Origin of the sequence: Kitasatospora sp. NPDC093550 (genome assembly GCF_044764985.1) — a bacterium.
In the GTDB taxonomy this organism is placed as follows: domain Bacteria; phylum Actinomycetota; class Actinomycetes; order Streptomycetales; family Streptomycetaceae; genus Kitasatospora.
The window spans coordinates 1-49438 of record NZ_JBIWJF010000038.1 but is presented as its reverse complement, the minus strand read 5'-3'; the positions used below and the strand labels follow the sequence as shown (position 1 = coordinate 49438).

47 protein-coding genes and 1 riboswitch are annotated in these 49438 nt (G+C 74.3%); of the genes, 25 read left to right on the top strand and 22 right to left on the bottom strand.

Annotated features, from left to right (window positions below; all coding sequences use genetic code 11):
• Positions 1–96: 96 nt before the first annotated feature.
• Positions 97–1809, bottom strand: a complete 1713-nt coding sequence (locus ACIRD3_RS36320) for a hydrogenase maturation protein (RefSeq protein WP_402225280.1) — start codon at positions 1807–1809, stop codon at positions 97–99.
• 235 nt (positions 1810–2044) lie between these two features.
• Positions 2045–2968, bottom strand: a complete 924-nt coding sequence (locus ACIRD3_RS36315; protein ID WP_402225277.1) for a DUF4231 domain-containing protein — start codon at positions 2966–2968, stop codon at positions 2045–2047.
• Positions 2969–3099: 131 nt separating this feature from the next.
• Here ACIRD3_RS36315 and ACIRD3_RS36310 point away from each other — a divergent pair, with 131 nt between their 5' ends.
• On the top strand, positions 3100–3549 hold the full coding sequence (locus ACIRD3_RS36310; protein WP_402225274.1) for a VOC family protein: 450 nt from the start codon (positions 3100–3102) through the stop codon (positions 3547–3549).
• 90 nt (positions 3550–3639) lie between these two features.
• Here the strand turns inward: ACIRD3_RS36310 and ACIRD3_RS36305 are convergent, their stop codons facing one another.
• Positions 3640–5100 (bottom strand): NCS2 family permease, encoded by a 1461-nt coding sequence (locus ACIRD3_RS36305; RefSeq protein WP_402225273.1) that lies wholly within the window; start codon positions 5098–5100, stop codon positions 3640–3642.
• A gap of 175 nt (positions 5101–5275) precedes the next feature.
• Between ACIRD3_RS36305 and ACIRD3_RS36300 the strand changes: the two genes are divergently transcribed.
• The 3 genes from ACIRD3_RS36300 to ACIRD3_RS36290 all read left to right on the top strand — a co-directional run bounded on the left by ACIRD3_RS36300 (position 5276) and on the right by ACIRD3_RS36290 (position 8397).
• Positions 5276–5578: a DUF2530 domain-containing protein gene (locus ACIRD3_RS36300; RefSeq protein WP_402225270.1), complete on the top strand. Its 303-nt coding sequence runs from the start codon at positions 5276–5278 to the stop codon at positions 5576–5578.
• Positions 5579–5630: 52 nt separating this feature from the next.
• On the top strand, positions 5631–8084 hold the full coding sequence (locus ACIRD3_RS36295) for an HAD-IC family P-type ATPase (RefSeq protein ID WP_402225268.1): 2454 nt from the start codon (positions 5631–5633) through the stop codon (positions 8082–8084).
• 103 nt (positions 8085–8187) lie between these two features.
• Positions 8188–8397 (top strand): hypothetical protein, encoded by a 210-nt coding sequence (locus ACIRD3_RS36290; RefSeq protein WP_402225266.1) that lies wholly within the window; start codon positions 8188–8190, stop codon positions 8395–8397.
• 47 nt (positions 8398–8444) lie between these two features.
• Here ACIRD3_RS36290 and ACIRD3_RS36285 read toward each other — a convergent pair whose 3' ends face one another.
• The gene (locus ACIRD3_RS36285; protein ID WP_402225264.1) at positions 8445–11741 is read right to left on the bottom strand and encodes a sacsin N-terminal ATP-binding-like domain-containing protein; all 3297 of its coding nucleotides are present in this window, start codon (positions 11739–11741) and stop codon (positions 8445–8447) included.
• 133 nt (positions 11742–11874) lie between these two features.
• Between ACIRD3_RS36285 and ACIRD3_RS36280 the strand changes: the two genes are divergently transcribed.
• A complete protein-coding gene (locus ACIRD3_RS36280; protein WP_402225261.1) occupies positions 11875–12252 on the top strand; it encodes a hypothetical protein in 378 nt (125 codons plus the stop codon).
• 75 nt (positions 12253–12327) lie between these two features.
• On the opposite strand, the gene ACIRD3_RS36275 is transcribed toward ACIRD3_RS36280, so the two are convergent.
• Positions 12328–13209 (bottom strand): DUF3027 domain-containing protein, encoded by an 882-nt coding sequence (locus ACIRD3_RS36275; RefSeq protein WP_402225317.1) that lies wholly within the window; start codon positions 13207–13209, stop codon positions 12328–12330.
• Positions 13210–13803: 594 nt separating this feature from the next.
• On the opposite strand from ACIRD3_RS36275, the gene ACIRD3_RS36270 reads away from it, so the two are divergent.
• The 4 genes from ACIRD3_RS36270 to ACIRD3_RS36255 all read left to right on the top strand — a co-directional run bounded on the left by ACIRD3_RS36270 (position 13804) and on the right by ACIRD3_RS36255 (position 17416).
• The gene (locus ACIRD3_RS36270) at positions 13804–15156 is read left to right on the top strand and encodes an MFS transporter (protein WP_402225314.1); all 1353 of its coding nucleotides are present in this window, start codon (positions 13804–13806) and stop codon (positions 15154–15156) included.
• Between the two features lie 74 nt (positions 15157–15230).
• The gene (locus tag ACIRD3_RS36265) at positions 15231–15761 is read left to right on the top strand and encodes a hypothetical protein (RefSeq protein ID WP_402225258.1); all 531 of its coding nucleotides are present in this window, start codon (positions 15231–15233) and stop codon (positions 15759–15761) included.
• Positions 15762–15771: 10 nt separating this feature from the next.
• The gene (locus tag ACIRD3_RS36260; protein WP_402225256.1) at positions 15772–16572 is read left to right on the top strand and encodes a futalosine hydrolase; all 801 of its coding nucleotides are present in this window, start codon (positions 15772–15774) and stop codon (positions 16570–16572) included.
• Positions 16565–17416: a 1,4-dihydroxy-6-naphthoate synthase gene (locus ACIRD3_RS36255; protein ID WP_402225253.1), complete on the top strand. Its 852-nt coding sequence runs from the start codon at positions 16565–16567 to the stop codon at positions 17414–17416. The genes ACIRD3_RS36260 and ACIRD3_RS36255 overlap by 8 nt, the downstream gene beginning before the upstream one ends.
• Positions 17417–17468: 52 nt before the next feature.
• Here ACIRD3_RS36255 and ACIRD3_RS36250 read toward each other — a convergent pair whose 3' ends face one another.
• A complete protein-coding gene (locus ACIRD3_RS36250) occupies positions 17469–17852 on the bottom strand; it encodes a cold-shock protein (protein ID WP_402225251.1) in 384 nt (127 codons plus the stop codon).
• A 473-nt stretch (positions 17853–18325) separates the two neighbouring features.
• Between ACIRD3_RS36250 and ACIRD3_RS36245 the strand changes: the two genes are divergently transcribed.
• Positions 18326–18556 carry a hypothetical protein gene (locus tag ACIRD3_RS36245; protein WP_402225248.1) on the top strand — a complete coding sequence of 77 codons (231 nt, stop codon included), beginning with the start codon at positions 18326–18328 and terminating at the stop codon, positions 18554–18556.
• 32 nt (positions 18557–18588) lie between these two features.
• On the opposite strand, the gene ACIRD3_RS36240 is transcribed toward ACIRD3_RS36245, so the two are convergent.
• Positions 18589–19215 (bottom strand): HAD family hydrolase, encoded by a 627-nt coding sequence (locus tag ACIRD3_RS36240; RefSeq protein WP_402225246.1) that lies wholly within the window; start codon positions 19213–19215, stop codon positions 18589–18591.
• 99 nt (positions 19216–19314) lie between these two features.
• On the opposite strand from ACIRD3_RS36240, the gene ACIRD3_RS36235 reads away from it, so the two are divergent.
• The 5 genes from ACIRD3_RS36235 to ACIRD3_RS36215 all read left to right on the top strand — a co-directional run bounded on the left by ACIRD3_RS36235 (position 19315) and on the right by ACIRD3_RS36215 (position 24198).
• Positions 19315–20361, top strand: a complete 1047-nt coding sequence (locus tag ACIRD3_RS36235) for a FecCD family ABC transporter permease (RefSeq protein WP_402225244.1) — start codon at positions 19315–19317, stop codon at positions 20359–20361.
• Complete coding sequence (locus ACIRD3_RS36230; RefSeq protein WP_402225242.1) at positions 20358–21404, top strand: FecCD family ABC transporter permease; 1047 nt, start codon at positions 20358–20360, stop codon at positions 21402–21404. Before ACIRD3_RS36235 ends, ACIRD3_RS36230 begins: the two co-directional genes overlap by 4 nt.
• Positions 21404–22237: an ABC transporter ATP-binding protein gene (locus ACIRD3_RS36225; protein ID WP_402225240.1), complete on the top strand. Its 834-nt coding sequence runs from the start codon at positions 21404–21406 to the stop codon at positions 22235–22237. The genes ACIRD3_RS36230 and ACIRD3_RS36225 overlap by 1 nt, the downstream gene beginning before the upstream one ends.
• 83 nt (positions 22238–22320) lie before the next feature.
• Positions 22321–23304: an ABC transporter substrate-binding protein gene (locus ACIRD3_RS36220; protein WP_402225237.1), complete on the top strand. Its 984-nt coding sequence runs from the start codon at positions 22321–22323 to the stop codon at positions 23302–23304.
• A 186-nt stretch (positions 23305–23490) separates the two neighbouring features.
• The gene (locus tag ACIRD3_RS36215; RefSeq protein ID WP_402225234.1) at positions 23491–24198 is read left to right on the top strand and encodes a VC0807 family protein; all 708 of its coding nucleotides are present in this window, start codon (positions 23491–23493) and stop codon (positions 24196–24198) included.
• A gap of 1 nt (position 24199) precedes the next feature.
• Here the strand turns inward: ACIRD3_RS36215 and ACIRD3_RS36210 are convergent, their stop codons facing one another.
• Positions 24200–24991: a DUF6597 domain-containing transcriptional factor gene (locus ACIRD3_RS36210; protein WP_402225231.1), complete on the bottom strand. Its 792-nt coding sequence runs from the start codon at positions 24989–24991 to the stop codon at positions 24200–24202.
• A gap of 63 nt (positions 24992–25054) precedes the next feature.
• Here ACIRD3_RS36210 and ACIRD3_RS36205 point away from each other — a divergent pair, with 63 nt between their 5' ends.
• Positions 25055–25642, top strand: a complete 588-nt coding sequence (locus ACIRD3_RS36205) for a TIGR03086 family metal-binding protein (protein ID WP_402225229.1) — start codon at positions 25055–25057, stop codon at positions 25640–25642.
• On the opposite strand, the gene ACIRD3_RS36200 is transcribed toward ACIRD3_RS36205, so the two are convergent.
• The gene (locus ACIRD3_RS36200) at positions 25639–26514 is read right to left on the bottom strand and encodes a LysR family transcriptional regulator (RefSeq protein WP_402225227.1); all 876 of its coding nucleotides are present in this window, start codon (positions 26512–26514) and stop codon (positions 25639–25641) included. The two genes, ACIRD3_RS36205 and ACIRD3_RS36200, sit on opposite strands and share 4 nt — an antisense overlap.
• A 70-nt stretch (positions 26515–26584) precedes the next feature.
• On the opposite strand from ACIRD3_RS36200, the gene ACIRD3_RS36195 reads away from it, so the two are divergent.
• Positions 26585–26953 (top strand): nuclear transport factor 2 family protein, encoded by a 369-nt coding sequence (locus tag ACIRD3_RS36195; protein ID WP_402225225.1) that lies wholly within the window; start codon positions 26585–26587, stop codon positions 26951–26953.
• An 85-nt stretch (positions 26954–27038) separates the two neighbouring features.
• Here ACIRD3_RS36195 and ACIRD3_RS36190 read toward each other — a convergent pair whose 3' ends face one another.
• Positions 27039–28112 carry a fatty acid desaturase family protein gene (locus ACIRD3_RS36190; protein ID WP_402225223.1) on the bottom strand — a complete coding sequence of 358 codons (1074 nt, stop codon included), beginning with the start codon at positions 28110–28112 and terminating at the stop codon, positions 27039–27041.
• A 302-nt stretch (positions 28113–28414) separates the two neighbouring features.
• On the opposite strand from ACIRD3_RS36190, the gene ACIRD3_RS36185 reads away from it, so the two are divergent.
• Entirely contained in the window at positions 28415–29161 is a 747-nt protein-coding gene (locus ACIRD3_RS36185) for a hypothetical protein (protein ID WP_402225220.1), read from the top strand.
• Between the two features lie 68 nt (positions 29162–29229).
• Here the strand turns inward: ACIRD3_RS36185 and ACIRD3_RS36180 are convergent, their stop codons facing one another.
• Positions 29230–30207: a hypothetical protein gene (locus ACIRD3_RS36180; protein ID WP_402225217.1), complete on the bottom strand. Its 978-nt coding sequence runs from the start codon at positions 30205–30207 to the stop codon at positions 29230–29232.
• A gap of 195 nt (positions 30208–30402) precedes the next feature.
• Here ACIRD3_RS36180 and ACIRD3_RS36175 point away from each other — a divergent pair, with 195 nt between their 5' ends.
• Positions 30403–32904 (top strand): helicase-associated domain-containing protein, encoded by a 2502-nt coding sequence (locus tag ACIRD3_RS36175; RefSeq protein ID WP_402225214.1) that lies wholly within the window; start codon positions 30403–30405, stop codon positions 32902–32904.
• A gap of 52 nt (positions 32905–32956) precedes the next feature.
• Here the strand turns inward: ACIRD3_RS36175 and ACIRD3_RS36170 are convergent, their stop codons facing one another.
• Complete coding sequence (locus ACIRD3_RS36170; RefSeq protein WP_402225212.1) at positions 32957–33208, bottom strand: hypothetical protein; 252 nt, start codon at positions 33206–33208, stop codon at positions 32957–32959.
• A gap of 118 nt (positions 33209–33326) precedes the next feature.
• Here ACIRD3_RS36170 and ACIRD3_RS36165 point away from each other — a divergent pair, with 118 nt between their 5' ends.
• Both ACIRD3_RS36165 and ACIRD3_RS36160 read left to right on the top strand, forming a co-directional pair.
• Positions 33327–33731 carry a hypothetical protein gene (locus tag ACIRD3_RS36165; protein ID WP_402225210.1) on the top strand — a complete coding sequence of 135 codons (405 nt, stop codon included), beginning with the start codon at positions 33327–33329 and terminating at the stop codon, positions 33729–33731.
• Positions 33732–33812: 81 nt separating this feature from the next.
• Positions 33813–35450, top strand: coding sequence for a DNA repair helicase XPB (locus tag ACIRD3_RS36160; protein ID WP_402225208.1), 1638 nt, complete (start codon positions 33813–33815; stop codon positions 35448–35450).
• Between the two features lie 39 nt (positions 35451–35489).
• On the opposite strand, the gene ACIRD3_RS36155 is transcribed toward ACIRD3_RS36160, so the two are convergent.
• Positions 35490–35651 carry a hypothetical protein gene (locus tag ACIRD3_RS36155; protein WP_402225206.1) on the bottom strand — a complete coding sequence of 54 codons (162 nt, stop codon included), beginning with the start codon at positions 35649–35651 and terminating at the stop codon, positions 35490–35492.
• A 334-nt stretch (positions 35652–35985) separates the two neighbouring features.
• Between ACIRD3_RS36155 and ACIRD3_RS36150 the strand changes: the two genes are divergently transcribed.
• Positions 35986–38040 (top strand): HelD family protein, encoded by a 2055-nt coding sequence (locus ACIRD3_RS36150; protein WP_402225203.1) that lies wholly within the window; start codon positions 35986–35988, stop codon positions 38038–38040.
• Between the two features lie 47 nt (positions 38041–38087).
• Here the strand turns inward: ACIRD3_RS36150 and ACIRD3_RS36145 are convergent, their stop codons facing one another.
• The 3 genes from ACIRD3_RS36145 to ACIRD3_RS36135 are packed head-to-tail and all read right to left on the bottom strand — an operon-like array spanning position 38088 to position 40124.
• A complete protein-coding gene (locus ACIRD3_RS36145) occupies positions 38088–38774 on the bottom strand; it encodes a copper homeostasis protein CutC (protein ID WP_402225201.1) in 687 nt (228 codons plus the stop codon).
• Positions 38775–38832: 58 nt separating this feature from the next.
• Positions 38833–39774: a hypothetical protein gene (locus tag ACIRD3_RS36140; RefSeq protein WP_402225198.1), complete on the bottom strand. Its 942-nt coding sequence runs from the start codon at positions 39772–39774 to the stop codon at positions 38833–38835.
• Complete coding sequence (locus ACIRD3_RS36135; protein ID WP_402225195.1) at positions 39771–40124, bottom strand: PadR family transcriptional regulator; 354 nt, start codon at positions 40122–40124, stop codon at positions 39771–39773. Before ACIRD3_RS36135 ends, ACIRD3_RS36140 begins: the two co-directional genes overlap by 4 nt.
• 64 nt (positions 40125–40188) lie before the next feature.
• Here ACIRD3_RS36135 and ACIRD3_RS36130 point away from each other — a divergent pair, with 64 nt between their 5' ends.
• Positions 40189–40827 (top strand): hypothetical protein, encoded by a 639-nt coding sequence (locus ACIRD3_RS36130; protein WP_402225192.1) that lies wholly within the window; start codon positions 40189–40191, stop codon positions 40825–40827.
• 16 nt (positions 40828–40843) lie between these two features.
• Here the strand turns inward: ACIRD3_RS36130 and ACIRD3_RS36125 are convergent, their stop codons facing one another.
• The 5 genes from ACIRD3_RS36125 to thrC form a co-directional block, all read right to left on the bottom strand.
• Positions 40844–41200, bottom strand: coding sequence for a hypothetical protein (locus ACIRD3_RS36125; protein ID WP_402225190.1), 357 nt, complete (start codon positions 41198–41200; stop codon positions 40844–40846).
• A gap of 112 nt (positions 41201–41312) precedes the next feature.
• Positions 41313–42935: a chaperonin GroEL gene (gene groL, locus ACIRD3_RS36120; RefSeq protein WP_045692318.1), complete on the bottom strand. Its 1623-nt coding sequence runs from the start codon at positions 42933–42935 to the stop codon at positions 41313–41315.
• Between the two features lie 322 nt (positions 42936–43257).
• A complete protein-coding gene (locus ACIRD3_RS36115; RefSeq protein ID WP_030057071.1) occupies positions 43258–43461 on the bottom strand; it encodes a cold-shock protein in 204 nt (67 codons plus the stop codon).
• 538 nt (positions 43462–43999) lie between these two features.
• A complete protein-coding gene (locus tag ACIRD3_RS36110) occupies positions 44000–44278 on the bottom strand; it encodes a MoaD/ThiS family protein (RefSeq protein ID WP_402225188.1) in 279 nt (92 codons plus the stop codon).
• Between the two features lie 27 nt (positions 44279–44305).
• Positions 44306–45586 (bottom strand): threonine synthase, encoded by a 1281-nt coding sequence (gene thrC / locus ACIRD3_RS36105; RefSeq protein WP_402225185.1) that lies wholly within the window; start codon positions 45584–45586, stop codon positions 44306–44308.
• 16 nt (positions 45587–45602) lie between these two features.
• Positions 45603–45736, bottom strand: a riboswitch (SAM riboswitch).
• A gap of 147 nt (positions 45737–45883) precedes the next feature.
• Between thrC and ACIRD3_RS36100 the strand changes: the two genes are divergently transcribed.
• Positions 45884–46888: a glucosyl-3-phosphoglycerate synthase gene (locus ACIRD3_RS36100; RefSeq protein WP_402225183.1), complete on the top strand. Its 1005-nt coding sequence runs from the start codon at positions 45884–45886 to the stop codon at positions 46886–46888.
• A gap of 38 nt (positions 46889–46926) precedes the next feature.
• Positions 46927–48402 (top strand): trehalose-6-phosphate synthase, encoded by a 1476-nt coding sequence (locus ACIRD3_RS36095; protein ID WP_402225180.1) that lies wholly within the window; start codon positions 46927–46929, stop codon positions 48400–48402.
• On the opposite strand, the gene otsB is transcribed toward ACIRD3_RS36095, so the two are convergent.
• The gene (gene otsB / locus ACIRD3_RS36090) at positions 48380–49240 is read right to left on the bottom strand and encodes a trehalose-phosphatase (protein WP_402225178.1); all 861 of its coding nucleotides are present in this window, start codon (positions 49238–49240) and stop codon (positions 48380–48382) included. The two genes, ACIRD3_RS36095 and otsB, sit on opposite strands and share 23 nt — an antisense overlap.
• Positions 49241–49438: the final 198 nt, after the last annotated feature.

The following is a 49438-nucleotide window of genomic DNA, read 5'->3' as shown; positions in this document are numbered from 1 at the left end:
CGCGCCGCGCGCGCGCGGGGGGGGGCCGCGGCGGCCGGGGGGGGGGGGCCCGCCGGGGGGGGGGCCCCCCCCCCCCCCCCCCGCGCCCGTTCGGCCCTACTCGGGCCGCCCGAGCAGGCCGCTCAGGTGCTCCGGCGTCGCCACCGGGCAGACCTTGTGCACGAAGTCCCGCCGCAGCCCGTGGTACGGCTCGCCCGCCCGGTAGAAGTTGGCGTGCATCCGCCGCAGTTCCTCGGCCCGGTACTCGGCCAGCGGCTTCACCTCCTCGTCGGCGGCGCGGCGGCGCTTCTTGTCCACCAGCCGTCCGGTGAGCTCCGGCGAGGCGGCGATCCCGGCCGCCTCCCGGGCCACCCAGCGGCGGAACTCCGCCGCGTCCCCGCCGAACGCCCGGTCCACCAGGCCGATCCGGCGGGCGTGCTCGACCCCGACGGGCAGCGCCTCGGTGGTGAGCCGCTCGGCCTGCTCGGCGCCGACCCGCTTCGGCAGGGTGTACGTCCAGTACTCGGAGCCGTACAGCCCCATCAGGCGGTAGTGCGGGTTGAGCACCGCCGAGTCGCGGCACCACACCTCGTCCGCGGCGAGCGCCATCATCAGCCCGCCGGCCGCCGCGTTCCCCGCCAGGGCCGCGACCGTCACCTTGTCCGTCGTGGTCAGGACGGCCTCGACGAAGTCGTCCATCGCGTTGATGTTCTCCCAGGACTCCAGCGCCGGGAAGGCCGAGCCCTCGATGACGTTCAGCTGGATCCCGTTGGAGTAGAAGTCCCGGGGCGCGCCGAGCACCAGCACCGAGGTGGGCCGGTCCGCCGCCTCGCGGTAGGCGGCGAGCAGCCGGCGGCACTGCTCGGTGCTCATCGCCCCGCCGGGGTAGGCGAATTCGAGGTAGCCGACCTCGCCCTCCTCGCGGTAGCGCAGCTCCGACCAGGTCGCGCGACGGGCGGCCGCCGCCGGGCTCACCGGCACATCGCGGACCCGGTACAGCTCGTCGGCGAGGACCGTGGCGGCCGGCAGCTTGAAGGTGGCCGGCCCGCCGGGGGTGCGGCGCGGGCGCAGCTGCGGGATCCACACCGCGCCGTCCACGGTGGCCCGGCAGATGGCGCCGTCCCGGGTGGCCAGCACCGCGCCGGGGCGCGGACCGCGCAGCTCGTCCTCGGGGTGGCCGCCGTGCAGGAAGAACTCCCGCCCGTACAGCTCGTCCAGCACCCCGGGCTGGGAGTCGGCGGCGCGCAGCTTGCGCAGCACGGTGGCGGTGTCGTCCAGCTCCCAGTCGATCCGGCGGTTCTCCTGGCGCAGCAGGGGCCGCAGCTCGCCGCGCACGTCCGGCCGGCCGTAGTCCAGCGGTTCGGGGGTGAACAGCCCGCCCTCGTAGCGCCGGACGGCCAGCAGGACGGCCTCCACGGCGGCGTCGGCGACCTCGCCCCGGTACAGCTCGCTCTTGCCGCAGGCGGGGACGGGGAACTCGACGGACGCCCAGACGTCGCCGGCGTCCATCTCCTCGACGGCCTGCAGCACCGTGACGCCCCAGCGCTCCGCGCCCTCGGTGATCGCCCAGTCGAGCGAGGAGGGGCCCCGGTCGCCGACCGGCCCGGGGTGCACGATCAGGACGGTCCGGGTGGACCAGATGTCCTGCGGGACGGCCTTGGTGAGCATCGGGCAGATGATCAGCTCGGGATCGGTGCGGGCCACCCCCGCCCGCATCTGCTCGTCACCGAGCGCGAGCTGCACGGCGACCTGGTGGCCGCACTCGCGCAGCTCGGTGTGGACGCGCTGGGTCAGGCTGTTGAACGCACTGGCGATCAGGAGAATGCGCAAGGGGGGCCTCCGGCGGTACAGGGGTCGCGCGGAGGCGATGAAACCACGGCATGGACACGTAACGATTACGTTCCGTACCTCGACGCTCTACCCTCACGCACCCCGCACACCTGTGGTCCCGGCGTGGTCCCCCTTCGCCCGATCTCCCCAGCTGTTTCCCAGAGTTGGGCTGGCGCCGGAGGGCCAGGACACTACCGGGCCCGCCGCCCCGGCCGTCGCGCCGGCCGCCGCCGCGCTACCGGGGGAACGCCCGCCGGGCCCGCCAGGTGGTGTGCTCGCGGGAGACGGCGTCCTCCGCGTCGGCGGCCAGCCGGGCCCAGCGCGCCTCGGCGTCCGGCGCCCTGAGGTCCAGGTCGGAGAGCTGGTTGCCGACGTTCTCCAGCTCGCGCGCGGCCAGCTGGTACGCGGCGGCCAGCGGGCGGAGCTGCTTGAGCTGCGTCCAGGCGATGATCGACGCGGCCGCGGCCGAGCTGGCGCCGAAGACGTGCACCTGCAGCGCGCCGGTGGCCTGGGCGACGGCGGCCGCCGCGCCGAGGATGATCAGCACCGCGATGCCGAGCCCCCAGGAGACCGCCTGCGAGTCGCAGGCCTCGGCCCGGGAGCGGTACCAGGTGCGCTGCCCCTCGACCCGGGTGCGCAGGTAGAGGGTGCGCCGGGCGGTCAGGCTCTCGGCACGCAGCCGCCGCATCTCCGGGGTGATCTCGGCGACCGTCTCGGGCGGCACGATCTCCGGGTCCTCGAACGCCCGCAGCACGTCCTCGACCTGCAGCAGGTAGCCGCGGTCCACGTCCGCCGACTCCGCCTCGCCGTCGAACGGACGGGCCCGGACGGTGTACTTCCAGGCCAGCGTCTTGACCGACTCGGCCGCCGCCCGGGCCTCGTACCAGCGGCCCTGCGGGTTGCTGCGGCGCAGCCGGGACCAGAAGTAACCGGCCACCAGGAAGGCGGCCACCGAGAACAGCGGCCAGACGTCGAAGTCGCCGTCGTGGTCCGGACCGGGGAACGACCCGATCACCGCGGCGATCACCAGCATCGCGATCAGGCCGCGGTACCAGCGCAGCGTCTCGCGCTGGCCGTCCAGCGAGGCCTTGTCCGCCGTCCAGAACAGCTCCGGCAGCAGCTGCGCCTCGACTCCCCCGGGCGGATCCTGTTGCACCATCGGTCGAGTCCCCTCCCCCTTCTCCGTCCAGCCAGTATTCCCGCCGCCAACTGGCCTACACGGGCGCCTTTTTGACACCTTCCGACGGTGGCCGATTGCCCGACCGCCCGGTAACCGGTAGGAACGGTTACATGCCGCTGCACTGGAAGCTCGTCATCGACTGCACCGACCCGCACCGCCAGGCCGCCTTCTGGGCCGCCGCCCTGGAGTACGCGCTGGAGGACCACGGCCCGCTGGTCGCCCGTCTGCTCGCGGCCGGCGCGATCGGCCCGGAGGCCACCACCGAGGTGGCCGGCCGCCCCGTCTGGCGCGCCCTGGCCGCCGTCCGCCACCCGGAGGACCCGTTCGACCCCGCCTCGGACACCGGCCTCGGCCGCCGGATCCTCTTCCAGGCCGTCCCCGAGCCCAAGCGGGACAAGAACCGCCTGCACCTGGACCTCCACCCCGGCCCGCAGGCGCGCGCGGCCACCGTCACCCGGCTCGAAGCCCTCGGCGCCACCGTCCTGCGCGAGGTCGAGGAACCGGGTGGCCGGTGGACCACCATGGCCGACCCCGAGGGCAACGAGTTCGACGTCCAGTGACCCCGCCCCGCCCGGAACGCACCGGGAAGCACCGGGAAGCACCGCGGCCCCGCACCCGGGTGGGTGCGGGGCCGCGGTGCCGGGCGGGTGTCAGAGCAGGCCGAAGGCCGGCATCAGGTAGTAGAAGGCGAACACCGCCGCCACCGCGTACAGCGGGGCGGGCACGCCGCGGCCGCGGCCGGCGGCCAGGCGCAGGACGCAGAAGGCGATGAAGCCGAAGCCGATGCCGTTGGTGATGCTGTAGGTGAACGGCATCATCACGATGGTCAGGAAGGCCGGGATCGCGATGGTGTAGTCGGCCCAGTCGATCTCCTTGACCGAGTTGGCCAGGATCAGGAAGCCGACCGTGACCAGGGCCGGGGTGGCGGCCTGGGCGGGGACCATGGTGGCGAGCGGGGTCAGGAACAGCGCCACCACGAAGAGCAGGCCGGTGACGATCGAGGCGAAGCCGGTCCGGGCGCCCTCGCCGACACCGGCGGTGGACTCGACGAAGCAGGTGTTGGCGGAGGCGGAGGTGGCGCCGCCGGCCGCGGTGGCGATGCCGTCGACCATCAGGACCCGGTTGATGCCGGGCAGGTCGCCCTTGGCGTCCAGCAGGTGGGCCTCGTCGGCCACGCCGAGGATGGTGCCCATCGCGTCGAAGAAGCACGACATCAGCACGGTGAAGACGAACAGCACGCCGGTCAGCACGCCGACCTTCTCGAAGCCGCCGAACAGGCTGACCTTGCCGACCAGCCCGAAGTCCGGCGCGGCGACCGGGTTGCCCGGCCACGTCGGGACGGTCAGGCCCCACTTGAGCGCCGGGACGTCGGCGACCTTGTCGATCACCACGGCGAGCGCGGTCGAGACCGCGATGCTGATCAGGATCGCGCCGGGCACCTTGCGGATCACCAGGACCAGGGTGAGCAGCAGGCCGACGACGAAGACCAGCACCGGGAAGCCGAGCAGGTGCCCGTTGCCGCCGAGCTGCAGCGGGACGGTGGTGTGCGCGGCGTCCGGGATGCGGCTGACGAAGCCGGAGTCGACCAGGCCGACCAGGGTGATGAACAGGCCGATACCGATCGCGATGGCCTTGCGCAGGCCGAGCGGCACGGCGTTCATGACCCGCTCGCGCAGCCCGGTGGCCACCAGCAGCATGATCGCGAAACCGGCCAGCACGACCATGCCCATGGCGTCCGGCCAGGTCATCCGCGGCGCGAGCTGGAGCGCCACGATGGTGTTGACGCCGAGGCCGGCGGCCAGGCCGATCGGGACGTTGCCGACCACGCCCATCAGCAGGGTGGTGAGACCCGCGGTGAGGGCGGTGGCGGTGACGAGCTGTGCGCTGTCCAGGTGAGCCCCGGTCATGTCCGTGGCGCTCGCCAGGATGATCGGGTTCAGCACCAGGATGTAGGCCATGGTGAAGAACGTGGCGACACCGCCGCGGATCTCCCGCGGCAGGGTGGAGCCGCGCTCGCTGATCCGGAAGAAACGGTCGACCGCGCTGGCGGGGGGCTTGGGCGCGGCGTCGGCGGGTTCGGGCGACTCGGTGGTCGGCTGGACCACAGGCATGCGTGCGTCCTCTGTGGGGGAGCTGAGGAGGGGGGATGACACCCGGGGCGACGGTGGCCGGGCTCAGAGCTTTCAGTATGGTTTCCGCATCGCACACGCGCTATCTTCGCGCGTAGAGCCCGGCCGGGGCCCGCGCAACCGCGACCGGCCCCCGCCGCACCGTACGCTAGGCCCCATGCCCAAGACGCCGCTGCACCCCTCGCCCCCTCCGCTGGAGGCCAATGACGTCGCCATCGTCGGCGGCGGCACGGTGGTGTGGTTCGTCGCCTTCCTCGCGCTGCTCCCCTTCCAGGGCACGCTCTCCGACCACGGCCACGGCACCTGGCCGTGGATCTGCCTCTCCGGCGGCCTGCTCGGTCTGATCGGCCTCTGGTACTGCCGCGCCCGGCGGGACGCGATCGCCCGCGGCCGCGCCGCCGAGGCGGCCGAACGCGTGACGGACGGCGACGGTCAGGACCCGGCCACCCGGTCGGACTGAAGAGTCCTTTAGTAGCACGCATCGGACATAAGGCACCCGTAGAGTCGGTGCCATGACGCAGCCTGCGCAGCCAGCGGAAGAGCGGCCGTCCGACGGGGACCGTCCGGACGGGGCCCACCCCCTCGGGCTGCTGCCCGGGCGACGCGGCGGCCTGACCGGCGCCGAGGTGGCCGAGCGCGTCGCGAAGGGGCAGGTCAACGACGTCCCGGTCCGGTCCAGCCGCTCCACCCGGGAGATCGTCCGGGCCAACGTCTTCACCCGCTTCAACGCGATCATCGGCGTGATGTTCGGGATCATCCTGGTCGTCGGGCCGATCCAGGACGGCCTGTTCGGCCTGGTCATCGTGGCCAACACGGCGATCGGCATCATCCAGGAGCTGCGCGCCAAGAAGACCCTGGACAGCCTGGCCCTGATCGGCGAGGCCCGCCCGCAGGTCCGCCGGGACGGCGGCGTCCGGCAGATCGGCGTCTCCGAGATCGTCCTCGACGACACCGTGCTGCTCGGCATCGGCGACAAGGTGATCGTCGACGGCGAGGTCACCGAGGCGGACGGCCTGGAGATCGACGAGTCGCTGCTCACCGGCGAGCCCGACCCCGTCCTCAAGCAACCCGGCGACCAGGTGATGTCCGGCAGCTTCGTGGTGGCCGGCGCGGGCGCGTTCACCGCCACCAAGGTCGGCCGCGAGGCCTACGCGGCGCAGCTCGCCGAGGAGGCCAGCAAGTTCACGCTGGTGAAGTCGGAGCTGCGCAGCGGCATCGACAGCATCCTGCGGTTCATCACCTACCTGCTGATCCCCACCGCGATCGGCCTGATCATCAGCCAGCTGGCCGTCGAGGGCCGGGACTGGCGCGAGGCCGTGCGGCGGATGGTGGCCGGAATCGTCCCGATGGTCCCCGAGGGCCTGGTGCTGCTGACCTCGGTGGCCTTCGCGATCGGCGTGATCAGGCTCGGCCGCAAGCAGTGCCTGGTCCAGGAGCTCCCGGCGATCGAGGGCCTGGCCCGGGTGGACACCGTCTGCCTGGACAAGACCGGCACCCTCACCGAGGGCGGCATGGACGTGGTCGACCTGCGGGTGCTCTCCGACGGGGAGCCCGCCGCCGTCGGCCCGGACACCGTCCGGCACGCGCTCGCCGTGATGGCCGGCGCCGACGCCCGTCCCAACCCGTCCATGCAGGCCGTCATCGACGCGTACGGGCGGGGCGACGACGCACGCGAGCGGGACGGCTGGCGGGTGATCGAGGCGATGCCCTTCTCCTCCGCCCGCAAGTGGAGCGGCGTGCAGCTGCTGGAGCCGCAGGGCGGCGAGGCCAGCTGGCTGCTCGGCGCCCCCGACGTGCTGCTGCCCGCGGGGCACCCGGCGCTGGCCGAGGTGGACGAGCTGGGCGCGCGCGGCCTGCGGGTGCTGCTGCTCGGCCGTACGCCCGTCCCGCTGGACTCCCCCGACCCGGCCGCCGACCTCACCCCGCTGGCGCTGGTGGTGCTGCAGCAGCGGCTGCGCGGCGACGCCGCCGAGACGCTGCGGTACTTCGAGGGGCAACGGGTCCGGGCCAAGGTCATCTCCGGCGACGCGGCGGTCTCGGTCGGCGCGGTGGCCGGCCACCTGGGCCTGCCCGGCGCCGACCACCCGCTGGACGCCCGCACCCTGCCCACCGACCCGGAGGAGCTCGCCGAGACCGCCGACGCGACCAGCGTCTTCGGCCGGGTCACCCCGCAGCAGAAGCGCGTGCTGGTCGGGGCACTGCAGTCGCGCGGCCACACCGTGGCGATGACCGGCGACGGCGTCAACGACGTGCTGGCGCTCAAGGACGCCGACATCGGCGTGGCGATGGGCACCGGCTCGGACGCGACCAAGGCGGTCGCCCAGATCGTGCTGCTCGACGACCGCTTCGCGACCCTGCCGTCGGTGGTCGCCGAGGGCCGCCGGGTGATCGGCAACATCGAGCGGGTCGCCTCGCTGTTCCTGGTGAAGACGGTCTACTCGGTGCTGCTGGCGCTGCTGGTGATCTTCACCCACTCGCCGTACCCGTTCCTGCCCCGGCACTCCACCGTGCTGTCCTCGCTGACCATCGGCGTGCCGGCCTTCTTCCTCGCGCTCGCCCCCAACAACGAGCGGGCCCGCACCGGCTTCGTGAAGCGGGTGCTGCGGCTGGCCATCCCCGGCGGTGTCATCGCCGGGACGGGCACCTTCGTGGCCTACGCGCTCGCCCGCGCCAACCACGCGACCGACCTCGAGGCCGACACCAGCGTCGCCACCCTGACGCTCTTCCTGATCGCCATCTGGGTGCTCGCGATCGTCGCCCGCCCGTACAGCTGGTGGCGGCTGCTGCTGATCGGCACCATGGGCGGCGCGTTCGCCCTGGTCCTGCTGGTCCCCCCGCTGAAGGAGTTCTTCCAGCTCTCCCTGGTCGGCTTCCGCGACCCGCTGGTCGGCGTCGGCATCGCGGTGATCTGCGGCATCGCCCTGGAGATCACCTGGCGCTACCTCAAGCGCCACGGCATGGAGTGAGCGGTCCGGCGCGGAGGAGCGCCGAACGCCGTGACACGCGCCGCCGGATGAGTGACAGCCCCCGCGCCGACAACCGATGATGGCCCCCGGAAGGGGGTGCCGAATGGCGCGCAGGGGTGGGGACTTGGAGGCGTTCATCGCCTTCCTGGGCGGACTGCTGGCGGTCGGGCTGACGGCCCTGGCGATGGCCGGCGTCGGCCTGACGGTCAGGCCGACACCCGCGCTGCGGGCCGCCGCGCTGGTGACCCTGGGCGCGGTCTGGCTGACCGTCGCCGGCACCGTCTACGGCCGCCTCCGGGCACGCACCGGCTGAGCCCGGGCGCGCACCGACCGAAGCCGGCCGACGCGCGCCCGCCGGGCTCAGCCCTCGAAGTCCCGGGCCGCCGACAGCTCGTACGCCCGGTCCGGCTCGCTGAGCGCGGCCAGCACCTCGAAGCGCCGGTGCCACTGCCCGACCGACCAGGCGAGGCCGGCCGCGAGGCCCTCCGGGGTGGCCGCGTGCAGCAGGCCGGGCACCGGCGGCACCTCGAACTCGTCGTCCTCGTCCTCGGCCTCGGCGAGCTCCGGGTCGTACGGCGGCTCCGGGGCGTCCGCCCCGGGGTCCCAGCGCCAGTCCACCGCGGCCTCGCCGCCGTCCGGGCCGACGACCAGCAGCTCCTCGTGCTCCTCGTAGGCCACCGGGCAGCCGGGCAGCAGCTCCCGCACCACGGCCGGGACCCGGTGCAGCACGCCCTCCGACAGCACCCGGCCGCCGGCCACCTCGCTGGCCAGCGACACGTGCAGCCGCTCCGCGAGGTCGACCGCGAGCGCCGGGGCGACCGGCAGCAGCGGGTACGGGTGCAGCAGCTGGACCAGGTCGGGGGCGTCGGCGACCACCGCCTCGGTGGCGTCCACCACCACCGTGTGGGCCGGCCGGCGGCCGGTGGCCGGGTCCAGCGGCGGCAGCGCCCGCACCACGTCCAGCGGCTCGATCCGCTCGCGGTCCACCCGGGCCAACGCGCTGTGCAAGCCGTGCAGTTGACGGTGGCCGACGACGACGGCCGGGTCGGTCATCCGGTCCAGCACCTCGTCCGGCCCGTGCGGCTCGGCGAGCAGCGCGGCCAGCGTGGTGCGCACCCCGAGCGCGTGCAGGAACTGCTCGTCCAGGGTGGTGCGCGCCTCGTCGTACAGCCCGCGCAGCAGCGGGTCCGCCCCGGCGGCGCGCAGCCCGGCGGGCTCCCGGCCGTCCAGCACCGGGTGGTCGCGCAGCCACCAGGCGGTGTACGGCGGCAGGTCGGCGTACGAGCCGTCCGGCAGCAGGGTGCGCACGGGGTTGACCACGGCGTCCCGGTACGGCGGGCGGGCCAGCGCGGCGAGCGCCTCGGGCCAGGCGTCGTCGTCCACCAGGTCCAGGTCGCGCACCGCCAGCAGCTCGGCGGCCACCGGCGGGACGCCGACCGCCTCGTCCGCCTGCAGCGCCTCCAGCACGTCCTCGGCCCAGTCGGCGAGCCCGTCCGGCGCCTCGTCCAGCAGGCCGGTGGGGTGGCCGCCGGCCGCCCGGTCGGCGGGCACGGTGGGGTCGAGCCGCTCCAGGTCGTCCGGGTCGAGGACCACGTCCTCGGCCCGCACCAGCACGAAGCCGGCCAGCACGCCGACGGCCGCGAGCACCTCGGGCCCCCAGCGCTCCAGCAGCTCGTCGTCCACCCAGCCGGCGTCCTCCTCGCGGGCGAGCGCGGCGAACGGGCTCCCGGGCAGCACGAGTTCGCCCGCGCGGGCCGGCTCGCCCTCGTCGTCGAGCAGCGCCAGCCGGGCCAGCCAGGGGTGCTCGCCCGGCTCGGCGGCCGCGGCCTTCACCAACGCCAGGACGGCGTCGGAGAGTTCGAGCGCCGTGTCCAGGTCGTCCTCGGCCACCTCGTAGGAGCGGGCGACGGCGGCCCGCACCTCGGGGGTGTCCAGCACCCCGGCCGGGGTGGCGGTGCCCGCGCCGAGCTTGGCCAGCAGCGGGTGGGCGGCCTCGGGGTGGGCCAGCCGCAGGTCGAGCGCGGCCAGCGCGCCGGCCAGCGTCTCGGGGTAGCCCGGGAAGGCCGCCCAGTCGGCGTCCTCGGAGGGCAGCAGGACGCGCCGCGGCCCGGTCACCGTCCGCCCGTCCGCGAGCGGTACGGGCAGCGCGCCGAGCGCCTCCGGATCGGCCCCGCCGAGCGCCGCGTACAGGTTGCGCCACCAGCCGGGCTCGCGGTCCAGGCCGCCGAGCTGGTCGACCACCTCGGCCAGCGGCACCCGGCGCACGTTCAGCACCCTCAGCTCGGGGCGGCGCTCCAGACCGGCCGGCAGCAGTCCGGGGAAGATCGGCGCGAGCGCCTCGACCACCGAGCCGTCCGCGCCCTCCAGCAGCGTCGCGTCCCTGGGCCGCAGCGCGGGCGTGCCCTCCTCGACCGGCGCGGGGTGCGGCAGGAACGGCGTGCCGGGCAGCCGGGAGAGCACCGCCGCGCGCAGCGCGTTGTCCAGCGCGCCCTGGCCCAGCGGACCGGGCACCAGGCCGAGCGAGCCGAGGTCCGCGCCGCGGGCCCGCAGCAGGTCGGCGTAGCTCTCGGCGGCGCGCTCGGTGAGGAAGTCCGCCAGCGGGCCGGGCGCGACGTGCCGCCGGGTGGAGTCCAGCGGGTAGGAGGCGATCAGCAGCGCGGGCAGGCCGATCGGCTCGTCGCTGGGGGTCGGGGCGTGCAGCACGGGCGCGATGCCGGGCTGCTGCGGGGCACCGTCCGCGCCGACCGGGACGGCCCAGGTCACCGTCCAGTACGGGCGGGCGCGCTCCTCGGTGGGCCGGTCGACCAGCAGCTCGGCGTCCAGGCGGCCGGAGGCGCCGGCCGTCTGCCAGACCGTCTGCCGCAGCCGCCCGCCCCCGTCGTCGGTCACCGTGACCTCGGTGACGCCGTCCGGACGGGTCTCGGCGGCGGCCCGGGTGAGCGTCCGGGTGCCCTCCGGGGTCTCCACCACGACCTCGGCGAGGCCGGACAGGGTGAGCAGCAGGGCGTCGTCGATCCCGGCCAGCAGACGGCGGGTCAGGTCCTCGGCGGCGGCGTCCCGCATCGGCAGCACGACCACCGTGTCGTAGCCCTCGGGCGCCGGTCCCTCGGCCGCGAACGGCAGCCGCAGCAGCGGCACGTGGCCGTCCCGGCGGCGCAGCTCGTCGGCCAGCGCGGGCTGTGCCTCGGCGAGCGACCGGGCCTCGCCGAGCGACCAGCGCACCCCGCCCGCGGCACTGAGCACCGCGGGCTCGTCGGAGACCGCGAGCACGGCGGCGAAGCCGACCCCGAAACGGCCGACGGCGGGCTGCTCACCGCGCTTGGACGAGGCCCGCAGGGTGGACAGCGACTCGACGGCGGCCGCGTCCAGCGGGGCGCCGGTGTTGGCGGCGGCGAGCACGCCGTCGGCGAGGGTCAGCCGCAGCCGCCCGGGCCCGTGGCCGGCCCGCACCGCCGCGTCGGCCGCGTTCTGCGCCAACTCGACCACCAGCCGGTCCCGGTAGCCGCCGAGCGCCAGCTCCTCCTCGGCGTTGGCGTCCTCCCGGAACCGGGCCGGCGAGGCGGCCCAGGCGTCCAGCACGCGCCGCCGCAGCGCGGCGCTCCCGAAGGGGTCCGCGAGGTGCTCGTCCGTGCCGCTGCCGATGATCCGAGGTTCCACTGGACCTGCCGCCTTCCGCCGCCCTGTACTTCGTACGGGGGGCATTCTCCCCCGCCCGGACACCCCCGGCGGACCAGGGGCGCCCGCTGCCTATGCTGAGGCCCCTGTTCCGATTGGCGAGGGGGGAAACGGCATGGTCTCCGACGGGTCCTGGTACGTCCTGATCGAACGTGACCGGCAGATCGACGCGGACGGCGCCCACCGGTGGCAGCTGGTCCCGCCCCAGGAGGCCCCGCTGGGCCGGGACCAGGCGGTCGGGATGGCCGAGGAGGCGGCCCGGACGTACCTCCCCCGCGAGGATTCCGAGCCGTCCCGTCCGCCGACGCGCCGGATCTTCAAAATGCCCGACGGCGGCTTCCTGGTCGAGCTCACCCACAGCGGCTGGAAGCGCCACTTCCGGGTCTCGGTCGCCGAACTGCTCCACAGCGGGCAGGACGCCCCGCCGCCGCGCCCGACGACTCCGCCGCAGGACGCCGCCCCGCCCAAGCGCGGTCTGTTCGGCCGCCGCTGAGTCCGAGGGAGCGGGCCCGGGAACGCCGACGGCCCGCGCCACTCGTGGAGTGGGCGGGCCGCCGGACGGACGTGCTCAGGAGTGGCCGAGCTCCTCGGCCGGGGCGTCGGGCTCGACGGAGCCGGAGGCGCGGTCCGGGTGGAGCTGCAGCGGCTCGACCACCAGCTCGTCCAGGATCAGCTCGGACGGCGCCGGCGGGGCCGGGATGACGGCCGCCTCGGAGTGCCCGCCGCAGCCGTACGCGAAGGAGACGATCTGGCCGTCGGCCGGGCCGAACTCGTTGCCGCACACACCGAAGGCCTGCCCCAGCGAGCCGCCGATCGGGATCAGGAAGCCGCAGCTGTTGCACGAGGCCGGCGCGGCCTGGGCCATCGGGGTCTGCGGGCCGTGGGCCTTCTCCCAGCGGTCGGCGGCCAGGTGCAGGCCGAGCCGGGAGAGCACCCGGCTGCGGCCCAGGCCGAGCTCGGCGGCGACGGCGTCGATCCGGGCCCGGGCCGGGGCGGGCTGCACGTGCGGGTCGGTGACGACCAGGTCCTCGTCGTCGGCGAGGGCGACCGCGGAGTTCGGCGCGGGCTCGTCCTCGCCGCTCCAGCCGGGCTCCAGCCGCAGGTCGTCGGCGCCGGTCGGCAGCAGGTCGCCGGGGCCCATGTCCCCCGGGCGCAGCCGCTCGCTCCACGGCACCCATTCGGGGGCGAGGACGGCGTCGGGGCCGGGCAGCAGCACGACCTCGTCCAGGGTCACGTTCTTGGCGCGCGGGGCGCGGGCGACGGTGACCGCCCAGTGCCAGCCGCGGTAGGCGGCGTCCAGGCACTCGAAGGTGTGGGTGACGACGCGGTCGGCGTCCGCCTGGACGCCGAGGTGCGCCCCGACGGCCTCCGCTCCGACGGCCTCCTCGGCTGCCTGGCGGGCGAGTTCGACGGCCTCGGCACAGAGCCGGTCGGGGGTACGGCTTCGCATCGCAGCACTCACGGCGTCGATTCTCTCCCAGTTCTTCTGTCGCCCACGGCGTGTTGCCTGTTCCGTCGCGGCTCGGTAGTCCCTCGTCCATTCTGCGCGACCGGAGGCCCCCTCGGGTACCGGCCGCGCCGCTCGACCGGCCTGCCGGCGCCCCGGCGCCCCGGCGGGCGGACCTTGGGCAGGCTACCCGCCGGTCGGTGCCCCGGCACAGTCCGGGGCGGACGCAGTCGTTCCACGACCGCGCCGAGCCGGGCACAATCCCGCGTCGGCGCGGCGAATCTGGGGCAGGATGGGCTTGTGGCGGACGACGACCCGTCGCAGCACGCACTGCGCGCCTCGCAGGCCGGCAGCCCCGACGAGGCGGACGCCGTGCCGCGACAGCAGCCGGTCCCCGACGCGGGCGAACCGCGGGCGGCGGACGGCACCGGGGCGCCCGCCGGGGCCGTGAGCCTGGTCAAGCCCGCCGCACCGGCCGGGCCGTCCGAGCCGGCCGGGCCCGCCGCGCCCGGCGCCGCCGACGCACCGGCCGCTCCCGAGCCGGACGAGGACCTGGAGGGCCCGGAGGAGGAGGTCCCCGAGCCCCGCCGGAACTTCCTGGTCCGCACCGCCTCCGCCGCCGGCTCCCGCACCGGCAAGGTGGTGCACGGCACCGGCCGCCGGATCCGCCGGGCCACCTCCGCCGAGGGCGCGGGCGAGTCCGGCCTCGCCAAGCTGATCGAGCTGCACGCGCTCAACTCCTTCGGCGACATGCTGATCACCATCGCGCTGGCCTCCACCATCTTCTTCTCGGTGCCCACCGGCGAGGCCCGCGGCCGGGTGGCGCTCTACCTGCTGATCACGATGGCCCCCTTCGCCGTCCTGGCCCCGGTGATCGGCCCGCTCCTGGACCGCCTGCCGCACGGCCGCCGGGCGGCCATGGCGATGGCGATGCTGGCCCGGGCGGTGCTGGCCTGGACGATGGCCGGGGTGATCTCCGGCGGCGGCCTCGCGCTCTACCCGGAGGCCCTCGGCGTGCTGGTCGCGTCCAAGGCGTACGGGGTGGTGCGCAGCGTCGTGGTGCCCCGGCTGCTGCCGAGCCGGCTCTCCCTGGTGAAGGCGAACTCCCGGGTCACCCTGGCCGGGCTGCTGGCCACCGGCGTGGCGGCGGGGGTGGGCGGGCTGCTGCACCTGATCGGCCCGGGCTGGCCCCTGCGCGGCGCCTTCCTGGTCTTCGTGATCGGCACCCTGATGGCCTTCCACCTGCCGCACGAGGTCGACTCGGCCAAGGGCGAGCAGCGCGCCGTCCTGCACGCCGAGGTGCACGGCGAGGGCTCGCACCTGATCCCCCACAAGCCGCCGCCGGTCAAGGCCTCGCTGCGCACCGTGGGCCCCTCGGTGATCCTGGCGCTGCGGGCGATGTCCGCGATGAAGTGGCTGGTCGGCTTCCTGGTGATGTTCCTGGCCTTCCTGCTGCGTGAGGAGCCGGTCGGCGGCCTGCAGCCGACGCTGGCGCTGGGCCTGGTGGCACTGGCCGCGGGCACCGGCAACGCGCTCGGCTCGGTGCTCGGCTCCTGGCTGCGCACCCGCGGCCCGGAGGCGACGGTCACCGCGATGCTGCTGCTGGCCACCTGCGTGACGGCCGCGGCCGCGCTCTGGTACGGCGTGGTGACGGTGATTCTGGTCGCGGGCACCGCCGGGATGGCGGCCTCGCTGGGCAAGCTGGCGCTGGACGCGCTGATCCAGCGGGACGTCCCGGAGGCGGTGCGGACCTCGGCCTTCGCCCGGTCCGAGACGCTGATGCAGCTGTCCTGGGTGGCCGGCGGCGCGGTGGGCATCCTGCTGCCGCTGAACGGGGTGCTGGGCCTGTCCGTCGCCGCCGCGGTGGTCGGCCTGGTGCTGCTGTGGACGCTCCGCTCGCTCTTCCGGGTGGGCCTGCGGCGGCACCCGACGGCGCCCCGGGTGGCCTGACCCGGCGGTGCGGCAACACGCGGTGGCCGACCCCCGCGTAGCGTGATCGGCCAGGCCCGGTAGATTCTGATCCCATGAGCCTCAATTCCCGTGCCATCGCCGCCCTCGGCGCCGTCGTCGTGGTCGGCGCCGCCACGGTGGGCACCTCCGTCGCCATCGCGTCCGACCAGACCGAGCACATCTCGCACCGTGCCACCCTCACGGTCGGCAACTCCTCGATCGTCGCGGACCCGCTGTGCTGGAACAACGGCAGCCCGATCACCGAGGACCTCCAGGACAAGTGCCAGGAGGCCGCCAACGACGCCCTGAAGAACGGCACCCTGCCCACGTCGGACGTGGTGGCGAGCGACCGGGTCGGCGTCGGTGTCTCCCCGAACGTGGCCGACTCGGGCTGGTGGGCCTTCAGCAACGGTGGCTCGACCTCCGGCGGCGGGCGCACCAGCATCGCTTCGTACGCCAAGGGCCCGACCTGGTCCGGCGCCCAGCAGGCGAACAAGATCCTCAACGCCAGCGGCAAGACGCTGATCACCGTGGTCGAGGGCGACAAGAACTCGGACAACCCGATCGCCGTCTGGTACTTCCAGCTGAACACCCAGGACAGCTGACGGTCCTGCGATGACCGCGCACGGCGCCGGAAACGGCGAGCACGAGCAGTCGGGCCCCGGGCGGGCCCGGCTGCTCGTCGTCGTCGCGGTGGCCGCCGAGGCCGAGGCCGTGCTGCGCGGCCTGCCCGGCGGGGCCGTCGCCCTGCCGCTGCCCGGTGGCACCCTGCACCGCTCCGGGGGCGCCCCGGTGGACGTGCTGGCCGCCGGGGTCGGCCCGGCCGCCGCCGCGGCCGCCGCCTCCGCCGCGCTGGCCGCCCGCCCGTACACCCTGGTCGTCTCGGCCGGGATCGCCGGAGGCTTCGCCCCGCACGCCCCGGTCGGTGCCACCGTGGTGGCCGACGCGATCGTGGCCGCGGACCTCGGCGCGGAGACCCCCGAGGGCTTCGCCGACGTCACCGAGCTCGGCTTCGGCACCGTCCGGCACACCCCTCCCCCGGCGCTCGTCGGGCTCGTCGGGCGGGCGCTGGCCGACCGCGGCGCCGTCACCGGCCCGGTGCTGACCGTCTCCACCGTCACCGGCAGCGCCCGGCGGGCCGCCGCGCTGGCCGCCCGCCACCCGGGCGCGGCCGCCGAGGCGATGGAGGGCTTCGGCGTGGCCGAGGCCGCCGCCCGGTACGGCGTGCCGGCCCTCGAACTGCGCACCGTGTCCAATCCGGTGGGCCCGCGCGACCGGGCCGCCTGGCGGATCGGCGAGGCGCTGGCCGCCCTGGAGCGGGCCTTCGCCGCGCTGCCCGTCCACGAACTGGCCGCACGGCAGGCACCGGAAACGGCCGTACGGCACCAACCGATCGAGGAGGCCGGCCGTGGCTGAACGGCTGAGCATCGCGTACTCGCCCTGCCCGAACGACACCTTCGTCTTCCACGCCTGGGCACACGGCCTGGTGCCCGGGGCGGACGCCCCCGAGGTGACCTTCGCCGACATCGACGTCACCAACGGCATGGCCGAGCGCGGCGAGCTGGACGTCCTGAAGATCAGCTACGGCGCGTTGCCGTGGGTCCTGGACGAGTACACCCTGCTGCCCTGCGGCGGCGCGCTCGGGCGCGGCTGCGGCCCGCTGGTGCTCACCCTGCCGGGCGTGGAGTCCCCCGCGGACCTCGCCGGGAAGACCGTCGCGGTGCCCTCCGAGCGCTCCACCGCCTACCTGCTGTTCCGGCTCTGGGCGGCGAAGGCGGTCCCGGGCGGCTTCGGCGAGATCGTCGTCCTGCCGTTCCACGAGATCATGCCGGCCGTCCGGGACGGCCGGGTGGACGCCGGCCTGGTGATCCACGAGGCCCGCTTCACCTACCGGCAGTACGGGCTGCACAGCCTGGCCGACATGGGCGAGGCCTGGGAGCGGGAGACCGGGCTGCCGATCCCGCTGGGCGCGATCGTCGCCAAGCGCTCGCTCGGCGCCGAGCGACTGCGGGCGATCGCCGACGCCGTCCGCGCCTCCGTCCGACAGGCCTGGGCCGACCCGGCGGCGAGCCACGCGTACGTGCTGGCGCACGCCCAGGAGATGGACCCGGACGTCGCGAAGCAGCACATCGAGCTGTACGTCACCGAGTTCACCGAGGACCTCGGCGAGGAGGGCTACGCGGCCGTCCGCGCACTGCTCACCCGGGCCGCCGCGGAGGGGCTGGTGCCCTCGCTCGACCCGGGTGCGCTGGCGTTCTAGGGCACGCCGGACAGGCCCCGGCTCCCGCCTCCGGCGCCCTGTGCCGTGCCGGTCAGACGTCGAACTGGTCGGCCACCGCGCGCAGCAGGCCGGCCAGCTTCTGACCGGTCGGCTTGGCCGGGTAGCGCCCGCGCTGGAGGCCGGGCAGCACCGCGTCCAGGGTGGTGATCAGGTCCTGGACGATCGGGGCCATGTCGTCCGCGCTGCGGCGCTGGGCGGCGGCCACCGAGGGCAGCGCCTCCAGCAGCTGCACGGCCATCGCCTGGTCGCCGCGGTGGCCCGCGACGACGCCGAACTCGACCCGCTGGCCCGGCTTCAGCGCGGTGACACCGGCGGGCAGCGCCTTGGTGTGGACGAAGACGTCGCCGCCGTCGTCGCGCGACAGGAAGCCGAAGCCCTTCGTCTCGTTGAACCACTTGACCTGGCCGGTGGGCATCTCGAACAGTCCTCGAATGGGTGTGAGGGATCCCGGCCTGGCCGGGGATCACTGGGTGGTGGGAGAAAGGCGGCCGACCTCGGCTCGGCGCCCGTGGGCGCTCAGGGTCAGCACGCGGTCAGGAGCAGACTAACGGTCCGTGACTGCCTCATTCGTGTTCCGCGAAGGATCCACGCTCCGGGGAGCGCTCGGGGCGGCGGGGCGCGGGGATCTCGCGGTCACGGGCGACCCGGTACTGGCACGGCCGGGTCGCGTCGCTGCGCTGTCCATCGGCTCACACCCCCCGGGTCTGAGGACGCGGGACGCACCTGTAGCGCCCCTCGGCACCCCCTGCATACCCCCGCTCAACAGGGATCAAAACTTTGAGCTGCCGGGAAACTGCGCAACGTGACCGGACCGCTCCGGTGGGCCGCGCGGACCGGCGCTCTGCCAGACTGGGGGCGGTCCGGCCCCGCCCCGAGGAGTGAGCAGACGTGAGCAGCCAGAGCGCCGATCCCGGCGACGTGTACGTCAAGGCCGGGGTGATCGTCTTCGGCATCGGCGCCCTCGCCACCCTGGTCACCTTCGTCCCGCTGTTCCTGCACCTCACGCCGCTGCCGACGGCCGCGTACTGGCTGAGCATGCTGATGCCGGCGGGCTTCCTGTCCGCGCTGACCGGGCTGTTCCTGAACGCCCGGGCCCAGCGCCGCCGCGTCGGGCCGTAGTGCCGTAGGACGGCAGGGCCCCGCACCGCGCCCTAGGCGGCCAGGTGGGCGGCGAGCCAGCCCGGGAACTCGGTGAGGTCCGTCAGCACCACGTCCGCGCCCGCCTCGCGCAGCTCGTCGGCGCCGTACGGGCCGGTGGGGACGCAGACGGCGAGGGCGTCCGCGTGCCGGGCGCCGCGGATGTCTCCGAGGTGGTCGCCGACGTAGATGCTGGCGCCGTGGTCGCGCAGCGCGTCGCCCTTGGTCTCCGCCCAGAGGTCGCCGATCAGCACGTCCGCCGGCAGCCCGGCGTGCTCCAGGTGGAGGCGGGCGTTCGGCTCGTACTTGCCGGTGATCACGGCGACCCGGCCGCCGTGCGCGCGGACCGCCTCGACGGCGGCGTACGCGCCCGGCAGGGCGACGGTCGGGGCGAAGGCGTGGTCGCGGTACAGCTCGCGGTAGCGCGTCGCGGCCCGCTCCACCTCCTCCTCCGGGAACCAGTTGCGGATCTCGTCCAGCAGCGGCGGGCCGAGCCGGGTGACCACGAGGTCGGCGTCGATGGGGGTGCCGGTCTCGGCGGAGAGCGCCAGGTAGGTGGCGCGGATACCCGGCCGGGTGTCCAGCAGCGTCATGTCGAGGTCGAAGCCGACGGTGAGCGGGGCCTGTGAGGTCGCGGGCATGCCGCCAGGCTATCCAACGGACGGCCCGTGCCACGAGGCAATTTGCCCCGGCTTCGCGGCGGAACTTAGGTTTGCCTGAGTTGTCTGCGGGGAGGGCCCATGACCGACGACACCACCGCGCCGCCGGGCGCGCCGCGCGCGCCGGACCGCGCGCCGCGGCGCCGGTTACCGTGGTTCGCCGCCGCGCTGGCCGTGCTGGGCGCCGCGGTGCTGCTGAGCCTGGCGATCGGCAGCCGGACCGTCCCGTTCGGCGACACCGTCGACGCCCTGCTGCACGGCGGGGACACCGCGAACGCCGTGGTGATCCGCGAGCTGCGGGTGCCCCGGACGGTCGTCGGCCTGGCCGTCGGCGCGGCGCTCGGGCTGGCCGGGGCCGTCATGCAGGGCCTGACCCGGAACCCGATCGCCGACCCCGGCATCCTCGGCGCCTCGCAGGGCGCGGCGGCCGGGGTGGTGGTCGCCGTCTCCGGCTTCGGCGTCTCCGCCCTCACCGGGTACGTCTGGTTCGGCTTCGCGGGCGCGCTGCTGGCCACCGTGCTGGTCCACGGCCTCGCCGGGCGGGGCCGGGGCGGGGCGACGCCGGTCAAGCTGGCGCTGGCCGGCTCGGCGATGTCCGGCTTCATCGCCTCGCTCAACACCCTGGTGCTGACCACGGACGCGGCCACCATGGACCGGTTCCGCTTCTGGCACGTCGGCTCGCTCTCCGGCCGCACCGCCGACGTGGCCTGGCAGCTGCTGCCCTTCCTGGCGGTCGGCTCCGTGCTGGTCGTGGCGGTGGCGCGCGGGCTGGACGCGCTGGCGCTCGGCGACGACACCGCGAAGGGCCTGGGCGCGCGGACCGGCCCGGTTCGGGCGGTCGGCGCGCTCGGCGCGACCGTCCTCACCGGCTCGGCGGTCGCGGCGGCCGGCCCGATCGCCTTCGTCGGCCTCGCCGTCCCGCACGCGGCCCGTGCCGTCGCGGGCGCCGACCACCGCTGGATCCTCGCCTTCTCCGCCGTCCTCGGCCCGGCCCTCCTGCTGCTGGCCGACACCCTCGGCCGGGTGCTGTTCCCGCCGTCCGAGGTGCCGGCGGGCGTGATGACGGCCCTGGTCGGCGTCCCGGTGCTGGTGGCCCTGGTCCGTCGCCGGAAGGTCGTGGCGGCATGAGCGGCGTGTCCCTCCCCGGGTACTCCGTGCTGCGGGCCGGGCGGGCCTCCGTGCTGCTGCACCGGCGCTCGGCGCTCGTCGCGGTCGGGCTGCTGGCGGCGCTCGCCGGGACGGTGGTGGCCTCGCTGTGCCTGGGCGAGTCCACGGTGTCGCCGGGCGAGGTGGTGAAGGTGGTGCTCGGGCGGCCGAGCCCGGACGAGCTGGTGGTCGGCGAGTTCCGGCTGCCCCGGGTGGTCGTCGGGCTGCTGGTCGGTGCGGCGCTCGGGCTGGCCGGGGCGCTGGTCCAGACCGTCGCCCGCAATCCGCTGGCCAGCCCCGACGTGGTCGGGGTGACCTGGGGCGCGACCGCGACCGTGGTCGGCCTGACGGCCTACGGCGTGGTCGGCTCGACCGGCCAGGCGCCGTACGCCGCGGTGGCCGGCGGCCTGGTGGCCGGGCTGCTGGTGTACGCGCTGGCCTGGCGGCGCGGGCTGCACGCGCAGCGCTTCGTGCTGATCGGCATCGGGATCAGCGTCGCGCTGTCCTCGCTCACCTCGGTCTTCCTCACCAGGGGCGACGGCTTCCAGGCCCAGGCCGCCAAGGTCTGGATGACCGGCAGCCTGAACGGCTCCGGCTACGACCGGGCCGGCCCGCTGGCCTGGGTGCTGCTCGCCGCCGTCCCGGGGGCGCTGTGGGCGGCCCGCGCCCAGCGGTCGATCTCCTTCGACGACGCCACCGCGGTGGGCCTCGGGCTTCGGCTGGACCGGATCCGGCTGGGCATGGCGCTGCTGGGCATCGTGCTGGCCTCCTGCGCGGCCGGGGCCGCCGGGCCGGTGGACTTCGTCGCGCTGATGGCCCCGCAGATCGCGCTGCGGCTGGCCCGCTCGGCGCAGGTCCCGCTGTTCTGCTCGGCGCTGACCGGCGCGCTGGTGGTGGTCCTCGCCGACCTGATCGCCCGGCGGCTGCTGGCGCCGACCGAACTGCCGGTGGGCGTGGTGACCGGCCTGGTCGGCGCGCCGTACCTGATGTGGCTGCTGGTCCGATCCCGCCGTGGAGGTTCCTGATGTCCGCACACCAGCCGTCCGGGCACCGCCTGGAGGCCCGGGGCCTCACCCTGGCCTACGAGGCGCGCACCGTCGTGGAGGGTCTGGACGTCGGCATCCCGGACGGCCGGGTGACGGTGATCGTCGGCCCGAACGCCTGCGGCAAGTCGACCCTGCTGCGGGCCCTCGGCCGACTGCTGAAGCCGGCCCGGGGCGCGGTGCTGCTGGACGGCGAGGAGCTGGCACGGATCCCGACCAAGCGGATCGCCCAGCGGCTCGGCCTGCTGCCGCAGTCGCCCACCGCCCCCGAGGGCATCTCGGTGGCGGACCTGGTCTCGCGCGGCCGTCAGCCGCACCAGAGCTGGTGGCAGCAGTGGTCGCCGGAGGACGAGGCCGCCGTCTCGGAGGCGCTGGAGCGCACCTCCACCGCGGAGCTGGCCGAGCGCAGCATGGACGAACTGTCGGGCGGCCAGCGCCAGCGCGCCTGGATCGCCATGGCGCTCGCCCAGGGCACCGACATCCTGCTGCTGGACGAGCCGACCACCTACCTGGACATCGCGCACCAGGTGGAGGTGCTGGACCTGGTCCGCCGGCTGAACGTGGAGCGCGGACGGACCGTCGTGGCCGTGCTGCACGACCTCAACCAGGCGGCCCGGTACGCCGACCACCTGGTGGCGATGCGGGACGGCCGGGTGGTGGCGCAGGGCCCGCCCGCGCAGGTGGTGACGGCGGATCTGGTGCGGGAGGTGTTCGGGCTGGACTCGGTGGTGGTGCCGGACCCGGTGACCGGCACGCCCCTGGTCGTCCCGGGCGCCCCCTGGGCGGCCGAGGCGGCGGCGGCGGTGGACGCCTGACGGCACGCTTGACGGCACTTCAGGCACCAATTCGGACATAATCGACGGCACCCCGACCCCGCCTCCCCTCCCGAGGACCGCCGATGCGACCGATCGCCCGCCGCACCCTCCTCACCGGCCTCGGCGGGGCCGCGCTCGCGGCGTGCACCGGCGGGACCCGGCACCCGTCCCCGGCCACCGCCGACAGCCTCGACGCGAGCGCCTCGCCCTCCGCCACCCCGGTGCCGCCGGTGACCGTGGACACCGCGAACGGGCCGGTGCAGGTGCCGGGCCGGCCGATGCGGGTGGTCGTCCTGGACACCGACGTGCTCGACTCCGCGCTGACCCTCGGCATCACCCCGGTCGGCGCCGCGCTCCCGGCCCGCGACACCAGCTACCCCGACTACTGGCCGTCCCCCCGGACGTCCGGGATCCGGGTGGTCGGCCCGGCCGGCTCCCCCGACCTGCCGACCGTACGGGCGCTGCGGCCGGACCTGATCCTCTCCAACCAGGCCCGCGACGGCGACCGCTACGACCAGCTGCGCGAGCTCGCCCCGACCGTGCTCACCCAGACCACCGGCGCGCCGTGGAAGGCCAACTTCCAGCTGCACGCCCAGGCGTTGGGCCGGGAGGCGGCCGCGGCGGCCTTCGTCGGCTCGTACCAGAAGCACGCCGGGCAGGTGGCCCAGGCGCTGTCGGCGGCGAAGCTCTCCGGGCGCAAGGTGAGCCTGGTGCGGTTCGTGGAGGGCGGCGGGATCCGGCTGTACGGCCGGCAGAGCTTCCCCGGGACGGTGCTCGCCGACGCCCAGGTCGGGCGGCCGGACGCGCAGAACGTCGACCAGTCGGACGTCGAGGTCCCGCCGGACCAGATCGCGAAGGCCGACGGCGACCTGCTGCTCTACGCGACGTACGGCGACCCGGAGCGGGCGGGCACCAACGCCACGCTGGCGAGCCCGGGCTGGCAGGCGCTGGGGGCCGTCCGGGCGCACCGGGCGTTCCCGGTGGACGACCAGCTGTGGTTCCAGGGGATCGGCTACACCGGGGCCAACTACGTGCTGGACGAACTGCAGCGCTTCCTCGGGGCGTGAGCCCCGCCCCCCCCGGAGCGCGGGCCGCGCCGCCTCCGGGGAGTGAGCGGGCGCCCCCGGCGCGTGAGCACCGGCCCGCTCGGGCACGATCGATCACGATTCGGGTCCGGCGTTATGCGCGTGACCTGCCGGTCCGTCAGAATGATCCGGAAAAATCACGGCTCATCACCTCGGGGGGACAACACAGTGTCAACTTCCGCAGCTCCGCAGGCTCCTGCCCGCAAGGGCGGCGCCGCCGCCCTCGGCTGGCTGATCAGCATCGGCTTCAACGTCGTCGCGCCGATCCTGATCTACAACCAGCTCCGCGACCACGGCTACAGCGAATCCACCGCCATCCTGCTCTCCGGCCTGGGGCCGGTGGTCGACACCCTGATCTACCTCGTCTGGCACCGCCGGATCGACGAGTTCGCCATCGTCTCGCTGGTCTTCGTCGCCCTGACCCTGGTCGTCTCGCTGGTCGGGCCCACCGATCCGAAGATGCTGCTGGCCAAGGACTCCTTCGTCTCCGGCCTGCTCGGCGTGCTCTACCTGGTCTCGCTCGCCGCGCCGAAGCCGATCATGTTCTACTTCGGCCGCAAGTTCGCCACCGACGGCACGCCGGAGATGGTCGCCTGGTGGAACTCCATGTGGCAGTACCCGGGCTTCCGCCGCGTGCAGCGCAACCTGACCATCGTCTGGGGCGTGGCCTTCGTCCTGGAGGCCGTGCTGCGGATCGTCCTGGTCTACACCCTCGCGCACGGCACCGTGGTGACGGTCAACAGCATCCTTCCGTACGCGGTGCTCGGCGGGCTGGTGTACTTCACCATCACCTACGCCAAGCGGGCCAGCGCCAAGGGCCGCGCCGCCGCTGCCGCCGCCGGGACCGCGGCCGCGGAACCCGCCGCGACGGCCTGAGTCAGCGGGTGCCCGCGTAGCGGGCCGGAGAGACGCCCACCGCCGCGGTGAAGTCGCGGGTGAGGTGCGCCTGGTCGGCGTAGCCCAGTTCGGCGGCGAGTGCGGCCAGGTCCAACTCGCCGCCGGAGGCCGCCCGTTCGGCCGCCTCGTGGAGCCGGGCGCGGCGCAGCACCCACTTGGGGGAGGCGCCGACGTACTCGGCGAACAGGCGCTGGAGGCGTCGCACACCGAGGCCGAACTCCTCCGCCAGGTCGTCCACCCGGCGGAGGTCCGGAGTGCCGGTGATCCGGTCCACCATCGCGGCGACCTCGTCGGCGACCGGATCCGGTTCCGGCAGCCGGGACCGTAGGAAGGCGTCCGCGAGGGCGGCGGGACCGCCCTGGTCACCACTCAGCAGCAGCGGGGTGAGCCGGTCCACGGCCGGGCCGAAGTAGTCGGCGGCGGGGACGGACCGGTCGGCCAGGGAGATCACCGGTCGGCCCGCGAACGGTCGGAAGGCGCCCGCCCGGAACCGTACGCCCAGCACGTGCCCGGCCCCCTCCAGACGGCGGACGAACAGGGCGCGGTCCACCCCGTAGACACGGGCCCGCGGCGCCTCGAAGACCAGGTGCACATGGGGGTGGGCGAGCACCTTCTGCTCGTACGGGGGCAGGCCGCGCAGGTCCCAGCGCACCAGCCAGTAGTACTCGACGAACCGCGCCACCCCCGGCTCGGGCACCAGCCGCTCCACGCTGATCAGCTCGGCCGCCCGAGCCGGGTGCAGCACGCCGCGGCCGAGATCGGGAGAGTCCATGGCGGCCAGGCTACGTCGCGTTTCTTCAAGACCGCGCGGCGCCGGGCGGCGGAGGATCCGGGCATGAGCGTTCACCCGATGCACCCCTTCCTGGCCCGCGCCGCGGCCGCCGCGGCCGCCGTCGCCGCCGCCGTCCCGGCCGAACACCCGCTGGACGCGCCGACGCCCTGCGCGGACTTCGACACCCGTGCGCTGATCAACCACTGGGTGCTCTACACCTCGTACGGCCTGGAGCACCGGGCCCGCCGCACCGAGCTGCCCCGGGAGCTGATCGACCGCGACTTCACCGCCCGGCCCGACTGGTCCGCCGACTACGCGGAGCAGCTGGAGCGCGCCGTCGCGGCCTGGGCCGACCCGGCGGCCTGGGAGGGCGAGGTCGACCTCGGCGGCTCCCCGGTGCCGGCGGCGGCCATCGCCCGGATGCTGGTCCTGGAGCTGCTGCTGCACGGCTGGGACGTCGCCCGGGCGACCGGCGGGGCCGTCGAGGTGGACGAGGAACTCGCGGCGCTGACCGAGGAGATCGTGGCGGAGTACGCGCGGATGTACCGCCAGTACGAGGGCTTCGCCGGCACGCTGACCCCGCCGGAGGGCGCCTCGGCCTGGGAGCGGGCGCTGGCCGCCTCCGGCCGCGACCCGCGCTGGAAGGCTTAGGAACTCCTCATCGCCGCGACGAGTTCGGCCCGCAGCAGCCGCACCGCCGGGGAGTGCTGGTCGCGGCGGGACACCAGGCCGAGCCGGGCGCGGGTCGCCGCGTCGGCGATCGGGACGGTCCGCAGGCCGACCCCCTCGGCGGAGGAGTCGCTGAGGACGGCGACCCCGGCGCCGCGCTCGGCGAGGCGGAGGACGGCGAGCGGGGAGCTGGCGTCGATGTCCACGCGCGGTTCGAGGCCGAGCCGGCGGCAGGAGTCCTCGTAGGCGGCCCGCAGGCCGGTGCCCGGGGAGAGGCAGAGGATCTTCTCGCCGCGCAGGTCGGCGAGTCGCAGGGAGGCCCGGTCGAGCGGGTGTCCGGCCGGGACGACGGCGACGATCCGCTCGTCCACCACGACGTCGACCTCCAGGCCCGGGTCGGCCGCACCGGCGAAGCCGATCAGCGCCAGGTCCAGGTCGCCGGAGCGGACCTGCGCCTGGAGCAGGTCGGAGTGGCCCTCGTGCAGGCTCAGCTCGATGCCGGGGTGGGTGCGGCCCAGGTCGGCGACGACGTCCAGGAAGGGCGGGATCGAGCAGCCCATGATCATGCCGAGCCGGACCCGGCCGCGCACCGCGTCGGCGAACTCGGCGGCGGTGTGCCGGATGGCGTCCAACGTGGCCAGCGCGCTCTTCGCCAGCGGGAGGACCGCCTCGCCGGCCGGGGTGAGCCGGATCCTGCGCCCGGACCGGTCGAGCAGCTGCTGGCCCAACTCGCGCTCCAGCTTGGCGACCTGGGTGCTGATTCCGGACTGGCTGACGTGCAGGCGGCCGGCCGCGGCGGTGAAGGAGCCCTCGTCGACGACGGCGGCGAAGTAGCGCAGCTGATGCATCTCCATATCCAACAATGATAGCTGGCATCCAATCCATCTGTTGGACGGATGGGAGGGGCGGCGGGAGGATGGGGGCATGACGACGACGAAGAGCGCACGCGAGCTTGCCGAGACCTACTTCACCGCCTGGGAGGCGGGCGACTTCGAGACCCTCCGGGGACTGCTGGCCGACGACGTGGACTTCGTCGGGGCGCTGGGAACCGCCTCAGGCGTGGAGGAGGCGCTGGCCGGGCTGCGGGGTCTCGGGCGGGTGCTGGAGAAGATCGACGTGAAGGTGCGGGTGGCCGAGGGCGACGAGGTGATCACCTGGTTCGAGCTGCACACCAGCGTCGCGGAGCCGACCCCGACGGTGAACTGGATGCACGTCGAGGACGGGAAGATCGCCCGGATCCGGGTCACCTTCGACCCGCGCGCCCTGCTGGCCGGCTTCGAGAAGCAGAACTGACCACGCCAGCCGAACCGGACACCACGAGTGCCGTGACCCGCGGGGGGGGGGAGTCACGGCACTCCTCACGTCCGGCGCCCGCCGCTCACACCCCCTGGCGCGCCGGCTCCCCCGAACGGATCGGCTCGCCCGTCCGGTGGAGGTGGGCCAGGATCTCGCGGTACGAACGGAGCAGGCCGACCTCGTAGTACGGGATGCCCTCCTCCGCGCAGAACTCCCGGGTGATCCGGGCGGCCCGTCCGAGTGCGGGGGTCGGCATGCTGGGGAACAGGTGGTGCTCCACCTGGTAGTTGAGGCCGCCCATCACCGCGTCGACGACCGGCCCGCCGCGCACGTTGCGCGAGGTGAGCACCTGGCGGCGCAGGAAGTCCAGCTTCATGTCCGGCGTCACCATCAGCATGCCCTTGTGGTTCGGGGCGAAGACGCAGCCCAGGTAGACGCCGAGGAGCGCCTGGTGCACCGCGAGGAAGGCGATCGCCTTCCCGGCCGGGAGCGCGGCGAGGACGAGGCCGAGGTAGGCCGCGAAGTGGACGACCAGCAGCACGCCCTCCAGCACCGGGCGCTTCATCGTGGGGCCGCGCAGCGCGCGGAAGCTGTTGAAGCTGAGGTTGAGGCCCTCCAGCAGGAGCAGCGGGAAGAACAGGTAGGCCTGCCGGCGGCCGATGAACCGGGCGAGTCCGCTCGCCTGCCGGGCCTGCCGCTCGGACCACACCACGAGGTCGGGCGAGACGTCCGGGTCCCGCTCCTCGTGGTTCGGATTGGCGTGGTGGCGGGTGTGCTTGTTCATCCACCAGCCGTAGCTCATGCCCATCAGGAGGTTGGCGGCGATCCGGCCGCCGATCTCGCTCGGCAGCCTCCGACCGAACACCTGACGGTGCGCCAGGTCGTGGGAGAGCAGGCCGATCTGGGCGAAGACGACGGCCATCCCCGCCGCCAGCCCGAGCTGCCACCAGGTGTCCCCGAGCGCGAACAGGGCCCACCAGCCGCCGAGGAACGCCGCCAGCACCAGGGCGGTCCGGACGGCGTAGTAGCCGGGGCGCCGGTCGAGCAGGCCCTCGGCGGCCATCCGGCGGCTCAGTCGGGCGAAGTCGCTGCCGGCGCTCGCGCTCCCCGCCTGCGGGGCGGGGGCGACGGCCGTGCTCAGGGGCTGTGTGGGCATGCCCCGAGTCTGGTTCGCCGGGGCGAGCCGGAGAACGGGGAAAGCACCCTTCCCGTACGGGTGTTAACCCCCGCACCGGCCGGGGTGCCGGCCCGCCGTCACCCGGCGGCCGTCGCCGCCCGGGTCGTCGGCACGGCCGCCGGGCGGGCCGGTTGACCTCGGCGTCGACACCGGGCGCCCGGGCGGCCGGTCGTTCAGGTGAACCTGCGGCGCACAGGCCGGGAGCGGCGGGCACCCCGGGAAGCCTCGTGCGAGACGGCCGCTCGCCCAGGGCGGCCGCACCGCACCTCGGAGAGTCCCCGATGCGCCTGTCCCCCCGCGTCTGCGCCGCGCTCACCGGCGTCGCCCTGACCGCCGCCGCCCTGGTCGGCCCGGCTCCCACCGCCACCGCCGACACCGCTCCGCCGCCCCCGGCGGGCCGGTACCTGAACCTGCACCAGTGCGTCTGGAGCGGGCCCTTCCTGCCGAACAGCTTCGACCTGATCACCGCCCTCGTCCCCACCGGGGACGGACGGTTCAGCGCCGGGACGAACGTCTCCGACACTCCCGTCGCCGCCGCCGTCTGCGGACCCGGCGACGGGAGGTACGAGCCCAACGTCTACACGGCCGCCCAGGGCTTCGACCTGACCGCCGGGCGCTACCTGAACCTGCACCAGTGCGTCTTCTGGAGCGACTTCGACCAGGACCACCTCACCACGGTGGTCGGGACCACCGACGTCAAGTTCGTCGCGGGCACCAACGTCTCCAACTCCCGTGACACCGCACCGGTTTGTGGCGGCGGGGGCACCGACCACCCCATCCCCCTGCTGTCGAGCGCGACCCCCCTGGACCTGACCGCCGGGCGGTACCTCAACCTGCACCAGTGCATGTACTACTACGACGGCTACCTGGACCACTTCACGACCTTCGCCCGGAACGGGGACGGGCGGTTCGACGCCGGGACGAACATCTCCAACACTCCCGACACCAAGGCCTCCTGCGGCGCCGGGGACGGCCGGTTCAAGCTCATCCCGCTGCTTTCGGGCGTCAAGGCGCTGCCGCTGCACTGAGGCCCCGGCTCCTGGCGGCTTCCCCGCCGCCACCGGCCGCCCCCACCCGCGCGAGCGGCCGCCCCGCCTCAGCCCTGCTGCTGCGGCGGGCGGCGGCGCAGGCCGACCAGCAGCAGGACCACCGCGGAGATCACCGCCGACAGCCGCAGCACGTTCGGGGCCGACGACCAGCCGATCTGCCCCAGCGGCGAGCCCGACTGCAGTCCGCCGCCCTGGGCGCCGCCCTGCTTGGCGTGCTGCATGGCGACCAGGGTGGTCGCGCTCATCGTGATCAGCGGGATGCCCAGGATCGCGAACTTGCGCGTCAGATCGGAGAGTTGACGGGAGAGGTAGCCGAGGCCCCAGCCCGCCAGCATCACCGGGAAGAAGCCGGTGACGGCACCGCCGACCAGGAGTGTGCTGGAGAGCAGGATCAGCGGGGACACCCTGCGGGCACCCGCGTCCTTGCCCGCGCCCTTCGCGGCCCCCTTCGCCGTTCCCTTCCCCGCGCCCTTCGCCGCGCCCTTCGCCCCGCCCGGAGCCCCGGGCGCACCGGCGGCAGGAGCCTCCTGGGCCGCCTTCCCCCTGGCCTTCCGCAGCTTCTTCGACTTCCTCAGGGCTTTCGGGTCCACCGCGGGCACCGGCTCCGCGGCGGCCGCTGCCGCCGCGGCCGCCTCCGCCGCGCGCTGCTCGGGAATCGGCCCCGGTGCGGGCTCCGGCCCGTCCGAGAAGTCGAACACCGTCATGGTCCACGGCCCGGTGCTGCTCACCGTCGGCGGCGGGATCGCGGCCGCCCGCGCCTCGGCGTCGACGACGTCCGGCGGGTTCAGCGGCACGGACGGGATCCCGGCCGCGCTCGGCGCCGGCGGGTCGTACACGCTGTCAGGATCGAAGGCCGACGACGGCACCACCGGCGGTACGGAGGGCGCGGGCGGCACGACCGGGGCGCCCGACGACTCCGACGAACCCCCCTGCCCGGCACCGCCCTGCCCGGCGGGGCCGTCCGCACCACCGACCACGCGCTCGCTCCACGGCCCGCTCTTGCGCCACCACTCGCCGTCCGTCATCACCGACACCCCGCCTCGCCCGACCCGCCCGTGGAGAGCGCGACCGCCCACCGACCCGCCCTCGGCGTGACGCTACCCACCCCGCCCCCGCCCACGCGAGTCCACCGGCCCGGCACCACCCGGCGGAGCGCCCGCCCGGTCCGGGCGGGGGCGAGGGACACCCTCGCGTCCGCCCGCCCGACTAACCTAGGTCGAATGACCACACAGCAGGGCCCCCAACGCCGGAACAGGTCCGCCGCCGGCCCGCGCACCCTCGCCGAGGAGCTGCGCGCCCGTCCCGACGACGCGCTCGCCGCCCTGCTCCGCTCGCGCCCCGACCTGCTGAACCCCGTCCCCGGGGACCTGACCCAGCTGTCCGCCCGGTTGTCCTCGCGCGCGTCCGCGCTGCGCGCCCTGGAGCGGCTGGACCGCTTCACCCTGCAGGTCGCCGAGGCGCTGGCCACCGCTCCGGACGGCACCTCCGCGGCCACCGTCCGCTCCCTGCTCACCGGCCCGGCCAAGGTCAAGCCGCACCCCGGCGCGACCCCCCTCAGCCCGGCCGACCGGTCCGCGGTCGCCTCCGCCCTGCCCCGCGCGCTCGCCACCCTGCGCGACCGGGCGCTGGTCTGGGGCCCGGACAACGGCCTGCGCCTGGTCCTGGCCGTCCGCGAGGCACTCGCGCCGACCGCCGCCAACCCGGGCCGCACCGGCCTCGGCCCGACCCTCGCCGAGGCCACCGTCGGGATGTCCCCGGCCCGGCTGCAGCAACTGCTCGCCTCGGCCGGCCAGCCCGCCACCCCGGACCCGGTCACCGCCGTCGCCGCGCTCACCGCGCTGCTCACCGACCGCGCCCGCTGCACCGCCCTGCTCGACACCGCCCCCGAGGCCGCCCTGCGGCTGCTGGACCGGCTGGTCTGGGGCCCGCCCACCGGCACCGTCCCGGACGCCGCCCGTCCGGTCACCGCCGAGGACGCGCAGAGCCCCGTCGAGTGGCTGCTCGCCCGCGGCCTGCTGCTGCCGACCAGCCCCGGCAGCGTCGTGCTGCCCCGCGAGCTCGCCCTGCACCTGCGCGGCGGCCGCACCCACCGCACCGTCGAGCCGGTCCAGCCCGAACCCGCGCCCGCGGCCGCCCCGCGCGATCCACAGGCTGTGGACAGCGCCGCCGCCGGCCAGGCGCTCACCGCCGTCAAGACCGTCGAGGAGCTGCTGGACGGCTGGGGCCTCACCCCGCCGCTCACCCTGCGCGCCGGCGGTCTCGGCGTACGGGACCTCAAGCGCGCCGCCCAGGCCCTGGAGACCACCGAGCAGCAGGCCGCGTTCTGGCTCGAACTCGCCTACACCGCGGGCCTGCTGGCCCCCGACGGCGAGGTGGACGAGCGCTGGGCCCCCACCCCCGCCTACGACGCCTGGCTGCAGCTGGACACCGCCGAGCGCTGGTCCGTCCTCGCCACCGCCTGGCTCGCCGCCACCCGCGTCCCCGCCCTCGCCGGCACCCCGGACGGCAAGGGCAAGACCCGCGCCGCGCTCGGCCCCGAGCTCGACCGCACCCTCGCCCCGTCCGTCCGCCGCGCCGCCCTCGCCCTGCTCGCCGAACTCCCGCCCGGCACCCCGGCCACCGCCGACGAACTGCTCCCGACCCTGCGCTGGCAGCGCCCGCTGCGCGGCGGACCGACCGGCCCGGACGGCCGCGACCTGCGCGACGAGCTCACCGCCTGGACGCTCGACGAGGCCGAACTCCTCGGCGTCACCGGCCGCGGCGCCCTCGCCGCCCCCGCCCGCGCCCTGCTCACCGCCGAGGCCGACCCGGCCGAGGTGCTCGCCCCGCTGCTTCCGCAGCCGCTCGACCACGTGATCCTCCAGCCGGACCTCACCGCGATCGCCCCCGGCCCGCTGCTCACCCCGCTCGCCCACGCCCTCGCGCTGTGCGCCGACATCGAGTCCAAGGGCGGCGCCACCGTCTACCGCTTCACCCCGGCGTCCGTCCGCCGCGCCCTCGACGCCGGACGCACCGCCGCGGACCTGCGCGCCTTCCTGGAGCAGCACAGCCGTACGCCCGTCCCGCAGCCGCTCACCTACCTGATCGACGACGTCGCCCGCCGGCACGGCATCCTGCGGGTCGGCGCCGCCTCCTCCTACCTGCGCTGCGACGATCCGGCGCTGCTCAACGAGGTGCTCGCCGACCGCCGCTCCGCCGAGCTGCGGCTCCGGCTGCTCGCCCCCACCGTGCTCGCCGCCCAGGCCGCCCCGGACGTCCTGCTCGCCACCCTGCGCACGATGGGCTACGCCCCGGCCGCCGAGTCCGCCGAGGGCGACGTGCTGATCACCCGCCCGGACAGCCACCGCACCCCGCCCCGGACGGCCCCCGTCCCCGTGCCCGACGGCCCGCCCACCCCCGACGACACCCTGCTCGCCGCCGCCATCAAGGCCATCCGGGCCGGCGACCGCGCCGCGACCGCCGCCCGCCGCGAGCCCTCCCCCGACCCGCGCCACCTGCCCCGCACCGCCGCCGCCGAGACCCTGGCCGCGCTCCAGACGGCCGTGCTCCTCGGCGAGCGGATGTGGATCGGCTACCTCAACGCCGAGGGCATCGCCAGCCAGCGCATCATCGACCCGGTCAAGGTCGAAGGCGGCTTCGTCACCGCCTTCGACCACCACGCCGACGAACTGCGCACCTTCGCCCTCCACCGCATCACCGGCGTCGCCGAGCTGGACGAATGACGGAACCGGACAGGGTGACGGAACAGGACGGGTGACGGAACCGGAGGAGCCGTCAGTGCCCCTTCGATTCCTTCATCTTCTCCTGGACCGCCTTGTCCGCCAGGCTGCCGATCTCCCCCTGCCCGATCGGCAGGGAGCCGCCGCCGACCTGGTCGGCGATCAGGAATCCGGGCGCCGCGAGCAGCCCGCCGGGCCCCTCCCCGATGCCCGCGAGGGCGTGGGCCGACCCGGCCGAGGAGGCGGTGGCGGCGAAGGCCGTGCCCATCAGGGCGAGGGCGGTGAGAACGCGCTTCGAGTTCTTCATGGCCAGCTCAACGAGCGAGTACGCACGGTGGTCACTCGACCCATTTGACGGCCCGCTCCCAGCGGCGTACTCCGGGAACAGGGGGGTTCGGGGGGTTCCCGACAAGGAGGCACCCACCATGCTCGGCGAACTGATCGGCGACACCCAGGGCCAGGACACCGGCCGACGCGTCCTGTCCGCCGGCGACGGACACGTGGTCGTCGAGGTCTCGTTCCAGGGCTCCGGCAGCTACTACGGCACCGCCGTCAGCGGTTTCGGCACCTACGAGGCCGAGATGCGGGCCGACGGAACGCTCTACGGTGAGGGCCAGGGCATCGACATGACGGCCGACGGCCAGTCCGTCACCTGGCACGGCAGCGGCGTCGGCCACATGACCGAGAGCGGCGGCAGCAGCTTCCGCGGCGCCCTCTTCTTCACCACCTCCTCCCCGCAGCTCGAACGCCTCAACGGCGTCGTCGGCGTCTTCGAGTTCGACACCACCGCCGACGGGAAGTCCACCGGCAAGATCTACGAGTGGAAGTAGCCGTCCACGTTCCCCGCGGAATGCGCGACACTGGAGGGTCTGCGTCAAACCACCCTGTCAGCCAGTGGAGGGCTTCCCCGCGTGAACGACGGACCGCTCATCGTCCAGAGCGACAAAACTCTTCTCCTGGAGATCGACCACCCCAAGGCCGCCGACTGCCGTCGCGCCATCGCCCCGTTCGCCGAGCTGGAGCGGGCGCCCGAGCACGTGCACACGTACCGGGTGACCCCGCTCGGGCTGTGGAACGCGCGCGCGGCCGGGCACGACGCCGAGCAGGTGGTGGACGCCCTGGTGACGTACTCGCGCTACCCGGTGCCGCACGCGCTGCTGGTGGACATCGCCGACACCATGGGCCGGTACGGCCGGCTCCAGCTGGTCAAGCACCCGACGCACGGACTGGTGCTCACCACCACCGACCGCCCGGTGCTGGAGGAGGTGCTGCGCTCCAAGAAGATCGCCCCGCTGGTCGGCACCCGGGTCGACCCGGACACCGTGGTGGTGCACCCCTCCGAGCGCGGGCAGATCAAGCAGGTGCTGCTCAAACTCGGCTGGCCCGCCGAGGACTTCGCCGGCTACGTGGACGGCGAGGCGCACCCGATCGACCTGGACGAGGACGGCTGGCAGCTGCGCCCGTACCAGGCGCAGGCCGTGGAGGGCTTCTGGCACGGCGGCTCCGGCGTCGTGGTGCTGCCCTGCGGCGCCGGCAAGACGCTGGTCGGCGCGGCCGCGATGGCGCACGCCAAGTCGACCACGCTGATCCTGGTGACCAACACCGTCTCGGCCCGCCAGTGGAAGCACGAGCTGGTCAAGCGCACCTCGCTGACCGAGGACGAGATCGGCGAGTACAGCGGGACGAAGAAGGAGATCCGCCCGGTCACCATCGCCACCTACCAGGTGATGACCACCAAGCGGAAGGGCGTCTACGCGCACCTGGAGCTGTTCGACGCCCGCAACTGGGGCCTGGTCGTCTACGACGAGGTGCACCTGCTGCCCGCCCCGGTGTTCAAGTTCACCGCCGACCTGCAGGCCCGCCGCCGGCTCGGCCTGACCGCGACGCTGGTGCGCGAGGACGGCCGCGAGGGCGACGTGTTCAGCCTGATCGGCCCCAAGCGCTTCGACGCGCCGTGGAAGGAGATCGAGGCGCAGGGCTACATCGCGCCCGCCGACTGCTGCGAGGTGCGGGTCACCCTGACCGACTCCGAGCGGCTCGCCTACGCGACCGCCGAGCCGGAGGAGCGCTACCGCTTCTGCGCCACCACGGCGACCAAGCGGCGGGTGGTGGAGGCGCTGGTCAAGAAGCACGAGAAGGACCAGACGCTGATCATCGGCCAGTACATCGACCAGCTGGACGAGCTCGGCGAGGCCCTGGACGCCCCGGTGATCAAGGGCGAGACCAGCAACGCCCAGCGCGAGAAGCTCTTCGACGCCTTCCGGAACAAGGAGATCGGCGTCCTGGTGGTCTCCAAGGTCGCGAACTTCTCGATCGACCTGCCCGAGGCCACGGTGGCCATCCAGGTCTCCGGGACCTTCGGCTCCCGCCAGGAGGAGGCCCAGCGGCTCGGCCGGGTGCTGCGTCCCAAGGCGGACGGCCACGCGGCCCACTTCTACTCGGTGGTCGCCCGGGACACCGTGGACCAGGACTTCGCCGCCCACCGGCAGCGCTTCCTGGCCGAGCAGGGCTACGCGTACCGGATCATCGACGCGGACGACGTGCTGTAACCGCGGGCCGCCGCCGCGGACCGGCTCAGCAGGACGGGCTCAGTAGCGGACGCCGTCGCGCCCGAGGAAGATCACGCGCGCGGCGGTGTCCAGGGCGATGCCGAGGTTGCGGACGGCGGTGCTCAGCGGGTTGCGGTGGCGCCCGGGGACGGCGGTGGCGCCGGCCGGGCCGGAACGGGGGGTGCGGGTCTGGGTGCTCATGTCTTCAACGGTAGGCACCCGACCGGCCGCGGGCATCACTCCAAAGGCCGTATCCGCCGGGACGGCGCTCGTCCTCCAGGTGTAGGCGGACCCCGAGACCCCGCAGGGCGAACCCCGAGACCCCGCCCGACCCGGCCCTGACCTGCGGGGCTGGAAACCCCGGGAGGACGGGTCTAAGATCGTCCGCCTGCCCCCTCCCGAACCGTGGTACCTGCTGAAGTCCCGCAGGCAGCCGGGGGAGGCGCCGACCGCACGGCAACCGGTCGGCTGTACCCCACCGTGAGCTCCATCGATCCGCTGCGCCCACCCACCGGGGCAGCCGGGAAGGTTCGCTGTGCCCGCCACCCCCACCACCGACCCCCTCCAGCGCGAACGCGACCACCTGGCCGCGTCCCGGGCCGCGCTGCGAGCGATGCGCGCGGACGTCGAGTCGCTCGACCTGCGCGACGTGACCGGCACCTGGGTGTCGGCCGTCGTCCTCCAGAACCAGATCGAGGCCAGGATCGCCGCCCTGGCCGACCTCTCCCACACCCCGCTGTTCTTCGGCCGCCTCGACTACCTGCACGCGATCAGCGAGGAGCTGAGCGAGGGCGGAGGGGGAGAGAACTTCTACATCGGCCGCCGCCACGTCCACGACGCCGACGGCGACCCGATGGTGATCGACTGGCGCGCGCCGGTCTCCCAGCCGTTCTACCGGGCCACCCGCACCGACCCGATGGACGTCGAGCGGCGCCGCCGCTTCGGCTACACCGGCGGCGAGCTCACCGCCTACGAGGACGAGCACCTCAGCGACCCCGCCGAGGAGGAGACCTCCTCCGCCCTGCTCGCCGCCGAGATCGAGAAGCCCCGCGTCGGCCCGATGCGCGACATCGTCGCCACCATCCAGCCCGAGCAGGACGAGATCGTCCGCTCCGACGTCACGGGCACCATCTGCGTCCAGGGGGCGCCGGGCACCGGGAAGACCGCCGTCGGCCTGCACCGCGTCGCGTACCTGCTGTACGCGCACCGCGAGCGCCTGGCCCGTACCGGCACCCTGGTGATCGGGCCGAACAACGCCTTCCTCTCCTACATCGAGCAGGTGCTCCCGGCGCTCGGCGAGCTGGACGTCGCCCAGGCCACCGTCCAGCAGCTGGTCGGGCACGTCGAGGTCCGGAGCGAGGACACCCCGGAGGCGGCCCGGCTGAAGGGCGACGCCCGGATGGCCGAGGTGCTGCGCCGCGCGGTGCGGGCGGGCATCACCCTGCCGACCGAGCCCTGCGTGGTCGTCCGCGGTTCCCGCCGCTGGCGCGTCCCGGTGTACGAACTCGTCGAGATCATCGAGGAGTTGAAGGGCCGCGAGATCCGCTACGGCGCCGCCCGCGACGCCCTGCCGCAGCGCATCGCGCACGCCGTGCTGCTGAAGATGGAGCAGTCCGGCGAGGCCCCGGACGACCGGGTGCAGGACGCGGTGGCCCGCAACACCGCCGTGAAGGCGGTGGCCAAGGAGTGCTGGCCGGCCGTCGACCCGGCGAAGCTGGTGCTGCGGCTGCTCTCCGACCCGGAGTTCCTGGCCGAGTGCGCCGAGGGCGTGCTGACCCCCGAGGAGCAGCGGGCGGTGCTGTGGCCCAAGCCCGGCCGCTCGGTGAAGACCGCCCGCTGGACGCCGGCCGACGCCGTCCTGGTCGACGAGGCGACGGACCTGGTGCAGCGCACGCCCTCGCTCGGCCACGTGGTGCTCGACGAGGCGCAGGACCTCTCGCCGATGCAGTACCGCGCGGTCGGCCGCCGCTGCACCACCGGCTCGGCGACCGTCCTCGGCGACCTCGCCCAGGGCACCACCCCCTGGGCGACGGCGAGTTGGCCGGACGCGCTGCACCACCTGGGCAAGCCGGAGGCGCACATCGAGGAGCTGACCAAGGGCTTCCGGGTGCCGGAGGAGGTCATCGCGTACGCCTCCCGGCTGCTCCCGGCGATCGCCCCGGGCCTGGCCCCGGCGACCTCGGTCCGCGAGGCGCCCGGCTCCCTGACGATCCGTCACGTCCCGGAGGACGGAAGGGTGGAGGCGGTGGTCGCCGCCTGCCGGGAGGCCCTGGAGCACGAGGGCTCGACCGGCCTGATCGCCGCCGACGCCCGGATCCCGCAGCTCGCCGAGGCGTTGGCCGCGGCCGGCCTGCCGCACCTGTCCCCCGGGACGGAGACCAGCGCCGAGGCCCGGCTCACCCTCGTCCCGGCCTCGCTGGCCAAGGGCCTGGAGTACGACTTCGTGGTGCTGGACGAGCCCGCCGCGGTGATCGCCGGCGAACCGGACGAGCGGACCGGCCTGCGGCGCCTGTACGTGGCGCTGACCCGCGCCGTCTCCGGGCTGACCGTGCTGCACCACGAGCCGCTGCCCGAGCAGCTGCGGTCGTGACGCGGAAGGGCCGGCCCCGCCTCGGGGCCGGCCCTTCCGTACCGCGCTCAGGCGTCGATCATCGCCCGCCACTCGGCGACCTTGGCCGGGTCCACCGGCGTCCGCCAGCCGTCGGTCCGCACCGCGCCGCCGACGTGGAAGGCGTCGAAGCCCTCTGCCCGCAGGTCCTTCAGGTGCTCGGCCCGCAGGCCGCCGCCGATCAGGATCCGCTGCCGGTAGCCGGGTTCACCGGCGCGGGCCAGCTCGGCCGACAGCACCGCGCGCCCGGCGTCCACGCCGGCGGCCGAGCCCGAGGTGAGGAAGGTGTCCAGCCCGGGCAGCGCGCCGACGGCGGCCCGCAGGGCGGCCCGGTCGGCACTGTGGTCGATCGCCCGGTGGAAGGTCCAGCGGCAGCCCGCCACCGCCTCGGCGACGGCCGCGGTGGCGGCCAGGTCGACGGCGCCGTCGGCGTCGAGGAAGCCGAGGACGAACTCCTCGGCGCCCTCGGCCCGCAGGGCGGTGGCCCGGGCGCACAGCTCGTCCAGGTCGCCGGGGGCGAAGCCGTCCCGGATCCGGAGCATGACCCGCAGCGGGATGCCGACGGCGGCCCGGATCCGGGCGAAGTCCTCGACGGACGGGGTGAGCCCGTCGGCGGCCATGTCGGTGACCAGTTCGAGCCGGTCGGCGCCGCCCGACTCGGCGGCCTGGGCGTCCTGGGGCGTCAGCGCGATGACTTCGAAAATTGGTCTAGACATATCAGTAGGTTGCCACATCCGACCGGGCCCGGCGAGACCGCACCCCCGGCCCGGCCGCTCAGGCCAACCGCCGCCCTCGCGAGCCCCTCCGGCGGCCCACCACCGCCAGCGCGACCGCCGCCGCCACCGTCAGCGCGGCCATCGGCAGCAGCTTCCAGGCGCCGCCCTGCTGCTGCCAGAGCGCGTGCAGGTTGACGCTCAGCGCCCAGGGCAGCACCGCGAGCCCGGGAACGGCCACCAGGTACCAGCCGCGCACGGCCGACAGCGCCATCAGCAGCGGCACGACGACCATCAGCGCCCGCCACGGCGAATCCAGCTGGTGCCGGCTGCTGTAGACGTCGTCCGTGAACGCCACGACCGGGACCAGCACCGCCGCGGCGGCCATCAGGGCCCGTTCGCGCCAGGCCGGCACCGGCAGGACGTCCGACGGCGCGGCCAGCAGCACCAGCGCCCAGAGCACGAACGGCCCGTCCCACTGGAAGGCTTCGAGGAACACCCAGAGCGGCTGGACGACCTCCGGAGCGGTCACCGCGACCACGAGGTCCGCCACCGCGGCCAGCGCCGCCAGCCCGGCCAGCAGCTTCGCCGCCGTCCACCGTCCGAGCAGCGCCGCCCCCGCGGAGAGCAGCGCCCCCAGCAGCAGCCCCCAGTAGGGCAGGAAGTACCGCAGCCCCCACGCCGGATCCGGCACGCCGTTCACGCCGTCCGCCAGGTGCTCCAACAGCGCCTGGGTCCCCTTCAGTCCGGCGGCCGCCCCGACCACCAGCGGGGCCGCCAGCGCCGCCAGCCGCCCGCCCCGCGACGTGGAGGTCAGCCCGGTCCGCATGCGCAGCCCGTACGCCCCCAGGTCGAGCAGCTCCCTGACCTTGGCGGCCCGGCCGGCCTCCGCCGTGGTGTCGGCGAAGACGTCGGCCAGCTCGTCCCCGCGCTCGCGGCGGTAACGGCCCGGGTAGAGCGCCAGCGCCGTCCGGACGGCAACGGTCGACCCACTCATGCTCATGCGAAGGCCCCCCTGACCCTCGGAGTGACAACGGCGACGGAGAGCCGCCGCTCGGCCTCGGCGGCCACGGCCCGCAGCCGCTCGGCCTCGGTGGCCAGCGCGCCCCGACCGGCGTCGGTGAGCGCGTAGGTGCGCCGGGCGCGGCCGTCCACCACCTCCTCGGCGGCGACCTCGATCAGGCCCTGGCCCAGCAGCCGGTCGAGCGCGCCGTAGAGCGTGCCGGTGCGCATCTTCACCCGGCCGTCGGAGATCGCGCTGATCTCCTGGATGAGCGCGTAGCCGTGCCTCGGGGCATCGGCCAGCGCGGTGAGCAGAAGCAGCGTCGGCTCCTGCATGGAGCGTTCTGTCATGTGACTACATATATCGCTGACCGGCACATCCCGTCCACCGGAACCACGCGCCACAATGACCCCCATGCCGACGCCGAACGACGACCTGCTCACCGCCTGGACCGCCCTGCTGCACCGCTGCGGCACCACCCCCGACCCGGAGCCGTACGGCCGGGAGCTGCTGCGCCGCTGGTCCGAGCCGCAGCGCCGCTACCACACCACCGACCACCTGCGCGCGGTCCTGCGGCACGTCGACGACCTCGCCGGCCACGCCGCCGACCCGGACGCCGTCCGCCTCGCGGCCTGGTTCCACGACGCCGTCTACCGCCCCGACCGCACCGAGAACGAGGAGCGCAGCGCCGCCCTGGCCGTCCGCGCGCTGACCGCCGCCGGCCTGCCCGCCGACCGCGTCACCGAGGTCGAGCGCCTCGTCCTGCTCACCGTCAGCCACGACCCGGCGCCCGGGGACCGCGACGGCGAAGTGCTCTGCGACGCGGACCTCGCCGTCCTCGGCGGCACCCCCGAGGCGTACGCGGGGTACGCGGCCGCCGTCCGCGAGGAGTACGGCTTCGTCCCCGAGCCGGACTTCCGGGCCGGCCGCGCCGCCGTCCTGCGGCAGCTCCTGGCCCTGCCCGCGCTCTACCGCACCCCCACCGCCCGCGAGCGCTTCACGGCGGCCGCCCGCACCAACCTGACGGCCGAACTCCACGAGCTGGCCGGCTAGGCCCTCTCTTGAGGGCCTAGACCAGCTCCCCCACCGGCGCCACCACCGCGCCCTGCTTGCCGCACACCCAGTGCGGCTCCGGCCCCAACTCCGGCTCCACGCTGAGCGCGTGCGGGTCACCGTCGGCCGCGCAGGCGGTGCACAGCGGCCACCGTCCGTACGCCTCCAGCAGCGCGTCCTGGACGTCCTGGGCGACCAGCCCGAGCACGTACTCGGTGCCGTCCGGCCATTGCTCCAGCCACCAGCGCCGGTGGGTGACGGCCTGCTCCACCAGGGAGACGACGGCGGCGTCCGCCACGTCCCGGGCGGTGAGGTCGGCCAGGATCAGTGCCCGCGCGTTGTGCAGGGCGGTCTCGATGTCGTCAGCAGCCATCCGTCCATCCTCCCCTCAACTCCCCCGAACGCCGAAACGCCGCGTGGGCGGCCCCCCGAAGGGAACCGCCCACGCGGACGAGGTCCTGCCGATCCGATCGAAGCGATCAGGATCAGAAGTCCATGTCACCGCCCGGCATGCCGCCGCCGGCGGCCGCGGCGGCCTTCTCCGGCTTGTCGGCGATGACGGCCTCGGTGGTGAGGAACAGCGCCGCGATGGAGGCGGCGTTCTGCAGCGCGGAGCGGGTGACCTTGGCCGGGTCGATGATGCCCGCGGCGACCAGGTCGACGTACTCGTTGGTGGCGGCGTTCAGGCCGTGACCGGCGGGGAGGTTGCGCACCTTCTCCACCACGACGCCACCCTCCAGGCCGGCGTTGGTCGCGATCTGCTTGATCGGGGCCTCCAGCGCGACCTTGACGATGTTGGCACCGGTGGCCTCGTCGCCGTCCAGCTCCAGCTTGTCGAAGGCGACACCGGCCTGCAGCAGGGCGACGCCACCACCGGCGACGATGCCCTCCTCGACGGCGGCCTTGGCGTTGCGGACGGCGTCCTCGATGCGGTGCTTGCGCTCCTTGAGCTCCACCTCGGTGGCCGCGCCGGCCTTGATGACGGCCACGCCGCCGGCCAGCTTGGCGAGGCGCTCCTGGAGCTTCTCGCGGTCGTAGTCCGAGTCGCTGTTCTCGATCTCGGCGCGGATCTGGTTCACGCGGCCCGCGACCTGCTCGCTGTCGCCGCCACCGTCGACGATGGTGGTCTCGTCCTTGGTGATGACCACCTTGCGGGCGGTGCCCAGCAGGTCGATGCCGGCGTTCTCCAGCTTGAGGCCGACCTCCTCGGAGATCACGGTGCCACCGGTGAGGATGGCGATGTCGCCGAGCATGGCCTTGCGGCGGTCGCCGAAGCCCGGGGCCTTGACGGCGACGGACTTGAAGGTGCCGCGGATCTTGTTCACGACCAGGGTCGACAGGGCCTCGCCCTCGACGTCCTCGGCGATGATGACGAGCGGCTTGCCGCTCTGCATGACCTTCTCCAGCAGCGGGAGCAGGTCCTTGACCGAGCCGATCTTGGAGTTGGCGATGAGGATGTACGGGTCCTCGAAGGTCGCCTCCATGCGCTCCAGGTCGGTGGCGAAGTAGGCGGAGATGTAGCCCTTGTCGAAGCGCATGCCCTCGGTGAGCTCGAGCTCCAGGCCGAAGGTGTTGCTCTCCTCGACGGTGATGACGCCTTCCTTGCCGACCTTGTCCATGGCCTCGGCGATCAGCTCGCCGATCTGGGTGTCGGCGGCGGAGATGGAGGCGGTGGAGGCGATCTGCTCCTTGGTCTCCACGTCCTTGGCCTGGGCCAGCAGCTGGTCGGAGACGGCGGCGACGGCCTTCTCGATGCCGCGCTTCAGGGCCATCGGGTTGGCGCCGGCGGCGACGTTGCGCAGACCCTCGCGAACCAGGGCCTGGGCGAGCACGGTGGCGGTGGTGGTGCCGTCACCCGCGACGTCGTCCGTCTTCTTGGCGACCTCCTTGACGAGCTCCGCACCGATCTTCTCGTACGGGTCCTCGAGCTCGATCTCCTTGGCGATGGAGACACCGTCGTTGGTGATCGTGGGGGCGCCCCACTTCTTCTCCAGCACGACGTTGCGACCCTTGGGGCCGAGCGTGACCTTCACTGCGTCGGCGAGCTGGTTCATGCCACGCTCAAGGCCGCGGCGAGCTTCCTCATCAAAGGCGATGATCTTGGCCATCAGAAGTGGTCCTCCGGGACACGGTCGACTGCTCGGACCAAGGGGTGCCCGCGACGGACGGCCCTGGTGCGCGGAGGTCCATTCCCTGCCGCTCCCGGGGGCCTCACCGACCCGGTCCGCTGTCACTCTCACACTGTGAGTGCTAACGCCAATGATTAGCACTCCGGGTGGTCGAGTGCAAGCCCAATGGGCAACCCGCGAGCCGTCGTCGGGGTAGCCCGGGAACGCCGACGGGCCCGTACGACACGTGTCGTACGGGCCCGTCGAGAAGCGAGTGGTCACCAGCCGTAGGGCCGCGCCGAGCTCCTGGGGTCGGAAGGGGTCAGCCCGCGGCGCGGACCATGTCCGCCTGCGGGCCCTTCTGTCCCTGAGAGATCTCGAACTCGACCCGCTGGCCCTCCTCGAGGGTGCGGTAGCCGTCCATCTGGATCGCGCTGTAGTGGACGAAGACGTCCGCACCACCGTCGACCGCGATGAAGCCGTAGCCCTTCTCCGCGTTGAACCACTTGACGGTGCCCTGAGCCATTCCGAACTCCCCTAGTGCTGTGCTGGCCCTTCACGGTCCCGCAGGTCGCGGGCCCGGGTTGGTTTGAAGGCCGGCCCGGGGAACCCCCCCTGGGCGCAGCCGTGCACGCCGCAACCCACCGCGCGGAGCGCCCAACGGCCTCCGGTGAGCGGGTGATTGCGTCGACCGCCGCTGAATGTATCCGGACCGACGCCCTCTGCAACAGGGTCAACCGCCGGTAATTCCGCCGCAGCGGCAAGGGACAGGACGGGCCGAATCGGGAAAATCTCGGCATTTAACGCCGGACATAGCGGACGAATTACCCAAATCCCCGCGGTAATTCTGACACCGGCCTGACAGGTTTCCCCGGCCGGTCTCACCGTCCGGACGCCTTCCGGCAGGACGCGCGCGCGGGGCCGAGAGGGAACCCCTGTTCCCAACCGAGCGACACTCTACTCCGACTCCACCCGGAAATATTCCAGCCGGAATGCAACGAGCCGCCCGCGCGTACGGAGAACGGAATTCCGTGCGCGCGGGCGGCCGAATGGCGGGGCGCGGCTCAGCAGCCGCCGGCCACCGCCGGAATGATCGAGATGCCGGCGCCGTCCTTGATCTCGGTCGCCAGGCCCTCGGCGAAGCGCACGTCGTCGTCGTTCACGTAGACGTTGACGAAGCGGCGCAGCTTGCCGGTGTCGTCCAGGATGCGGGCGGAGATGCCCGCGTGGTTCTTCTCCAGGTCGGCGATGACCTCGGCCAGGGTGGCGCCCTCGGCGGTCACCTCGGCGGCGCCGCCGGTGTAGGTGCGCAGGATGGTCGGGATGCGGACGGTGGCGCTCATGGCTCTCCTTGCGGGGTGGGGGGTGGTTCAGGCGGACGCGAGGCCGGCGGCGCGGAAGGAGTCCAGCGTCGGGCGGATGACGGCGCTCATCCCGGCGTCGGCGACGGCGTCCAGGGTCTTCAGGCCGTCGCCGGTGTTGATCGCGACGGTCTCCTTGGCCGGATCCAGCTGCCCGGTCTCGACCAGCTTCTTCAGCACGCCGACCGTCACCCCGCCCGCGGTCTCGGCGAAGATGCCCTCGGTCCGCGCCAGCAGCCGGATCGCCGCCACGACCTCGGCGTCCGTGACGTCCTCCACGGCACCGCCGGTCCGGCGGGCGATGTCCAGCACGTACGGGCCGTCGGCCGGGTTGCCGATCGCCAGCGACTTGGCGATGGTGTCCGGCTTGACCGGCTTGATCACGTCCCGGCCGGCCTTGAAGGCGGCCGACACCGGCGAGCAGCCCTCGGCCTGGGCGCCGAAGACCTTGTACGGCCGGTCCTCGACCAGCCCGAGCTTGATCAGCTCCTGCAGCCCCTTGTCGATCTTCGTCAGCTGCGAGCCCGAGGCGATCGGGATGACGATCTGCTCGGGGAGCCGCCAGCCGAGCTGCTCGCAGATCTCGTACGCCAGCGTCTTGGAGCCCTCGCCGTAGTACGGCCGCAGGTTGACGTTGACGAAGCCCCAGCCCTCGCCGGCCGGGTCCCCGATGAGCTCCGAGCAGAACCGGTTCACGTCGTCGTAGTTGCCCTCGATGCCGACCAGCTCGCCGCCGTACACCCCGGCCATGACGACCTTGCCCTGCTCCAGGTCGTGCGGGATGAACACGCAGGACCGGAACCCGGCCCGGGCGGCCGCCGCGCCCACCGCACCGGCCAGGTTGCCGGTGGAGGAGCAGGACAGCGTGGTGTAGCCGAACGCCCGCGCCGCCTCGATCGCGCACGCGACCACGCGGTCCTTGAAGGAGTGCGTCGGGTTCCCGGAGTCGTCCTTGATGTGCAGCGGCGCGGTGAAGCCGAGCTCCCGGCCCAGGTTGTCCGCCTTCACCAGCGGGGTCCAGCCCGGGTTGAGGTTGGGCTTGGAGGCCACGTCGGCCGGCACCGGCAGCAGCGGCGCGTAGCGCCAGATCGAGGTCGGACCGGCCTCGATCCGCTTGCGCAGCTCCTCGGCACCCGCGCTGCCGAACTCGTAGGCGATCTCCAGCGGGCCGAAGCACTCCAGGCACGCGAAGCTGGGACCGAGCGGGAATCGGGTTCCGCACTCCCGACAGGACAGGGCGGCGGCCGGGCCGAGGTCCACGGAAACGGGTGCGGCGGTGTCGATAGCCATGATGGCGAGGCCTCTCTCCTCATCTTCCCCGCGGCGCGGTCGCGCCACAGGCCGGAATTGGCACCTGTCCCGCCGGCCTGTCGACGACAGCCGCGCGGGAAGGTTGCCGGGACGTCAACGGGCCGTTCCCTCAGTCCCTCTGGATGAGCTTGTGAAATTGTGGTGGTGCTCAACGGTGACCCCGGCGTGCGAAGGTCCGACCGCTGTACGAAGACTGTATCCGAAGGCGTCAATCCTGAACGGGACCGTCCGCCACGCGAGATGAGCCGTTCCACCCGACCCGCCGAGGAGACTTCCGTGCCCGCCGAACCGACCCCCGAGCTCCTCCCGCAGGCGGCGTCCTGGCTGCGCCGGCGCTCCTGGAGCGCGGCCGACCGGCCGGTCCGCACCCTCCTCGCGGCCAAGGAACGCACCGGGCGCACGGTCAGCGTCGTCCTCCCCGCCCTGGACGAGGAGGCCACCGTCGGCGACATCGTCCGCACCGTCCGCCGCGAGCTGATGGAACGCCTCCCGCTCGTCGACGAACTCGTCGTGGTCGACTCCGGCTCCACCGACGCCACCGCCGCCGTCGCCGCCGAGGCCGGCGCCCGGGTCGAGCACCGCGACGCCATCCTGCCCCGGCTCCCCGCCGCCCCCGGCAAGGGCGAGGTGCTCTGGCGCTCGCTGCTGGTCACCCACGGCGACATCGTCTGCTTCGTCGACGCCGACCTGCGCGAGTTCGACCCCGCCTTCGTCTCCGGGATCATCGGCCCGCTGCTCACCGACGAGTCCATCCACCTGGTCAAGGCCATGTACGACCGCCCCCTGGAGACCGAATCGGGCGCCGTCGTCCCGGCCGGCGGCGGCCGGGTCACCGAACTCGTCGCCCGCCCCCTCCTCAACCTCCACTGGCCGGAACTCGCCGGTTTCGTCCAGCCTCTCGGCGGCGAGTACGCGGCCCGCCGCTCCCTGCTCGAACGGCTGCCCTTCCCCACCGGCTACGGCGTCGAGCTCGGCCTGCTGGTCGACGCGCTGGAGCTGGTCGGACTGGACGCCCTGGCCCAGGTCGACGTCGGCGTCCGGCACCACCGCCACCAGGACGGCCAGGCCCTCGGCCGGATGGCCGCCACCATCTACCGCACCGCCCTCGAACGCCTCGACCGCACCCACCGCCTCAAGGCCTCCGCCGACCTCGTCCGCCCCGAGCTCACCCAGTTCACCCGCGACCCGGACACCCGCGCCTTCACCGGCCACACCCACCCCGTCACCGCCCTGGAACGCCCCCCCATGCACACCGTCCCCGAATACGCCACCCGCCATTGACGGGTTTGCCACCCCGGAGCCCCGGCAACATCCCAACCATGGGCGATCTCACGACCGAACGTTCGAGTGCGACCGGCACCGCCCCCGTCCTGGTGGCCTCCAACCGGGGACCGGTGTCGTTCAGCACCGCCGACGACGGCACGCTGACCCTGCGACGCGGCGGCGGCGGGCTGGTCTCCGGCCTCTCCGCGATCGACGACCCGAACGCCGTCTGGGTCTGCGCGGCCCTCAACGACGCCGACCGCAGAGCGGCCGCGGACGCTCCCGACGGCCGCCTGGACCTGGCCGGCCACGACGTCGGCGGCCAGGCCGTCCGCATGCTGGACATCGACCCCGAGACCTTCGCCCGCGCCTACAACGGCGTCGCCAACTCCACCCTCTGGTTCGTCCACCACCTTCTCTACGCGACGCCCACCGCGCCCGCCTTCGACGCCGGCTTCCGCACCGAATGGGCCGCCTACCAGGCCTACAACAGCGCCTTCGCAGACGCCCTGGCCGCCGAAGCCGCCCCGAACGCCGCCGTCCTGGTCCAGGACTACCACCTCTCCCTGACCCCGGCCCTGCTCCGCGAAGCCCGTCCCGACCTGCGGATCGGCCACTTCTCGCACACCCCGTGGGCCCCGCCCGAGTACTACCGGCTGCTCCCCGACGACGTCGCCCGTGCCGTCCTCACCGGCATCCTGGGCGCCGACCGGGCCGGCTTCCTCACCGAACGCTGGGCCCGCGCCTTCGCCGCCTGCTGCCAGGACCTCCTCGGCGCCACGATCGACCACGAGGCGCTCACCGTCACCCACGACGGCCGCACCACCCACCTGGGCGTCCACGCCCTCGGCGCCGACGCCGACTTCCTGCGCGAACGCGCCCACCGCCCCGACGTGGACGAACGCCTCACCGCCCTGCGCGCCGCCGTCGGCGACCGCCGCACCATCGTCCGGGTCGACCGCACCGAGCTGAGCAAGAACATCGTCCGCGGCCTCCAGGCCTACCGGCACCTGCTCCGTACCCGCCCCGAGTGGCACGACCGGGTGGTCCACATCGCCTTCGCCTACCCGTCCCGCACCGACCTGGCCGAGTACCGGAACTACACGGCCGCCGTCCAGGACCTGGCCGAGGCCATCAACACCGAGTTCGCCACCCCCACCTGGCAACCCCTGATCCTGCACGTCAACGACGACTTCCCGCGCTCCCTCGCCGCCTACCGGCTGGCCGACGTCGCCCTCGTGAACCCCATCCGGGACGGCATGAACCTGGTGGCCAAGGAAGTCCCCGTGGTCTCCGACCGCGGCTGCGCCCTGGTCCTCTCCCGCGAGGCCGGCGCCCACACCGAGCTCAAGGACGACGCCCTCACCGTCAACCCGTACGACGTGATCGCCACCGCCGAAGCCCTGCACACCGCCCTCACCATGCCCGAGGAGGAGCGCGCCGACCGCACCAAGCGCCTCGCGGCGGCGGCCACCGCGCTCCCCCCGCAGCAGTGGTTCCTCGACCAGCTCAACGCGCTGGCCCCCTGGTAAGGGCCTCCCCCAGCGCCGCCAACAGCTCCACCACCCCGGCCGGCCCCGCGACCACCAGGTCCGCGCGGTCGGCCAACTCCTTCACCGGCGCGTCCCCCACCGCCCCACTGCACACCAGCAGCCCGGCCACCCCCTCGCCCCGCAACTCCTCCACCGCCGCGAAGGCCGCCAGATCACCCAGGTCGTCCCCGGCGTACAACACCGACCGGGCACCCCGCTCCCGCAGGAAACCGGTCAACGCCGCCCCCTTGTCCACCCCCGGCGGCCGCAGCTCCAGCACCAGCCGCCCGGGCTCCACCACCAGCCCGTACGCACCGGCCAGCTCCGCCACCGGCGCCCGCAACGACTCCAACGCCTCCTCCGGCGCCGCCGCACGCCGGGTGTGCACCGCCACCGAGCGCCCCTTGTCCTCCAACCACACCCCGTCGGGCGCCCCCACCCGCGCCAACACCCCCGGCAACGCCTCCCGCACACCCGCCACCCCCGGGTGCACCTCCGGCGCCGTCACCACACCCCCCTCCCACCGCTCGGCGCCGTAGTGCCCCAACACCACGACCCCCGGCACCCCCGCCAACCCCCCGTACTCCACCGCCAACGCCGCCGGCCGCCCCGTCACCACCACCACGGCCCCCACCGCCGGCGCCAACACCCGCAACGCCCCCGCCACCCCCGGATGCGCCCTGGCCCGACTCGGATCCGCCACGATCGGCGCCAACGTCCCGTCGAAGTCCAACCCCACCACCGCATCCCGAGGCCCCCGCAGGATCGCCCGCAGCCCATCCCGCCCAGCCTCGGTCCCCGGCACCCACACCTCTTCAAATCCCATACCGAGGCCCATACCCAGCAGACACGCAGACCCAAAGCCCCGCGCCCCAGAAACAAACCAGCACCCACCCCCCGCCCTCACCCCACCTCCCCCCTCCCCCTCCCCCTCCCCCTCCCCTCACCCGACCAGGCGAGAGGGAGTGCTGCGGAAGGGGCGGCGCAGGGGGTGGCCCGGAGAGGGGCGTTGCGGGTGATTTTCAGACTGCCAACG

Coding starts and splice junctions, on each gene's coding strand:
- ACIRD3_RS36155 (WP_402225206.1), bottom strand. CDS start 35,651: ATGAGCACCCAGACCCGCACCCCCCGTTCCGGCCCGGCCGGCGCCACC.
- ACIRD3_RS36205 (WP_402225229.1), top strand. CDS start 25,055: ATGAGCGTTCACCCGATGCACCCCTTCCTGGCCCGCGCCGCGGCCGCC.
- ACIRD3_RS36185 (WP_402225220.1), top strand. CDS start 28,415: ATGCGCCTGTCCCCCCGCGTCTGCGCCGCGCTCACCGGCGTCGCCCTG.
- ACIRD3_RS36130 (WP_402225192.1), top strand. CDS start 40,189: ATGCCGACGCCGAACGACGACCTGCTCACCGCCTGGACCGCCCTGCTG.
- ACIRD3_RS36225 (WP_402225240.1), top strand. CDS start 21,404: ATGTCCGCACACCAGCCGTCCGGGCACCGCCTGGAGGCCCGGGGCCTC.
- ACIRD3_RS36110 (WP_402225188.1), bottom strand. CDS start 44,278: ATGAGCGCCACCGTCCGCATCCCGACCATCCTGCGCACCTACACCGGC.
- ACIRD3_RS36235 (WP_402225244.1), top strand. CDS start 19,315: ATGACCGACGACACCACCGCGCCGCCGGGCGCGCCGCGCGCGCCGGAC.
- otsB (WP_402225178.1), bottom strand. CDS start 49,240: ATGGGCCTCGGTATGGGATTTGAAGAGGTGTGGGTGCCGGGGACCGAG.
- ACIRD3_RS36230 (WP_402225242.1), top strand. CDS start 20,358: ATGAGCGGCGTGTCCCTCCCCGGGTACTCCGTGCTGCGGGCCGGGCGG.
- ACIRD3_RS36250 (WP_402225251.1), bottom strand. CDS start 17,852: ATGCCCACCGGCCAGGTCAAGTGGTTCAACGAGACGAAGGGCTTCGGC.
- ACIRD3_RS36300 (WP_402225270.1), top strand. CDS start 5,276: ATGCCCAAGACGCCGCTGCACCCCTCGCCCCCTCCGCTGGAGGCCAAT.
- ACIRD3_RS36310 (WP_402225274.1), top strand. CDS start 3,100: ATGCCGCTGCACTGGAAGCTCGTCATCGACTGCACCGACCCGCACCGC.
- ACIRD3_RS36315 (WP_402225277.1), bottom strand. CDS start 2,968: ATGGTGCAACAGGATCCGCCCGGGGGAGTCGAGGCGCAGCTGCTGCCG.
- ACIRD3_RS36265 (WP_402225258.1), top strand. CDS start 15,231: ATGAGCCTCAATTCCCGTGCCATCGCCGCCCTCGGCGCCGTCGTCGTG.
- ACIRD3_RS36295 (WP_402225268.1), top strand. CDS start 5,631: ATGACGCAGCCTGCGCAGCCAGCGGAAGAGCGGCCGTCCGACGGGGAC.
- ACIRD3_RS36195 (WP_402225225.1), top strand. CDS start 26,585: ATGACGACGACGAAGAGCGCACGCGAGCTTGCCGAGACCTACTTCACC.
- ACIRD3_RS36240 (WP_402225246.1), bottom strand. CDS start 19,215: ATGCCCGCGACCTCACAGGCCCCGCTCACCGTCGGCTTCGACCTCGAC.
- ACIRD3_RS36280 (WP_402225261.1), top strand. CDS start 11,875: ATGGTCTCCGACGGGTCCTGGTACGTCCTGATCGAACGTGACCGGCAG.
- ACIRD3_RS36175 (WP_402225214.1), top strand. CDS start 30,403: ATGACCACACAGCAGGGCCCCCAACGCCGGAACAGGTCCGCCGCCGGC.
- thrC (WP_402225185.1), bottom strand. CDS start 45,586: ATGGCTATCGACACCGCCGCACCCGTTTCCGTGGACCTCGGCCCGGCC.
- ACIRD3_RS36210 (WP_402225231.1), bottom strand. CDS start 24,991: ATGGACTCTCCCGATCTCGGCCGCGGCGTGCTGCACCCGGCTCGGGCG.
- ACIRD3_RS36095 (WP_402225180.1), top strand. CDS start 46,927: ATGGGCGATCTCACGACCGAACGTTCGAGTGCGACCGGCACCGCCCCC.
- ACIRD3_RS36190 (WP_402225223.1), bottom strand. CDS start 28,112: ATGCCCACACAGCCCCTGAGCACGGCCGTCGCCCCCGCCCCGCAGGCG.
- ACIRD3_RS36180 (WP_402225217.1), bottom strand. CDS start 30,207: ATGACGGACGGCGAGTGGTGGCGCAAGAGCGGGCCGTGGAGCGAGCGC.
- ACIRD3_RS36115 (WP_030057071.1), bottom strand. CDS start 43,461: ATGGCTCAGGGCACCGTCAAGTGGTTCAACGCGGAGAAGGGCTACGGC.
- ACIRD3_RS36145 (WP_402225201.1), bottom strand. CDS start 38,774: ATGTCTAGACCAATTTTCGAAGTCATCGCGCTGACGCCCCAGGACGCC.
- ACIRD3_RS36125 (WP_402225190.1), bottom strand. CDS start 41,200: ATGGCTGCTGACGACATCGAGACCGCCCTGCACAACGCGCGGGCACTG.
- ACIRD3_RS36135 (WP_402225195.1), bottom strand. CDS start 40,124: ATGACAGAACGCTCCATGCAGGAGCCGACGCTGCTTCTGCTCACCGCG.
- ACIRD3_RS36165 (WP_402225210.1), top strand. CDS start 33,327: ATGCTCGGCGAACTGATCGGCGACACCCAGGGCCAGGACACCGGCCGA.
- ACIRD3_RS36260 (WP_402225256.1), top strand. CDS start 15,772: ATGACCGCGCACGGCGCCGGAAACGGCGAGCACGAGCAGTCGGGCCCC.
- ACIRD3_RS36290 (WP_402225266.1), top strand. CDS start 8,188: ATGGCGCGCAGGGGTGGGGACTTGGAGGCGTTCATCGCCTTCCTGGGC.
- ACIRD3_RS36170 (WP_402225212.1), bottom strand. CDS start 33,208: ATGAAGAACTCGAAGCGCGTTCTCACCGCCCTCGCCCTGATGGGCACG.
- ACIRD3_RS36305 (WP_402225273.1), bottom strand. CDS start 5,100: ATGCCTGTGGTCCAGCCGACCACCGAGTCGCCCGAACCCGCCGACGCC.
- ACIRD3_RS36220 (WP_402225237.1), top strand. CDS start 22,321: ATGCGACCGATCGCCCGCCGCACCCTCCTCACCGGCCTCGGCGGGGCC.
- ACIRD3_RS36140 (WP_402225198.1), bottom strand. CDS start 39,774: ATGAGCATGAGTGGGTCGACCGTTGCCGTCCGGACGGCGCTGGCGCTC.
- ACIRD3_RS36275 (WP_402225317.1), bottom strand. CDS start 13,209: ATGCGAAGCCGTACCCCCGACCGGCTCTGTGCCGAGGCCGTCGAACTC.
- groL (WP_045692318.1), bottom strand. CDS start 42,935: ATGGCCAAGATCATCGCCTTTGATGAGGAAGCTCGCCGCGGCCTTGAG.
- ACIRD3_RS36200 (WP_402225227.1), bottom strand. CDS start 26,514: ATGGAGATGCATCAGCTGCGCTACTTCGCCGCCGTCGTCGACGAGGGC.